Annotated in this window: 46 protein-coding genes and 3 pseudogenes; 36 read left to right on the top strand and 13 right to left on the bottom strand. The window is 42.0% G+C overall.

Annotated features, from left to right (window positions below):
• A pseudogene (locus PSI15_RS09990) lies at nucleotides 1–491 on the top strand (transposase); the annotation flags it as partial.
• A 29-nt stretch (nucleotides 492–520) separates the two neighbouring features.
• Here the strand turns inward: PSI15_RS09990 and PSI15_RS09995 are convergent.
• Nucleotides 521–817: pseudogene (locus PSI15_RS09995) on the bottom strand (recombinase family protein); the annotation flags it as partial.
• Here PSI15_RS09995 and PSI15_RS10000 point away from each other — a divergent pair.
• From PSI15_RS10000 to PSI15_RS10015, 4 genes and pseudogenes are all read left to right on the top strand, one after another.
• A pseudogene (locus PSI15_RS10000) lies at nucleotides 818–1,033 on the top strand (Tn3 family transposase); the annotation flags it as partial.
• Nucleotides 1,034–1,259: 226 nt separating this feature from the next.
• Nucleotides 1,260–1,448, top strand: a complete 189-nt coding sequence (locus PSI15_RS10005) for a hypothetical protein (protein WP_273583406.1) — start codon at nucleotides 1,260–1,262, stop codon at nucleotides 1,446–1,448.
• Between the two features lie 246 nt (nucleotides 1,449–1,694).
• Nucleotides 1,695–2,228 carry a type IV toxin-antitoxin system AbiEi family antitoxin gene (gene abiEi / locus PSI15_RS10010; protein WP_273583407.1) on the top strand — a complete coding sequence of 178 codons (534 nt, stop codon included), beginning with the start codon at nucleotides 1,695–1,697 and terminating at the stop codon, nucleotides 2,226–2,228.
• Complete coding sequence (locus tag PSI15_RS10015) at nucleotides 2,221–3,141, top strand: nucleotidyl transferase AbiEii/AbiGii toxin family protein (RefSeq protein WP_273583408.1); 921 nt, start codon at nucleotides 2,221–2,223, stop codon at nucleotides 3,139–3,141. Before abiEi ends, PSI15_RS10015 begins: the two co-directional genes overlap by 8 nt.
• On the opposite strand, the gene PSI15_RS10020 is transcribed toward PSI15_RS10015, so the two are convergent.
• The 4 genes from PSI15_RS10020 to PSI15_RS18595 all read right to left on the bottom strand — a co-directional run bounded on the left by PSI15_RS10020 (nucleotide 3,131) and on the right by PSI15_RS18595 (nucleotide 4,764).
• Entirely contained in the window at nucleotides 3,131–3,346 is a 216-nt protein-coding gene (locus PSI15_RS10020) for a hypothetical protein (RefSeq protein ID WP_273583409.1), read from the bottom strand. The genes PSI15_RS10015 and PSI15_RS10020 overlap by 11 nt on opposite strands.
• A gap of 218 nt (nucleotides 3,347–3,564) precedes the next feature.
• Nucleotides 3,565–3,735, bottom strand: a complete 171-nt coding sequence (locus PSI15_RS10025) for a hypothetical protein (protein WP_273583410.1) — start codon at nucleotides 3,733–3,735, stop codon at nucleotides 3,565–3,567.
• 156 nt (nucleotides 3,736–3,891) lie between these two features.
• Complete coding sequence (locus PSI15_RS10030; protein ID WP_273583411.1) at nucleotides 3,892–4,422, bottom strand: hypothetical protein; 531 nt, start codon at nucleotides 4,420–4,422, stop codon at nucleotides 3,892–3,894.
• 198 nt (nucleotides 4,423–4,620) lie between these two features.
• Nucleotides 4,621–4,764 carry a helix-turn-helix domain-containing protein gene (locus tag PSI15_RS18595; protein WP_443256083.1) on the bottom strand — a complete coding sequence of 48 codons (144 nt, stop codon included), beginning with the start codon at nucleotides 4,762–4,764 and terminating at the stop codon, nucleotides 4,621–4,623.
• Nucleotides 4,765–4,959: 195 nt separating this feature from the next.
• Here PSI15_RS18595 and PSI15_RS10040 point away from each other — a divergent pair, with 195 nt between their 5' ends.
• Complete coding sequence (locus PSI15_RS10040; protein WP_273583412.1) at nucleotides 4,960–6,075, top strand: tyrosine-type recombinase/integrase; 1,116 nt, start codon at nucleotides 4,960–4,962, stop codon at nucleotides 6,073–6,075.
• Between the two features lie 5 nt (nucleotides 6,076–6,080).
• On the opposite strand, the gene PSI15_RS10045 is transcribed toward PSI15_RS10040, so the two are convergent.
• On the bottom strand, nucleotides 6,081–6,467 hold the full coding sequence (locus PSI15_RS10045) for a helix-turn-helix domain-containing protein (protein WP_273583413.1): 387 nt from the start codon (nucleotides 6,465–6,467) through the stop codon (nucleotides 6,081–6,083).
• Nucleotides 6,468–7,072: 605 nt separating this feature from the next.
• Here PSI15_RS10045 and PSI15_RS10050 point away from each other — a divergent pair.
• From PSI15_RS10050 to PSI15_RS10100, 11 genes are all read left to right on the top strand, one after another.
• Nucleotides 7,073–9,268 carry a cobaltochelatase CobT-related protein gene (locus tag PSI15_RS10050; protein WP_273583414.1) on the top strand — a complete coding sequence of 732 codons (2,196 nt, stop codon included), beginning with the start codon at nucleotides 7,073–7,075 and terminating at the stop codon, nucleotides 9,266–9,268.
• A 171-nt stretch (nucleotides 9,269–9,439) separates the two neighbouring features.
• Nucleotides 9,440–10,765 (top strand): AAA family ATPase, encoded by a 1,326-nt coding sequence (locus PSI15_RS10055; RefSeq protein ID WP_273583415.1) that lies wholly within the window; start codon nucleotides 9,440–9,442, stop codon nucleotides 10,763–10,765.
• 165 nt (nucleotides 10,766–10,930) lie between these two features.
• Entirely contained in the window at nucleotides 10,931–14,467 is a 3,537-nt protein-coding gene (gene dnaE, locus PSI15_RS10060) for a DNA polymerase III subunit alpha (RefSeq protein WP_273583416.1), read from the top strand.
• Between the two features lie 86 nt (nucleotides 14,468–14,553).
• The gene (locus PSI15_RS10065) at nucleotides 14,554–14,997 is read left to right on the top strand and encodes a hypothetical protein (RefSeq protein ID WP_273583417.1); all 444 of its coding nucleotides are present in this window, start codon (nucleotides 14,554–14,556) and stop codon (nucleotides 14,995–14,997) included.
• Nucleotides 14,998–15,235: 238 nt separating this feature from the next.
• Nucleotides 15,236–15,793, top strand: a complete 558-nt coding sequence (locus PSI15_RS10070) for a hypothetical protein (RefSeq protein ID WP_273583418.1) — start codon at nucleotides 15,236–15,238, stop codon at nucleotides 15,791–15,793.
• A gap of 133 nt (nucleotides 15,794–15,926) precedes the next feature.
• Entirely contained in the window at nucleotides 15,927–16,904 is a 978-nt protein-coding gene (locus tag PSI15_RS10075) for a regulator (protein WP_273583419.1), read from the top strand.
• A 57-nt stretch (nucleotides 16,905–16,961) separates the two neighbouring features.
• Nucleotides 16,962–17,906, top strand: a complete 945-nt coding sequence (locus PSI15_RS10080) for a 5'-3' exonuclease family protein (RefSeq protein WP_273583420.1) — start codon at nucleotides 16,962–16,964, stop codon at nucleotides 17,904–17,906.
• On the top strand, nucleotides 17,903–18,169 hold the full coding sequence (locus PSI15_RS10085; RefSeq protein WP_273583422.1) for a hypothetical protein: 267 nt from the start codon (nucleotides 17,903–17,905) through the stop codon (nucleotides 18,167–18,169). Before PSI15_RS10080 ends, PSI15_RS10085 begins: the two co-directional genes overlap by 4 nt.
• A 2-nt stretch (nucleotides 18,170–18,171) precedes the next feature.
• Nucleotides 18,172–19,260, top strand: a complete 1,089-nt coding sequence (locus tag PSI15_RS10090) for a recombinase RecA (protein WP_273583423.1) — start codon at nucleotides 18,172–18,174, stop codon at nucleotides 19,258–19,260.
• A 145-nt stretch (nucleotides 19,261–19,405) separates the two neighbouring features.
• Nucleotides 19,406–19,657, top strand: coding sequence for a helix-turn-helix domain-containing protein (locus PSI15_RS10095; protein ID WP_273583424.1), 252 nt, complete (start codon nucleotides 19,406–19,408; stop codon nucleotides 19,655–19,657).
• Between the two features lie 3 nt (nucleotides 19,658–19,660).
• Nucleotides 19,661–20,974, top strand: a complete 1,314-nt coding sequence (locus PSI15_RS10100; RefSeq protein ID WP_443256084.1) for a type II toxin-antitoxin system HipA family toxin — start codon at nucleotides 19,661–19,663, stop codon at nucleotides 20,972–20,974.
• A gap of 944 nt (nucleotides 20,975–21,918) precedes the next feature.
• On the opposite strand, the gene PSI15_RS10105 is transcribed toward PSI15_RS10100, so the two are convergent.
• The 3 genes from PSI15_RS10105 to PSI15_RS10110 form a co-directional block, all read right to left on the bottom strand.
• On the bottom strand, nucleotides 21,919–22,326 hold the full coding sequence (locus PSI15_RS10105) for a type II toxin-antitoxin system HicB family antitoxin (RefSeq protein WP_273583425.1): 408 nt from the start codon (nucleotides 22,324–22,326) through the stop codon (nucleotides 21,919–21,921).
• A 56-nt stretch (nucleotides 22,327–22,382) separates the two neighbouring features.
• Nucleotides 22,383–22,454, bottom strand: a complete 72-nt coding sequence (locus PSI15_RS18480; protein ID WP_337928648.1) for a type II toxin-antitoxin system HicA family toxin — start codon at nucleotides 22,452–22,454, stop codon at nucleotides 22,383–22,385.
• Nucleotides 22,455–22,840: 386 nt separating this feature from the next.
• The gene (locus PSI15_RS10110) at nucleotides 22,841–23,857 is read right to left on the bottom strand and encodes a RepB family plasmid replication initiator protein (RefSeq protein ID WP_273583426.1); all 1,017 of its coding nucleotides are present in this window, start codon (nucleotides 23,855–23,857) and stop codon (nucleotides 22,841–22,843) included.
• A gap of 1,022 nt (nucleotides 23,858–24,879) precedes the next feature.
• Here PSI15_RS10110 and PSI15_RS10115 point away from each other — a divergent pair.
• The 18 genes from PSI15_RS10115 to PSI15_RS10200 all read left to right on the top strand — a co-directional run bounded on the left by PSI15_RS10115 (nucleotide 24,880) and on the right by PSI15_RS10200 (nucleotide 40,914).
• Nucleotides 24,880–25,119, top strand: coding sequence for a hypothetical protein (locus tag PSI15_RS10115; protein WP_273583427.1), 240 nt, complete (start codon nucleotides 24,880–24,882; stop codon nucleotides 25,117–25,119).
• 130 nt (nucleotides 25,120–25,249) lie between these two features.
• The gene (locus PSI15_RS10120; protein WP_273583428.1) at nucleotides 25,250–26,335 is read left to right on the top strand and encodes a metallophosphoesterase family protein; all 1,086 of its coding nucleotides are present in this window, start codon (nucleotides 25,250–25,252) and stop codon (nucleotides 26,333–26,335) included.
• A 32-nt stretch (nucleotides 26,336–26,367) separates the two neighbouring features.
• Entirely contained in the window at nucleotides 26,368–28,254 is a 1,887-nt protein-coding gene (locus PSI15_RS10125; RefSeq protein ID WP_443256085.1) for an AAA family ATPase, read from the top strand.
• Nucleotides 28,244–29,098 carry a hypothetical protein gene (locus PSI15_RS10130; RefSeq protein WP_273583430.1) on the top strand — a complete coding sequence of 285 codons (855 nt, stop codon included), beginning with the start codon at nucleotides 28,244–28,246 and terminating at the stop codon, nucleotides 29,096–29,098. Before PSI15_RS10125 ends, PSI15_RS10130 begins: the two co-directional genes overlap by 11 nt.
• A 23-nt stretch (nucleotides 29,099–29,121) precedes the next feature.
• Complete coding sequence (locus PSI15_RS10135) at nucleotides 29,122–29,691, top strand: hypothetical protein (protein ID WP_273583431.1); 570 nt, start codon at nucleotides 29,122–29,124, stop codon at nucleotides 29,689–29,691.
• 115 nt (nucleotides 29,692–29,806) lie between these two features.
• On the top strand, nucleotides 29,807–32,095 hold the full coding sequence (gene nrdA / locus PSI15_RS10140; RefSeq protein ID WP_273583432.1) for a class 1a ribonucleoside-diphosphate reductase subunit alpha: 2,289 nt from the start codon (nucleotides 29,807–29,809) through the stop codon (nucleotides 32,093–32,095).
• 106 nt (nucleotides 32,096–32,201) lie between these two features.
• The gene (gene nrdB / locus PSI15_RS10145) at nucleotides 32,202–33,323 is read left to right on the top strand and encodes a class Ia ribonucleoside-diphosphate reductase subunit beta (protein ID WP_273583433.1); all 1,122 of its coding nucleotides are present in this window, start codon (nucleotides 32,202–32,204) and stop codon (nucleotides 33,321–33,323) included.
• A gap of 97 nt (nucleotides 33,324–33,420) precedes the next feature.
• Nucleotides 33,421–34,224 carry a nucleoside triphosphate pyrophosphohydrolase family protein gene (locus tag PSI15_RS10150; RefSeq protein ID WP_273583434.1) on the top strand — a complete coding sequence of 268 codons (804 nt, stop codon included), beginning with the start codon at nucleotides 33,421–33,423 and terminating at the stop codon, nucleotides 34,222–34,224.
• 195 nt (nucleotides 34,225–34,419) lie between these two features.
• Nucleotides 34,420–35,544: a thymidylate synthase gene (locus PSI15_RS10155; protein ID WP_273583435.1), complete on the top strand. Its 1,125-nt coding sequence runs from the start codon at nucleotides 34,420–34,422 to the stop codon at nucleotides 35,542–35,544.
• Nucleotides 35,545–35,555: 11 nt separating this feature from the next.
• Nucleotides 35,556–35,993, top strand: a complete 438-nt coding sequence (locus tag PSI15_RS10160) for a hypothetical protein (protein WP_273583436.1) — start codon at nucleotides 35,556–35,558, stop codon at nucleotides 35,991–35,993.
• Nucleotides 35,990–36,481: a dihydrofolate reductase gene (locus PSI15_RS10165; protein ID WP_273583437.1), complete on the top strand. Its 492-nt coding sequence runs from the start codon at nucleotides 35,990–35,992 to the stop codon at nucleotides 36,479–36,481. The genes PSI15_RS10160 and PSI15_RS10165 overlap by 4 nt, the downstream gene beginning before the upstream one ends.
• Complete coding sequence (locus PSI15_RS10170; protein WP_273583438.1) at nucleotides 36,478–37,131, top strand: AAA family ATPase; 654 nt, start codon at nucleotides 36,478–36,480, stop codon at nucleotides 37,129–37,131. Before PSI15_RS10165 ends, PSI15_RS10170 begins: the two co-directional genes overlap by 4 nt.
• 60 nt (nucleotides 37,132–37,191) lie before the next feature.
• On the top strand, nucleotides 37,192–37,656 hold the full coding sequence (locus tag PSI15_RS10175) for a hypothetical protein (RefSeq protein ID WP_273583439.1): 465 nt from the start codon (nucleotides 37,192–37,194) through the stop codon (nucleotides 37,654–37,656).
• Nucleotides 37,653–38,267 carry a 3'-5' exonuclease gene (locus PSI15_RS10180; RefSeq protein ID WP_273583440.1) on the top strand — a complete coding sequence of 205 codons (615 nt, stop codon included), beginning with the start codon at nucleotides 37,653–37,655 and terminating at the stop codon, nucleotides 38,265–38,267. Before PSI15_RS10175 ends, PSI15_RS10180 begins: the two co-directional genes overlap by 4 nt.
• 173 nt (nucleotides 38,268–38,440) lie before the next feature.
• Nucleotides 38,441–38,755 (top strand): HigA family addiction module antitoxin, encoded by a 315-nt coding sequence (locus PSI15_RS10185; RefSeq protein WP_273583441.1) that lies wholly within the window; start codon nucleotides 38,441–38,443, stop codon nucleotides 38,753–38,755.
• 151 nt (nucleotides 38,756–38,906) lie between these two features.
• Nucleotides 38,907–39,782 (top strand): hypothetical protein, encoded by an 876-nt coding sequence (locus tag PSI15_RS10190; protein WP_273583442.1) that lies wholly within the window; start codon nucleotides 38,907–38,909, stop codon nucleotides 39,780–39,782.
• 173 nt (nucleotides 39,783–39,955) lie between these two features.
• Nucleotides 39,956–40,564, top strand: coding sequence for a phage N-6-adenine-methyltransferase (locus PSI15_RS10195; RefSeq protein ID WP_273583443.1), 609 nt, complete (start codon nucleotides 39,956–39,958; stop codon nucleotides 40,562–40,564).
• Nucleotides 40,565–40,695: 131 nt separating this feature from the next.
• The gene (locus PSI15_RS10200; protein WP_273583444.1) at nucleotides 40,696–40,914 is read left to right on the top strand and encodes a hypothetical protein; all 219 of its coding nucleotides are present in this window, start codon (nucleotides 40,696–40,698) and stop codon (nucleotides 40,912–40,914) included.
• A gap of 83 nt (nucleotides 40,915–40,997) precedes the next feature.
• Here PSI15_RS10200 and PSI15_RS10205 read toward each other — a convergent pair whose 3' ends face one another.
• From PSI15_RS10205 to PSI15_RS10220, 4 genes are all read right to left on the bottom strand, one after another.
• A complete protein-coding gene (locus PSI15_RS10205) occupies nucleotides 40,998–41,309 on the bottom strand; it encodes a HigA family addiction module antitoxin (protein WP_273583445.1) in 312 nt (103 codons plus the stop codon).
• A gap of 8 nt (nucleotides 41,310–41,317) precedes the next feature.
• On the bottom strand, nucleotides 41,318–41,617 hold the full coding sequence (locus PSI15_RS10210; protein ID WP_273583446.1) for a type II toxin-antitoxin system RelE/ParE family toxin: 300 nt from the start codon (nucleotides 41,615–41,617) through the stop codon (nucleotides 41,318–41,320).
• 348 nt (nucleotides 41,618–41,965) lie between these two features.
• Nucleotides 41,966–42,373, bottom strand: a complete 408-nt coding sequence (locus tag PSI15_RS10215) for a hypothetical protein (protein WP_273583447.1) — start codon at nucleotides 42,371–42,373, stop codon at nucleotides 41,966–41,968.
• A 313-nt stretch (nucleotides 42,374–42,686) separates the two neighbouring features.
• On the bottom strand, nucleotides 42,687–42,950 hold the full coding sequence (locus tag PSI15_RS10220) for a helix-turn-helix domain-containing protein (protein ID WP_273583448.1): 264 nt from the start codon (nucleotides 42,948–42,950) through the stop codon (nucleotides 42,687–42,689).
• On the opposite strand from PSI15_RS10220, the gene PSI15_RS10225 reads away from it, so the two are divergent.
• The gene (locus PSI15_RS10225; RefSeq protein WP_273583449.1) at nucleotides 42,942–43,124 is read left to right on the top strand and encodes a hypothetical protein; all 183 of its coding nucleotides are present in this window, start codon (nucleotides 42,942–42,944) and stop codon (nucleotides 43,122–43,124) included. The two genes, PSI15_RS10220 and PSI15_RS10225, sit on opposite strands and share 9 nt — an antisense overlap.
• Nucleotides 43,125–43,326 lie beyond the last annotated feature (202 nt).

A 43,326-nucleotide genomic window follows, 5' to 3' on the forward strand; every position in this document is an offset into this window, starting at 1 on the left:
AAAAGATGGAATATCAATTACTTGACCGCATGAGTTGGCAACGTTTTTGTCGTTTGACCGATGTCATTAATATTCCAGATCGCAATACCATTTGGTATTTCGAAAAACGGATTGGTCAGGAAGGTGCCAGGGCGTTGTTTGACGAGGCGAAGCATCAGCTTTCGGCACAGGGATTCATCCCTCGTGGCGGCCAAATCATTGATGCCACGTTGATTCCGGTTCCTAAGCAACACAATAAGAAAGAAGAGAATGAACAAATCCGTCAGGGTAACCCCCCTGATGGCTGGACAAAAAACAAACGATGTCAGAAAGATACGGAGGCAACCTGGACGAAAAAACACGGTAAAAGTTATTTTGGCTATAAACTGACCATTAATGTCGATGCAAAATATAAAGTGATCCGTCACATCGCGACAGGCACCGCCTCCGCCCATGATAGCCAGTTTTTTGAAGCCGTTCTGGACCAGTCAAATAGGGGTCAGTTTGGATATCGAAAATTATTGTACGTTAAGACTACTTTTTAATCAGATACCACTTCTTTATAAAGAGCCTGGATGCGGCAAACTTGCGAAGCGCTGTAGCCCGTCGCATCTGCGGTTTCACGAATACTCAGTTTCTTAATCTGGCGGTAGTACAGCACTTTCTGGTGACGCTCAATATCGGCTTGTTTACCCCGATATTTACCCAGTGTATGCGCCCGTTCAATCCCCTGTTTTTGCCGCTGGCGACGACTCAGCCAGTCCTTATGTGACATCGTGGCCATCAGATCGATAAGCATGTTATTGATGGCTGTTATCACCGCGCGGGTGATTGGGTCGCCGTTGTACTGTGGAACACCATCTATATGCAAGCTGCATTAGAGCATGTAGAACGGCAAGGTGAAACGCTAAAAGATGAAGACATTGCAAGGCTATCACCACTAAGCCATAAGCATGTCAATATGTTGGGGCATTACTCATTTACATTAGCTGAACAGGTGTTAAACGGTGAGTTAAGGCCACTTAAACAGCCGTCACAGGATGATTTTGCTTAGCGTACGTTTTCGTTCCATTGGGCTTCAGACCCCTTCCCTGAACAATCATGTTTGTTTTGCTATTGGATAGTAATGTGTTTATTTACCGAAGGTTATTTGATCAATGAAAATGACAACGTAAAAGAAGCTTACTCTATGGCTGATATACAACATACCCAGATTCACCTTAAACTTACATGCTTTGATACATTTTCTGTTCCTGAAACTATCTTTCAGGAGGTGCATTATGTATAAGCAGCCTATTTCATTGACCCAAGCTATGCACCAGACTGGTTTGGCTACCTCTTTATTCTACGTTATTCTCGAAAAAGCCAAAGATGAGTGTTCAATCGACTTAAATAACCTGATTGCGCTGGCGTGTGATATTAATCAAGAAGTTTATAATGCACTTGTGGCAGTGGTTTATGATGAATAGGCCATAGAATTGCAATACTAGAACCGCATACAAGGTCGTAGCGGTTCTTAGCAATTTCGCCGTAAATCCTCGCCCGATAGGGCGGTGAGAAGTCACTTTAACCTCTATTAAGAATATTTCCCTTCACACATATCAACAATCTCCACGCTGAGTTAATTTACTTTCTGTTATGTGCGGATATAATTGCTATATGATTATCTATACACAAAACACCCTTTAAAGGGGTTTTAATGTGGAGGTATTGAAATGGATAAGATTACTGCAATTAAAACATTAGACAAATTCAGCAAGATGGGGAAAAACATTTTTCTCTTGCAGGATTTGCAAGTCATTTTTTCTGATGAAGCACCACGAGCATTGAAAAAATCCATTGATCGTCTTATCAAGGCGGGGTTGTTGGTACGCATCACCAAAGGTGTTTATGCAAATACACGCGCGAGTCTAGGTGCCTATCCATTGGAGAGCATCGTAATCAATATTCGCCGCGGCGAATACAGCTACATTAGTCTGGAATCAGCATTGTCCCAATATGGGGTTATCTCCCAAATCCCCATCGGCAGACTCACTATTATGTCTACCGGCAGATCTGGTGAATTTGAAACACCGTGGGGCGTCATTGAGATCACACACACAAATAAGAAACCGAGCGAAATCCTGAAAGGAACTCTGGAAAACCGTGGGCCAATGCGTATCGCAAGAAAAGAAACTGCCCTGCGTGATTTAAAGAGAGTGGGCAGAAACACACACCTGATTCAAAGAGAGGAATTAGGCCATGCCTGATAAAACCGATTTTAATATTCTTGTCGATGAAATCGTTACACAGGACGGGCTTGCCAACATCAGACCTGTCGTTGAGAAAGAGCTGCTGCACTATGACATTTTGTATTGTATGGCTAAAGATGGTTTGCTGAGGCAGCTTACCTTTCAGGGTGGAACGTCTCTAAGGCTCTGCTATGATTCCAGCCGATTCAGTGAAGATTTGGATTTTGCAGGTGGTCGTGACTTTTGTTCGGCAGATCTGAGTAGGATTAAAGAGAGCGTCGAAAGCTATCTCGGCACACGCTATGGTCTTGAAGTTACCGTAAAGGAACCTAATGAACTCAGAAAAGAGCCAGAATATGCTGATGTGAAAATCGATAAATGGCAAATTTCTGTCACAACAGCCCCAGAGCGTAAGGACTTGCCAAAGCAGCGCATCAAAATTGAGATTGCTAACATCCCAGCCTATACAAAGAATCCGCGCCCATTAAAGCGTAATTACCCTGTGTTGCCTGATGGTTATTCCGAAACTATCGTGTTGGTAGAAGAGCTAACAGAAATCATGGCGGATAAATTGGTTTCATTCCCTGCGACCACGAAGCATATTCGTTATCGTGACATGTGGGATTTAATCTGGCTGAAACAGCAGGGAGTTGAGCCAGACACCAATCTGATCGAGCGCAAGATATCGGATTATCATTTAACTGATTTTGACGAACTGTTACAGTCACGATTGAACTCGATTGAAAACCTTATCGCTTCAGACACCTTTCAGGATGAAATGAAGCGATTTATTCCTGCGCCAGTTTACAACAGGACTATCGGGCAAACAGACTTCGTGCGTTATCTCGAAATCTCTCTGAAAGAATTACTCACTACAATTCAAAGGGAGTTGTACTCACCAGCAGCCAACTCTGTTCCTTTTAAAATGTGACGTTTACTCTCTCGAACGCCTGACAGTTATTCATTTTTAAGGTGTCACTGTCAGTCTTACTTAACTGTTTATTTTTTCTAAAATATTTTACATCAGAAATTACATGCCTATGGACATGCTCAGGTTTAGCTTGAAGCTCGTCATTTTCAATAGCGACCATCTCTTTTACGCTATCAAGAAGATCTGCAAATAATTTCTTATCCATAAAATTACCTCATTGATGAATAAGTTAACCGCCAAAGGCGGTTTTTTATTTCAGAAGATTCAGCAGGCCACGGGTGTCAATTGGAATTGTTACCTTTTTACAATCTGGATTTGAATCGGAAAATAACTATATTGATATTGTAAAAAGCCGCAATTAAGCGGTGCCTGGAAGTAAAAAACCCGCACAATGGCGGGCATGTTGATTGCTATTCACAAAATTTATGCAGCTTTTTGATGATGCTTACTTTTGCCTTGAAGTTCAACTTCTGGTTTGTCTGCAAACATTGCTGGAGCAGCTTTAATCAACAAGTCAACAGCGGCACCCATAGCAGTATATACCTGCTGCGTATCAAACTTGACGTCTTTCATGGTTGCTTTTTGCTTTGACATAATTACTCCTAAAGAGATTATTCTCCTCAATGGTTTATTAAACCATGTGGAATACTAACATTAGTAAGCTTCTCCGTGCGGAATAAGTTATTAACTAATGTTTAATTGGCCATCGTATCCTATCACTATACATTCTAGTGTCTAGTCTTTTTTTTATCAAATTGCAAGTTTTTTAAACACAGTTTCGAGAACAGTTACATTAGCCTCCATGTATCCACACTTAAGCATATCAAATCCATAAGATCTGTAGTAAGGTATCACCTCTTCAACAGGTTCAATGACTCGAACATACTTACCTTTCGTAGCTCCGCAAAACAAATAAGCGGCCATTAAGGTAAGCTGAAACATCTTTCCATACAAAGGATGGGCAGGGTCGTTCCGACAGAAGTTCTCTATCATATGAATTTCGAATATTTGCTCATCTACAGAATATGTGCACAAAGCCAATCCGGCGGGCGGCCCTTGTACATGTCCACATTCTACTAGTTTGATACAGAACTCAAACTTATCCTCTCTGTTTCCTACTCTAGACAAACTATCATCCCAGCAAAGTTCACCATAGCCACGAGACAAGACGATATAGTCATCGTCTGAAATATCTCCCACAGCTAAGTTGAGGCCAAGGATATCAACAATAGCCTGAATGTTATTTCTCACTACAGATCCGATATGTTCAAGGTTAAACATTCATTATCTCTCGTTTTTGATTGGTTAAAACATTTTACATTTTTTTGCTCTTGTTTTATATGCAAACTCAAGCTTTATTCATATGACATGATGACTAAACAGTTACTGGATATGGTGAAAAAATAATTTCGGAAGTTGCTCAATTTATCTTGTGTCAGGTCTGAGTTGATACAATACAATCGTTGGATTCTCTATGCCTCATGCCCTAGCATAACGAGCTAACATATTGATACTTGCTTTATCAACGTTTGATTCCATTCGGCTAACTGTAGAGGGATTAACCCCCATAATTTTGGCGATCTCTTGACGTGTTAACCCTGGATGTTCCCACCATGTTTGCAAAGTTTCTCTTAACCGCTTTTTTCTTGTTTCTTTTTCGTAAGCTCTTCGGGAATTCTTGGAGGTTTTTGGTCTGGTCTTTCATCCATTTTTCATAAAAACTCCCCCCTGAGACTCCAGACTTGGTTAGTCTGGAGTCTCATCTATTTTTGGACTATATTTGCTCTTATAAAATAACTTAAATAAATAGGGTAAAAAATGAATAAGCATGAAAATAATGAGTCATATAACAAGGCTGAACATGTCGGAAAAACAACCATAGATTATATAAATGAAGTAAGTATTACATCACTTATTACATTGGAAAATAGAGCCGATAGTAATCGGTTAGTAAAAGATATTATAATGATATGGTTAAAGGTTTCCTTATTTTTAACACGCAGAAGGCCGGAGATTGCTGTTTCAGCATTACTTAATCATGTCATACCTATAATTGGTAGTACTGATATTAAACAATGTAACAAAATTAGATTGAACAGAGTATTTAATCACTTACTTGCCGAAGGTAAGGTAAATGAGGCAAAAAGAGTCTTCGCATTAACCAAGCAATTCCTGTCATGGTGCGAACACCAAGGCTACATAGAACATAATCCGTTGGCTTCTATGACACGTAAAGATGTAGGCGGGAAAACGCCTGAGCCAAGAAGTCGTTCACTCTCTGATGCCGAAATATGGTGCTTTTGGCACGGCCTTGATATGTGGGATTTCAGTGAACAAATCAGGTGGGGACTAAGATTTTGTTTGTTAAGCGCCAGAAGACCTGATGAGGTATTCAGAGCGGCCAAGTCAGAGTTTAATTTAGACTCCGGTATATGGAGACAAGGGAGTCGAAACAAGTCACGCCGTGACCACACTCTGCCAATCAGCCCCTTAATGCGCGTGTGCCTTGATAACCTCTTTGCCAGTACACCAAATAGCGTGTGGCTTTGCCCATCGCCTAAAAATGCCTCTCACCCAATGTCGAAAGGCGCACCAGCTCAGGCAATCCGTAGAATGATTCGCGACAGTGCTCACTTTGGTTTGGACGAATTTACGCCGCGTGACTTACGACGAACTGCCAGAACAAAACTGGCGTCGTTAGAGGTACGGAACGATGTATCCCGTAAAGTTATGAATCATGCGCTTGAGGGTATCGATAGAGTGTACGACAGACACGATTACTTTGAACAGATGAGGGATGCTTTGACGTTGTATTCTGGTGAGATAAAACAGATTGTTAATACTGGATCATACAGAGAATTGAGCCATGATTTCGAGGTTGGCGGATTGAAGCTACCACCAACTTCGAAAGTCTATTGTGAAGTAGAAAACTAACCTTGCTAACCTTGAGAGATGCCTGATTTGATGAATTCATCGGCTTTCATAATTGCTACTGTGCTATCGGCAATCTCACCACCTCGAAATTGACGGTAAGCATTTAACACTTGTGCTTCATCGGCAGAAAGAACATCAGAATTGCGGGTATAGATACCAAAGATATCAGGGTATCTAGCCTGCATTACCACACGGAAGAGAATGCCCTCATCCAGATTTAACGCTTTTGCGAAAGCCGGGATTTTCTCAGGCGGGAAAAGCATTTTTCCTGATTTCAACATGGAAATATTATTATGCGCGGAGTACCCGACCTCTTCCGCAATTTGAGCCTGCGACTTTCCACTTGCTATAATCGCGGCTGTCAGAAAGTCACCAATTACGTTTTTACTCATTATTTTGCCTTATCTACTGGAATTTTTATACTTAATATGCTTTTGTAACAATATACACTTTAAGAAATATATAAGTAAATACATATCTACGTGAGGTTATGGAGTGAATCGATAAAACGGACTAATCTGTGTTGTAGAACAAGAAATTAGATGAAACTTTCTATTTTCACTTGCGAGAATAAAAATCATTGCCTTTTTTATTAGGTAATTTATATAATTATAATCCTAAAGACATATAACATATAATATACTTAGTAAGTAAATAATTACGTACAGTTGAGGCATTCATCATTATGGTAACCGTAGCAAATAACGTTAACAGTGTAAGAGTTGGTCATTCAATTATATTGACCGAAGATGAATTTGCCGAAGTGGTTACTGAATTTTCTGATGCTATGAAGACGGTTTTCTCTGGCGAGAATCTGATCATACATTCGATCATTGTAGGTAAGACAGCATACAGCATTGCAGATAACGGTTCAGTCAGAGTCCTTTCTCGTATTTTTTAGCACACAACCTAAGTAAAAAAAAGCGTATAGCTTGACTGCCTATACGCTTTTTTTATTATTTTGGCACACAGAGCATCAATCAAAAGGCAAAATGCGATGAAAAAAACCAGTAAAATACGACCGGAAGTTTTGTCGTTCAGAGAATCAGTTCAAACGGTGGTCAGTCTACTTTCTTCTAAGAAAATCAGAGTAGTAGACTTCGGCGATCAAGCATACTGCGCGTATAACAAAAAGACTGGCGAAGTAGAATATATCAATATACCGTCGATACCAGACACAGCCTCGGACAATCTATTGAACGCTATTCGTGGCTTTATCGATCATGAAGTCGCACATGTTCTATTCACCGATCCGTCGATGGCAAAAAAAATGGAGGGTAAAAAAGCTCACCAAGTTTGGAATGTCATCGAAGATACCTACATTGAGCGAAAAATGGCGCTCATTTTCACCGGCAGCAAACAAAACCTGCTGAAAACCCAAAAACATATTATCGAAAACCACTTTAAGCACAACATCGCCGCCTATATCAAGCACTATGGGGGTGATACCAACTTGTTATTTTTAAATGTATTTTTAATGCCAGTTTCTCGCGCAATGTGCGGTCATATCCCTTTTGTAGACTTTATGGAACCCTATTGGGATATGTTTGAAGACGAAATGTCCGTACTTGACTCTATTCGCTACAGAGCACGCTTAAACCGAATCAACAGCTCTGAAGGATCTACTAAGTTGGCCGCAGACCTACTCCGCGCTTTCCGTGAAGCTAAGAAGTCAGAAGATGCGGCATTTGAGGAAGAATCATCAGATTATGACAAAAAAGATGGTACGTATTTAGATACATATTTTGAAGAAAATAATAAGGGAGGTCTTGATGATTTCCCACCAGAAAAATTAGACGATACCATCGGTGAACACGAGAAAAATGGCTCAGCTAGTATTAGCACTGAAATAACTCGGAAGCCTAAAAAAAACACGATGTTTGAGCATTCATCTCATGATCGGGAGTCAGATAATGATGAATCAGAACTTATAGACAGTGACAATGAGATGCCTGGTTCAAACGACAAAAACCGCGATTCTTCTGAATCAACAAGTAGCTCTGATTTTGATATTGGTGGCGATAGTCACATGGACGGAAGCGGTCGTAAAGGAGACGAAGTTGAGTCTCACGAAACCGATAAAAAAGACGAACACGATGAAATTCATCCCGACGATGAAAAGCTCACAGAACGCGATTTAGAAGAATTGGACTCTGAGGATGCCCCTGAGACAATAAGCACCGAGGATGTAACAAGTGCAATGATCTCTGATGAAATTAAGTCAGTTAAAAGTGGTTCGTATACGCCATACACCCGCGCCAACGACTTTATGGGGCTTCTGGAAAATGCAGAAGCCTTTATCAGAAAAGGCGGAACTGTTGGTAGTGCCGCTTGGGTTGGAAAGTGTACCACCTACTATGGACTGGATGAAAAAAGAGATCTTGCTATTTTCAGACGTGACGTCGAACCTTATCTATCCAACAAGTCTCAAACTTTATCAAAAGATCTCGAACGTGCGATTGCAAGCAAAAACCGAGTACAGAAAGTAAATGGTTTGCGCCGTGGCAAAATCAACTCATCAAGTCTTTGGAAAATTACCGTACCGTCAATCAACGACGACCGCGTATTCTCAAAGAAATATGACCACAAGGCGGTAAACGCGGCGGTTCAAATTGTCATTGACCTTTCTGGTTCTATGGGTGGAACACGTATTGAGCTGGCGGTTGCTTCCGCCTATGCGCTGTCTGATGCACTGGATAAAATTCGCGTACCGAATCTTATTTCTGGATTCACAACTGTCGGATGTATGGACGGTGCTATTTCAGCTAATCGATATGAACCTCTGTTTTTACCTACACTCAAAAATTGGAATGAAAAAGCCAACTCTACAACCTGTATGGGTCGATTAGGAGCTGTTGTTGATAGTATTCCTCTGTGTAATAACGTTGACGGCGAAAGCATATTGGCACTTTCGCGACACCACGCTGGCAGAACAGAAGACAAGCAAATTATGCTCGTTTTATCTGATGGAGCGCCTTGTGCTAAAGGAAACGGCTTTGGCAAGCATTTGGTTGAAGTTGCGGAGTTTCTAACGTCAACCGCTAACTTAGAGTTATTAGCTGTTGGAATACAAACTGATGATCCTGCGCGCTATTATAAATACCACACACGAGTTGATTCCGTGGAGGATTTACCTAAAACAGTCATAACAGGAATCCGCAACGTTTTACTTGGAAACGGTATCGTTTTCTAACTTCAAGCCTATGTATTTTTAGAAGCCGTGCTCCCATAGTATTTAAAGAGATTCTTCATAATTATTAACCTCTAAATTAACATAGGTATCTGGTTACTTATCTAATTTCTTTCTGTAAGATATATATAAGTTTTAACAATAACACCAACACAAATTAAGGTTATACAGAAAATGTCAAAAGTCAGCGAATCATCTGCGGTTGATACCCCAAAAATTACGCCTATTCATTGTGCTCTCTGCGGTGCTCCTGAGCTGTTAATGAAGACGCATTTCATGCCAAGACCAGAAGACGGCTCATTAAAGTGTCCTGAGCATCCAAAATACAAAAACGGCGAACCGATGAATCCTGACGATGCTCTGGCTGAATACAAACGCCTCTATCCTTACAAGGAAACCGTTTCTACTTCAGCGTTAAGAGCTGCCGAATCTAAAATGAAAGCTAAAGAAGCCACTGATCATTCCAAAGTAGGTATGGCAACAACAGCCACAGAAACTTCTGGTACTGGCTCGCCAGAAGCAACGGTAACGCATACTCACGGTAACGCAGGTGTAACTGAATACACCACTGAAAAAGCAGCTCTGCATGAGGTTCTTGGACTTCCTGCGGGGCACCTGATGAATGCTTTGGGAAAACCAATCATTACAGATATTTTTATCAACCGACCGTTTCCTGAATTCGTGCCGGAAGTTAACAAGGCTTATGTTTTTAATGACGTTGAGTTAATTAAAGATGTTCTGATGATGTTCACCACAGGTATGCCTGGTTATTTATGGGGTCACGCCGGTACTGGTAAATCATCACTGCCAACGCAAATCGCGGCACGTCTTGGGCGCCCTATCATTCGTTCACAACACACGGCATCAACCGAAGAATCTCATATCACTGGTCAGATCCTTGCAAAAGATGGCCGCACATACTTTGAACCGGGCTTATTAACCTTGGCAATGAAACATGGTTTTATCTATCTGGCCGACGAATACGACTTTGCCTACCCACAAATCTTGTCACTGTATCAGCCAGTGTTAGAGGGTGAACCGCTGATCCTGAAAGAAGCGACACCAGAATGGCGTAGAACGGTTCGACACAAACATTTTGCATTCTTAGCTACCGGCAACACAAACGGCTCTGGCGACGAAACGGGTCTGTACCAAGGAACAAACCAGCAAAACGCCGCAAACTACTCACGTTTTGCTCTGGTTTCAAAAGTCGAATACATGCCGGAAGCACAAGAAATTGCAATTTTGGTTGCCAACGGTATACCTGAACAACTTGCTAAAAAATTGGTGAATTTCGCCAAACGTTGTCGCGAGGCTTATGAAGCTCATGAAATCGCCCAACCTATCGGCCCTCGTGAATTACTGAATGCCGGCACAATCGGTGTAATGCGTAACGATCCGATTCTTGGCTTGACGAAAGCCTACATCAATAAACTCCCATCTGCGTCAGCCGTTGCCGCGCTTGAATTTGCACAACGCTTATTCGGAAAAGCAGCATGATTGGGTGCTTCGGCTCAATTCTAACCGCCTCCGAAAAATCGCTTATCTGTCAGTCTTGTCCTCACAGAGAGGCGTGTCACGTTGAGGCTCAAAAAAGAATGATCGCTATATTCGGTAAATTTGAGTGTTTCCCTATGGATGGCAGAAGCACACGAGGTAAAAAGAATGCAAGCTCTACTCATAAGAACTGATTTTTCATTAGGTGAATCTACCATCAAGGCGGCTAATGCTGTTCAAATCGCAAAGGACAAAGGCTACAAAGCGATTATATCCTCTGATACCATGAATATATCCGCTGTTATCCCAATGCAAATGGCGGCTTCTGAGAACGTTTCAGTCATACTCGGCACACGTCTGGTTATCGTGGATAATCCTTTTATTGAATCCGAAAACAAAGAACGTAAGGAAAAAGGGGAAGAATTACTGCCCATTGATCGTGACTTTGGTTATTCGTTTATCGCTATGGCGAAGAATGAACAGGGGTTCTCTGATCTATGCTCTTTACTGAGCTACGGCTATGAGCGAAATCAGTTTTATAAAATCCCACGTTTAGATCTGTCGCAACTCATTGAAGCGTACAGCAAAGGCAATATTGTTTTAATGACAGCGGATTTTGACAGTGTGTTTCGTCGGCGTGACCATGTGGCTGTAATGGAAAAATTGGCATCCGTAAACCGTGAGGATTTATACGCAGCCGTTTACCCAATGAGTTCGCCTTTCTTCGACCAGATTAATATCAAATCATCTATCACAGCGGAAATTCTATCTTTAAAGCGCGTTGCTTTTTATCCGGCCTATTACGAATCTTCTGACGATGCCGATCTTAAAGATATTGCATATCAGGTGTGTAACAACGTCAAATCCGACCAAGTACACCGCATGAGAATACCTTATGTGCGTGACAATGCGATTAACGACCGTTTTCAGATGCTTAAGCATCTGAAAGAATTCAATGAGAGAACCGGAACAGCCGTCTCCCCTGCTATGGTTTCAACAACACAGGATGAAATTATAGGCAAATGTAATTATCGCTGGCACAAGATGGATGTTGCATTACCGAAAATGGCAGAGGATGAGGCTAACACGCTGAAAGTGTTAGCCATTGATGGATTAAAAACAAAACTGGTCAGCAAATCCTTTGGCTACACACCACCTAAAGCACAGTGGCCGGAATACATTAGTCGCATGAAATATGAGTTGGAGGCGCTGACTCGTTTAGGGTTTTGCGGTTACTTCCTCATGGTTTCCGATTTGATGCAACACTCTATCAAGACAAAAATACCTGTCGGAGCTGGCCGTGGTTCTGTAGGTGGTTCATTGGTTGCATGGTGCGTGGGTATTACCGATGTAGATCCAATCCGACACGGTTTGCTTTTTGAACGTTTCATTAACCCTGAACGTCTGGATTTACCCGATGCTGACTTGGACTTTTCACAATCTAAACGTCACCTTGCAATTAAATATCTGTACGAAAAATACGGCGAAGATTATGTTGCTGGTATTGTCAACTATTCCTATCTTGGAGCGGCCTCTGCTATACGTGATTCTGCGAGGATCTTTAACGTTCCTACCGCTGATTTAGCAGTATCAAAAGAAGTGGGTTGGGCTGTCAAAGATGGTGATGATTTGCCGCTTGAAGAATTGCGTTCTGAGCTTGCTTCTCTGGATAAATACGCAACCAAATACCCTAAAGCATTTGAATCAGCTTGTAAGTTAAAAAACATGATGCGTAGTTATGGCCGTCACGCAGCCGGCATGATTGTTTCCAGTGTACCAATCCGTGAACGAGCGGTGATTGAACGTCGTGGTGACGAGCGTGTAATCAATTGGGATAAGCGCCATTGTGAAGACATGGGGTTAATCAAATTAGACGTCTTAGGGTTGGCTACACTCGATTTATTGCAATTAGCTATCGATTATATCGACGAACGTCACGGGGCTGGTGTGGTGCGTCTCAATGAAGTGTCACTCGATGAAAGCAAGGTAATGGAAAACTTTGCCAATGGCCGGACTAAAGGTGTATTCCAGCTTGAATCCGCTCCTATGCGTAAGCTTCTAAAAGATTTGGGCGGTGGCGTAGATCCAATCTCATTTGAGACTATCGTTGCGACAACCGCACTGTTTCGACCGGGACCTATTCAATCAGGCATGTTAGACACGTTCGTTTCAGTAGCGAAAGGCTTCACTGAGCTGGCGTCACTTCACCCTAAACTTGACGAACTCACGAAAGAAACCAATGGCGTTATTCTCTATCAGGAACAGACCATGAAAACGGTGCAGATCCTTGGCGGATTTACTTTGGCTGAGGCTGATGCTGTCCGTAAAGCGATTGGTAAAAAGGACGCCGCTAAAATGGCATCTATGGGTGAGTTATTTAAAGCTCAGGCTGGAGCTGGCTGGATCGATGTTCTGTTTGAAGATGGCTCGATAATAACCGTTCACAGAGCGGAACACTTCAAGTGCGGCGACAATAAACTCACCATTGAGAATGCCTTGGCGGCCGATATTGAGATTCGCATTGACGATAAACGGGTTAAAGGCATTATAGCCGGCTCTGAACAGGCTGGACTGTCGAAAGAAAAAGCAAATGAGATTTGGGATGCACTGGAAAAGAACGGTGCGTATCAGTTCAACAAGTCACATTCCGTTGCGTATACCCTGATTAGCTATCAATCAATGTGGCTGAAGACCTTCTATCCGGCAGAATTCTTCGCCGCCGCCATCACGATTTTAGGCGAGGACAAACATCAGGATTTGGTGGCTGATGCGCTGGATTACGGCATTTCCATTCTTCCGCCAGATATCAATATTTCCAGTCATCGTATGGAAATCAGAGACATCGATGGGTGCCCTACTTTGTTCGCTCCTTTCAGTGCTGTCAAAGGTTGTTCGTCGAACGGAAGTAACGCCATTGTTGAAGCCAGAAATAAACTCGGTGGTAAGGTTGAAAACAAGGCTCAGTTCGTCAAGGTTGTAAACAAACGCTCTTGCAATGCGCGAGTCATTGAATCGCTGGATCTAGTCGGAGCATTCGCCTCTATCGAAGCAGACCAACCGTCAGCATCTGATGAATCTCGTCGTAAAAATCAGGCTGAGTTGATGGGTAACTTGGTTATCGAGGCGGTTAAAACATCCCGTGAGTTTGTCATGGATGAAAAGAAAAACGCCAATATTAACCTACTGATGAATCGTGTTTCTTCCGAGACAGGTTTAACCGATAGCTTGGTTCGACCGCGTACTGGCAGAAAGCCGAAATTCATGATCATCCTTGATGGCGCGAGTAAAGGTGATGTGAATAACGGGGCATTCATGGAATCCGGCTATAACGAATTCAAAGCTATTTTGACAAACGCCGGTTTCCTTATGGGTGATATTTATATTACTGGTGTGTTGAAAAAGCCGAAAGATGAGGGGGCGAAAACATATTCCAAAGAGGATATTTCAGCTTTCACTGATTACATGAAAGCCGAGCTTGAAATCGCGAAACCTACTTATATTCTGGCTTGTGGTAGCTTGGCTTCCTCACTTTTCAACCACAAATCAAAACCCTCAGATTTAGTCGGCAGAAAGGAATACTTCGCGGATATGGATGCCACGGTGTTCTATGCATTCAACCCTAATATTCTCTATTTCCGACCAGAAGAAGACGAAAAGCTAATCAAGATTGTCGAAGAAGTTGCCGCCGCAATAAACGAGAGTTAACCACCTGTAAAACCGTTCAGATTGGGTATATTGCCTGTCTGAATGGTTTATTATTTATGTCTCAAGCAAGTAAAGAGAAAATAAAAATGGAACTGAAAAAAGTAGAACCGATTATCACAGACAAGATCCGCGAAAAGGCTAAATTGATGATCATGTCATCCATATTTGCCCCATTTATCAGCACAGCCACCAACTTAGAACTGGCAAGGGCAATAGCAATAGAATACGGTGACCGACCTAATCGTCGTTTACGTGATGTTGCCAAGGGCATCATTGGTAAATATCCGCTTGATGAGCTTAATTGTCTGCTAAAAGATCTCGCCACCAGCACCAATACAGATAAAGCCTACCTTAATATTTTGTCATACCGAGATTCATTCATTTCATCCGCTGAAAAGCGTATCGCCTTAATGAACGAATATATTGGTGGCGATCTTGATGAGCTTATGGAGCAAGGCGTTCCGGTTGAAGAGTTGACCCAAAAAGTTGCTGAGTTCAGAAAGGTTTTTGCACAAAGAAAAGCTGCGTAATGGATAAAATCACACTCAAACTAACGTATTTTAAACCGAACGACAAATTCTATGCGGATGGTGAGCTTAACGCCCGAAATATATGCCGTGGTTTCAGTGTATCGAGTTGGCCGAGTATGGCTTATCCAGCTATCTTCCCCAAGCCACTCCGTCACGTCGGCTCTTTATCAAATAACTTTGGCGAATAATAATAGGTATTTATTTACATAATAAAATGATTAAAAAATGGACTAACAGCATGAATGACACAAGCGCAAGTTTGAGAGAATTAATAATTGAGCAGGTTATATCTGACTTAGAAACCGATCTAGACGACCTTGATTCCATCTGGACTAATCAACCAAAACTAGTGATTAAATACACGGCAAAACAAGCCGAATCAGAAAGAATTTGCGCTGAGGAAAAAGGGCGTATTGAGGGGCTTGAGGCGGCTCTTTACAACGTGGTTAGAACAGCAAGAAATATGAACGGAACAAAGAGTTCAGAGACGGCTATTGAAGCAATGGTTAAACAGATAGAACGGCATTATTCGGGTTTTGACACAGAACTTAACCTCAAAAATTCGTTTATGGATGAATTGCCTGAAAAGGTTGCCGTGATAGCCAGAACGTTGGCTAAAGTGCGAAGCAATTACAATCATACAAAGGAAATGACGGATATCTACAAAGGTGCTGTTGACGCCCTACGCCATCGCCGTGACATGGTTGTGCAAGCTTCTAAGAAAGCAATCTTGGATTATGAAATTTTGAGCGCAGGTACGTTTGCCGGAAGAAATAACACCAACCTGAAAAAATAGCTTTCACGTATGTATTTACTGATCTATTATCTAATCGCTCAATAAACCAGAGCAACGAAACAGAAATTGTATTTGAACTTACTAAATAGACAAAACACAAAAACAGACAAACAAAACAAATTAAGGAACAGGTATGTCAACATCTTTATTAGAGCTTATTCGCGGTAAACGTAAAGAAATTGCAACTAAAAACGCGGGTCGTGGCATAGATACAGTTAAGCTACAAAACGGCGTTTCTTATCTCCGTGTTTTTCCAAACATGGCCGAGCCAAACAGTGTGTTCTACCACGCTTTCGGTATGCACTTTGTAAAAACAAACGAAGGTGGTAAAGCGAAAACAGTTGCCTCTATCTGTAAAAGTGCATCATACGGTGAGCCATGTGAATTATGCGAAGCACTGATGGAAGCGAAAGCGATCCATAAAGGCAACGAAAAAATGGAAGAATTGATCACCGATATTCGTTCCAGTCAGCGTTTCCTTGTTAACGGCGTCGTTACCACTTCACCGGAACTCGACTCCGCAGAAAAAGCTCAGTTAGTTGAACTGCCACAAACGGTATTTGACGATGTGCTGAAAGGCATTGAAGAACATCTGTCTGACGAAATCGGCAATCCTCTGTCTGCAACTGCGGGCTATGCGTTTAAAATTGAGCGTACCGGTGCTGGCCGTGATACCAAATACTCAGTATCTCCTAACCGTAAATCCAAATGCGAAATTCCTGCCAAGTTAACAAGCAGTGTAATCAGTTTAGAAAACTTTGTCGCAAGTCAAGGTGACGTAAACAAAATCGCTATCGCGGGTAAAGCAATTGGCGCACTAACCGGTGTTGCTGTTTCAGTTTCTTCCACAATGGCACTATCTGCAACCGGCACTACTGGGGCGGCTTTACCGGGCTTTTCCGCTCCTGCATCTGACGATGCTCCTTTCAATACTGTCTCAACAAACGCCGCTAAAGAGGCTGCGGCTGCGGCATCTGATGCAGAGTTTACTGGTGTTGATAGTGCAAAAGCATCTGCGGCAGCAAGTGAAGTCCCTATTGCTGAACCAATCGGTGATTCTCTGGATGCCAACGAACTTGAAAAGATGATGAAAGAGCTGGAAGGCATTTAATCGTAATTTTGGTTGTGAAACAGGGCGCATTCGTGCGCCCTTATCATTGGGGGGAATATGAACCTGTTATTAGTTGATGCACACAGCCAAGGTTACTACCACCAGCAATCAGCGGCTACGCTGAAAGTCGGTGACATGGAAACTCAGGCTATCTACAACACACTCCGCTCTGTTAAACGTCTCGCTTCTATCCAAAAAGCCCGTGTCGTTATTCTTTGGGATGGTAAGACCGTCAAGCGCAACGCAATTTATGCAGATTACAAGAAGCGTGAACCAAACCCTGACATGGAAGCCATGAAAGAGAAATTTAAGCTCCAGCGCCCGTATATCCAAAAGGCATTCTCTTATCTCGGCGTCGAACAGTTTATTGCCGAAGACGGCGAAGCGGATGATTTGGCCGGCTTATTGGTCAGTACGGAAAAAGACAAATACGAGCATATCTATTTGCTTTCTGGTGACGGGGATTACAAGCAATTGGTTGATGAAAATGTGTCATTTATCAATCAGCGCAACGATTCCATTTTGCGCCTCGATAAATTCTTTGAAGACACGGGTTATCACACACCACTGGCATTTATCCAAGGCAAAGCACTTCAAGGCGATACGTCCGATACGATCCCCGGAGTTGGTGGAATTGGCGAGAAAGGCGCAAAAGAATTCTTGGCTGAATATGGCTCAGTTGCAGAAATCCGTCGTGTCGTTCTGTCAGGTGAAGAACTGATGAAAAGCCGTTCGTGTAAAGCGTTCGAGAAGCTGTCACGCAACGAGTTTAACGAAAAGCAGGGTATGGGGATGATAGATATCTTCAAACGCAACCTGCAATTGATGATGTTGCGTGGTTGTCCGTTAAAACCAGACACAATAACCCCTATTCCGATGGAATACGATCCTGAAAAGTTACGGCAGTTAATGTTAGAGCTGAACTTCCAGACAATTTTAGAAGATTTAGAGGTGTTTCTGACTCCATTTGAACGATACGGACTGAAAGGAGTTTCCGCATGATCACATCTTTAATTAATAAGGGTGTAACAGTCACCCCTACCGATTTAGCGAAAGAACTTGTTTCTATGTACGGTCGTAGTGGATTAGGTCGTGTCCGCACCATCCTTTCCCAGAATGAAATAAAGGTTACTGAGCGGGAATTAGCCTTAGTCCACAGCCATTGTATGACCATGTATAACCGTATTTGCAGAAAGCTGAATCAGAATTGTTTCGAGCCTGAGCAACTGGCAACTATTTACCCGTTAGAGAAAGCGAGTGCCTAACCATGTCAGCAGATAAAATGAAGAAATTTTTTAAAAGCAAAGTTAAATTCAATGCAAAGCAACAGCATGTCGAGGTCTGGCTTGATACTGGTTTACCACATCTGAATAAAGCAATCTCAGGTAAGTACAATGGCGGCTTCCCATGCGGTCGTATTGTGGAAATTTTTGGATGGGAGTCTTCAGGCAAAACATACATTGCTACTCAGGCTATGATTTCAGGTCAAAAAGCCGGTGGCATTTCAATGTTTATGGATCATGAAAAAAGTTTCGACTCACTCCTAGCCGAAAAATGTGGTTTGAATGTTGGTGAAGACGGAAACTGGATTTACCAACAACCTGAGACGTTTGAAGAATCTCTCGAATACGCCTCGTATATTGTAAAAGAGATCCGCGACGGGAAGATTATTCCGCCAACAGCGCCTATTGTCCTTGTTTTCGATTCTTTGGCAACAATGGTGCCGAAGCAAATTTTCGAGAAGTTCGCCAATAAAGCCAGTGGCAAAGCGACAAAGAAAGATGATCTGAATATGAATGATAATACGGCGCTGGCACGTTGTACGTCTTCCCACTTCCCTGCTCTGAGTCAGTGGGCGAGTAAATACAATGTATGTATGATTTTCCTCAACCAGTGCCGTCAAGATCTGAGCGTTACATTTGGCGACAACACCAAAGCACCAGGCGGTAAAGCGCCGGGATTCGCCGCTTCTGTTCGCGTCCAGTTAAGCAAATCCCAGATAAAAGAAGGTACGGAGCGAGTCGGTGACGTTGTAACTGCTAAAATTATTAAAAACAAGGTAGCTCCACCATTTAAAACTGCATCGTGGAGTTTCTACTACAACACAGAGATCGGTATCGACGCTACCGAGTCTTTAGTCGATCACATGCTGGCAGTGGGTTATCTGAAAAAGAATGATTCCGGTCGTATTCTTTTGGGTGAAAAAGCTTATTCACGAAAAGAAGTTGTCGAAAACTTCAAAAAGCTGCCTACTGAGAAAATCATTGAGCTACTTGAAAAGTGGCATACTGAAAATGCTGAAATTGCGGATGCTGCAATGGATGGAGGTGAGCCGGAAGATTACGAAGAAGAATGATACATATATCAACAAGGGCGAGTTATGCGCCCTTTTTTACTTATCTATTTTTATATCACTACATTGAAATTATACTCTATAACGGATAAACTGTCATTATCCCCTATAAGGGATAATATTGATTTAGCCTTTAGGAGGAATATTTATGAAGATAACATCACCTAAAACACTAGCGGTGGCAATTCGAGATAAACGCAAGAAAATACAGATGACTCAACAGAAGACTGCCGATCTTATTGGAATGAAACAAAGTACAGTATCAGCTTTCGAAAATACCCCAGAAAAAAGCAAGTTGGAAACTTTATTCAAATTGCTGTCAGCATTGGATCTAGAGCTAGTTATCACTGAACGAAACCCAAATAAATGCGCTAATAGTGGTTGGTCTGAGGAGTGGTGATAAATGAAAATCCAGCACTTAATTGTTGCAATGAACGGTACAGAAGTCGGAGTTTTATTTCGTAATGCTAGTGGAGCTATGTCTTATCAATACAAACAGTCATGGATTGATACCGTTGGTGCACGCGCCATCTCTCTCTCCTTACCTCTGACTCCCCATAAATATACTGGGCGTGAAGTATTCAATTTTTTCAGTAATTTGTTACCAGATTCAAATATTATACTTGCACGTATGCAGGCCAAATTTAAAGTAGATACTGCCCACCCGTTCGATCTGTTGGCTAATGTGGGACGAGATTGCGTTGGCGCAATTCAACTTTACCCAGAAGGTTCAAATGTTACTTCTGTAAGAGAAATACATTCAGAGCCTCTTAGCGAAGGAGATATAATTCAGCTACTTGATAATTACCAGACCACTCCGCTTGGAATGAACAATGATACTGATTTCAGGATTTCTTTAGCTGGCGCACAAGAGAAAACCGCACTGTTATGGCATCAGAAACATTGGCAGCGCCCTATTGGCAGTACACCAACTAGTCATATATTTAAACTACCAATAGGCAGAATAGAACAAAATAATATCGACCTAAGCGAAAGCTGCGAGAACGAATGGTTATGTCTCAAAATAGCCAAAGCATTTGGTTTTCCAGTAGCAAATGCTGAATTAGCAACATTTGGTGATAAACGAATATTGATCGTGCAAAGGTTCGATCGACGATGGTCTAATGACGGCTCTTGGTTAATGCGTCTACCACAGGAAGATATGTGTCAGGCTCTGGGGATATCTCCCGCACAAAAATATGAATCAGATGGAGGGCCGGGTATTTCAGAGATAATGAAATTGCTTATCAACTCTCGGCAATCAACACTGGATCGGACAACATTCTTTCGAGCACAAATTTTATTTTGGCTGTTAGCTGCCATAGATGGTCATGCCAAAAATTTCAGTGTATTTATTGAACCTGAATCATCTTTTACTATGACGCCATTGTACGATATCTTATCAGCCTACCCTCTGTTTCATGCTAGAGGAATTCCTCAGCAAAAAGCTAAAATGGCAATGGCATTACAAGGGAAGAATCGTCAATACAATTGGGCAAAAATTTTACCACGCCATTTTCTGAGTACCGCTAACCGTGTCGGGATATCTCCAGCACTGGCTACAAAATTAGTAACGGAGATGGGACAACAGGCATCTGACATTATCCAAAATGTCGCTACACAACTACCGGATAACTTCCCTTCACATATCAGTGATTCCATATTTGAAGGAATTACGAAACAAGCCAGTAAGCTCTGCAAAGTAACACTTGGGTAGTTTGAGAAATACCATGCTGTATTTCTCAACTATTAATCATACCAATGTTCTTATCTATGCATATTTAACAATATATCTAATTAATTTTAAAGGCATTATTTTAGTTCTTTTTATTTTGGCAAAATATTATCATTAACTAAACAATATAATTATCTTAATTATATAAATTACAAATTGTAACAGACAACATAATTAACTTATATGTTTACTCGCAACAAACAAAACAATATAATAAGTATTCAAATACCTATAAAAAGATATTATGAATAATTTAATTATTGTACTGGTTCTGCTTTACATTGGCGGAGCCGGTTTAATGCTTGAATCTCTGTTGCGGCGTAATAAACAACATCCATTTTTAAAATGCTGGTTGTGGATGTTCTGTTGTTGGCCCCACATCAAATCAGAAGTTGCCAGATTGACAATTACCGATACGAATGCGGTGAAAGTCAGATACAAAATTCCACCACTCTGACGGAGAGGGAAATACTAGGCTGTTGATGCAGGATACATACAATCAGAATACCGATATAGCGGATAGAATAGAAAATGGTGTGAAGCTACAATTCAACCCGCATCACACTGGATATAGGGTCTTTTTGATACCTGAGTTCTAACAATCTTTAGCTGCGGTAATAAAGCGCCATGATTATTACTCATCTATTGCCTTTATCATTGCTTCCGCAAAAACCATAAGCATAAACAGTTTATTCCTTGTTCTAGGGAATTCCTCAAATCTACTTAAGGTAACAGAGTATTTTCATATTAGCGGTTAAATATTTCTCAATAATCACTATCTATAGTAGTCATTATTCTGATTTTTAAGGCAATAATCGTTATATCATCTATCCTTCAACTTGCCTTTACATAACCTTCCCAAGTAATAACAGAAAAACCCGCACAAATGGCGGGTTTTTCTGATTTTGCAAAGAGGATACTTGTAGTTACGCATGTTTCGCCAGTTCACGCCTAGCCAATTCTGCAAAGAATCCGCTACGGCTGTGGTACTCACGATGTGAGTTCACATAGTCATCAATTCTCACCAACAGAAATTGTGGCAAGGTAATGTTTAATTTGGTTGTTCTACCTTCGTATTTAGTCAAATCAATATCAACGTAAGCCCAAATTCCACCGTTGCAATCTTCATCATTAAGATGATCAGCTACAGTTTTTGCCTCTACAGGTGTATGACCGTTCTCACTCATATACTCAAAATAAGTATCTAAGGCATTTGTAGCATCAGAAATTGCATCATCTATAGTATCGCCAGCGAAATAACAACCAATTACGTCTGGTACGAAGCCGGAAAATGAACCGTCATCAGCCTGATGTAAATAGATTGGGTATCTCATAGTTACCTCATTTTTAGTCGGAATAAGCGACCACTGACGGCCGCTTAACATCATAATTATTTCAGATTTGCTTGTTTTAGTAATTTGTTTAGCGTTCCTACCGCAATATCTTTACGCGGGTGGGGAATTACTAACGGTGTGGGTTCTCCTCATTTGCAAAATTCAAAGTAATTTTACTTCCATTCATACCCACAGCCACCATCAACACCAATTCATGATGATCAATAAAAATACATAGATCATCATCGCAATGATGTAGAATGAAAGTGAGTAATGATGAGAACATATGCACTGACGACCACTATAAAGAGTGACTTAGCAATTTCGCCGTAAACCCTCGCCCGATAGGGCGGTGAGAAGTCACCGCATCCACGATCGACTTGTTATAGATACAAATGAATTTATCGTTACATTGCCACAACATAAACCAGTAAGATGAAACGACCACTATAGTGAGTTGATTCCTCATTATAGTGGTCTTCTGTTTTTACTCTCTATAGCGGTCGTTAATTTGCTATTTATTTGATTTTCTGATTTTTTCTAACAATTCAAGTTCTTCCCTTGTCAATTCAGCCAAAATAGTATCATCGCTCTCTATAGTGGTCTTACATCCTTTAGTGGTCTTTGCTTTCTTAACTGTTTTAATCGGCTTGTTTTTCTTGAGCTTAGGAGTCCGTTCGTGGATTAGGAAGTAAACTGAATTACCTTTTTTAGTCTCTGTGCAATCTAGATAGCCAATCTCTTTTAATTGCTCTAATGCTCGTCTGACAGTAGCGTTCTGAGTATTGGGGCGAGATTTAAGATTTAACCGTGCCCTAAGCCTCGCCATTGATACGGGGGCTGGACTGGTGGGCAAACTCTCTATGAACGTATAAAGTGCCTGAGCGCTTTCCTTGCGCGCTAATTCGTTAATTGCCCGTAATTGCAGTAATACCTTATGGTCAAACTGATACAGCTCAAATATCTTCGGGTCAGCCTGAATTGTCACCGTATCCTCTTTCATATCATAGTAAGCTGACTGAACGAGGTGAGTATGATAAGACTTTGAATCATTAGTAAAAGAGAGTGTCGTAGAGACTATTCGCCGGAGTGATTCATCCAAACGTTCTCTCAGGCGTTTTGATGATCTGGCAGACGGAATACCACAGAGTTTTACAAAATCGACAAATTTAAGGGTGACTTTATCGCCTATCACTTTATGTTTTGCAAACGAGTGTATGATCCCGACCCATGTTTTAAAGTCATTGTCCATATCAAGCCGTTCTCCGGTTATCTTGATATTGTTATATCCCTCTGATTTTGCAAGAGAAAGTTGTTTCAATTCCTCAGTTGCATCCATTGACGACATGAGATTTCGTTTGCTTCGGTTCGTGGATTTCAAAGTAGGGACAAACAATCCTAGTCGCATCAATGCGACAGGCTGAACGGTATTGTTAGTGTTCGGTGTCAGTGTAATTATCTCACCGGTTTCTTTGTTTACTTCTGTTAATGCAGAAGCTAGAACGACATTAGCTATTGAATTTTCAGACACAAATTACCTCCCACACCCTGAGTAGAACACTATCTATAGTGGTTTATTATTGCTATCTATAGTAGTCGTGTCATTAATGTTTATAGTGGTTTATTTACTCTTTATAGTGGTCGGGTTACTCTTTATAGTGGTCATCAATTAGCTAAACCTATTGATATTTATACGTAATCAGCAACGAGGATCTTTGGGAACTAATCGGAGCTATTATTGGATCTATCTTGTGGATATCTGAATAACTCGCTAGTGAATAAAAATATGGAGCCTCTCCCTATAGTGGTCACATTTGCTCTTTTAAGCCGTCATTTTGCTGACTACAGTAGTCATTCTCACTCTCCTTAGAGGTCTATTTCCTCTCTATAGTAGTCGTTGATACCGCTTAAGACCTTGTGCCACAACCCCTACGGAGATCGGGGATCTTTATTGATCTTTATAATGATCTATTTGGAACTTATTATTGGATCGGTCGTGTGAATAACATTCATAAAATCCCGTCGTATCCCAATTTAACCTTTAACTCATTGGCAGATAATGCAAATCAAAAAAAAATACCTAAGGAAGACTAAAACTAGGCAAATAGACACAAGCCATTTCTTTTCAGCTATGATCGCTTTGGTAAAATATAAATAAGGCAAATCATGACTGACTCTCAACAAAAAAATAAACGTGTAAGACGATTGGAAAAAGGCGTCTACACTATAGAGCCTAAATCAGTACGATCCCGAAATGACCACTTGTGTCAGGTATGTTCTATCATTTCAAATTGTCCTATCCAACGCGCTTTATCGTTCACAGAAGGTCATGCTGAGGCAGTTATCAGAACATGTGCCAGATTTGTGCCCTCAATCCCCTTTTGCTCCCCATACGTTGGTCTTCACTTCTCAACATTTAATACATTAAGAGCGGGTACAACGTGGCAGGAACGATTGGTAAAAGGGAAAGTTGTAGCTCTTACAGATTCAAAATCTGGCGATATCATTCGATTTGGCAAAGTGAAAAACGTTATCTCAGGTGGAATCGATAAGATGCTGGAAGTACACGCTCAATTTAACCACATTGCTATGGCCGGAAAAGGCGTTGATGAAGTCGAAAGAGTGATCCGTAAGTCTTATGGACACTTCTTAAAGCCAGATTCCAAGCTGACCGCAATCTATATTGAGAACGTCTCGCATGAACTCATCGATAAAATTGATAAGAAGCTCGGTGATACACCGGAAGATGTTGAAAGCAACGTAATTAATCTTTCATGGCATAGGAACCTGTAAGCCAGAATATACACTAAAAAGGCACTCAATATACTGATTGCCTTATATTTTTACTTTCTCGCCTTTTTTATTCTGATACCATTTAAATGATAATACGTATTTATTTACATACTAAAAGGTAAAAGAAAAAATGAAGAAAGCGTTGTACGGCTTAATATCTGATACGCACTACCATGTATGGGATGCCTTTGCTTCAACCGCTCATGATGGTATGAATTCTCGATTAAAAATACAGTTAGATGCCACGAGAGAAGCTGTAATCTCCGCTAAAGAAGCTGGTGCAAAGGCTCTGTTTCATGGTGGTGACGTATTTCATGTTCGTGGTTCAATTGCCCCAACCGTCCTGCACTTCACGTCTGAGTTGTATGATTGGATCATAAATACGCTCGGTTTAGATGTTTATATCCTCGCTGGCAACCACGACTTAGAAACCAATGATTCTGTATTCTCAGCCAACGCCTCAGCATCATTTGCTAAAATTGGCGCAAAGATTGTGTGCTCTAAGACATCTCAAACGTTCGATATCGATGGTGTTAAAGTTCACATGATTAGCTGGTACAACGATCACAAAGAACTTTTAAACACCGTTAAAGAGTTGGCAAAAACACTCGATTCCACTGTCCCAAATGACCTGATAATCCATACCTCAATCAACAAAGCGATACCAGGTATGCCCGATGTTGGAATGGAAGCTGAAGAATTTGAGGGGTTGGGTTTCCGCTATGTTCTTTCCGGCCATTATCACAACCACAAAGAGGTCATTCCCGGTGTTATCTCTATAGGCGCATTGACGCATCAAAATTGGGGCGACATTGGCACTACAGCAGGTTATATGTTGATTAACGCTGACGGATCATATTCACAATACTCAACACAAGCCCCTATTTTCCTCGAACTAGACGGAGATATGGAAGAATCGGCAATCAAAGGGAATTACGTTCGCATCCGCGCTGTAATCAAAGACGACGAAGAGGGTAAAAAAATTGAAAAAATGGTGAAATTACTCGGTGCAAGCGGTGTAACGAGAAACTTTACTATGGAATCGGCTCTGGTTGGAGCGACGACAGCAACAGCGGGTACAGCCAAAATTGACAGCTTGAAAGAATCGGTTGGCAACTATTGCATTCTAATGGGAAAAAGCGACACCTCGATTGATGTAACCAAACTGACAGCGATTTGTGACGATGTGTTATCCCAAGCAGAGGGCAAAGAATAATGAAATTTATCAAAATGACGGCAGAAAACTTCATGCGTATAGCGGAAGCAAAAGTCGAACTGAACGATCGTGGTCTAATTCTTATCCAAGGCAAAAACACCGATGATACTTCTGCAAACAGCAATGGTTCCGGTAAGTCAACGTTAATGAACGCCCTGTGTTGGGGATTGTATGGCGAAACAGCCAACGGTTTAAAAGCTGATGATGTGCTCAGTACCGATCATGAAAAGAACTGTCGTGTCGCTATCATCGTCGAAGATGAGGACGGGAAACGTTACTCAATCATGCGACATCGTGCTCATACCGCGAATAAAAACCGTCTGATAGTTTCATGTGAAGATGGTGATCTCACCAAAGGCACAGATAAACTCACTCAGGAATTTATCGAAAAGCTGATCGGGGCTTCAAAGGAAGTCTTTCTGGCTTCAATTTACGCCAGTCAGGAAAATATGCCCGATCTACCCGGTATGACAGACAAGAACCTGAAAGCGATTGTCGAAGAAGCCGCTGGAGTGGATCGTTTAACTCATTCCTATGAGATTGCCCGTGATCGTCATAATGCAAAATTGGCAGAGCGTGATGGTGTAGCCGGTAAGATTACAATTATGGATCGTTCTTTCAGTAGTGCGCTCGAAACTGCGGAAGAAACCTTAAATTCCGCTGAGACATGGGAAGCCGGTCGCAAATTGCGAATTGATGAAGCAAAGAAAGTAATTGATGCGGCGGAAATAAATTTAGCCGAACTTCAGTTATCCAACCGCGACAACCCTACTCTTGAGTCGATTGATGAAAAGATAAAGGTGTTACGTGCCAGTATTTCTGGCGTGACTGAGCATGACCGCAAAATCAGTGAACTGGAATCTGCAATTGCCAAAGTTCGTTCGACACAGACAATTAAACAAAACGAAATCGACCGTCTGAAAGCTCAGGTAAAACGTGCTATGACGAACGCCACCGAGGTTTTGGCTAAAGTGGGTGTGCCATGTACTGAATGCGGTAAACCATACTGTGAGAGTGATTTAGAGACGGTAAAAAAAGGTCATATCAAAAAAGCGAAAGCTGATATAGCACATATTACTACCGAACTAGCGCCTGAAATAACCGTCGTAACCGACCAAATAGTCAAAGCAGAAACAGCACTTAATGCTCTGAAAGCCACTCGACCTAACGTTGACACAGAAATGGAAAAGATAGCCGCATTCCAAAGACAGCGTACTTACATCGAAAAATCGACCAACGATGAACTGGCCGGCAAGCGTGTCTTGAAAGCTGAAATTGAGAAGTTAAAGGCGATTGAAGCTGAGTTAAATCCGTTTACCGCGCTTATTGAAAAGACAAAAAACGAAGCCGCGCTCCTGAAAGATAATTTAAAGACTTTAAAGAAAAACAAAGGAACATTAGACGACGAATGTGCCTTGTTGGAACATGCACGGAAAGTGTTTTCTCCGTCTGGTGTCCGTAGCCATATTCTATCCAATGTTACTCCTTTCCTGAATGCAAGAACGGCGGAATATCTTAATACGCTTTCAGACGGATCGATAACAGCGGTTTGGTCTACGATGGAAACCACAAAAAAAGGTGAAGTCAAAGACAAATTCAATATCTCTGTTTCTAAAGAAAGTGCCTCCAAGTCGTTTGCCGGATTATCCGGTGGTGAGAAGCGTAAAGTCCGTATTGCCACCGCCTTAGCATTGCAGGATTTAGTTGCCAGCCGAGCTACTAAGAATATCCAGTTATTTATCGGTGATGAAATCGATGATGCCTTGGATATTGCTGGTCTTGAGCGATTAATGGCAATCCTCGAAGTCAAAGCCCGTGAACGCGGAACCGTGATGATTATCTCTCACAAAGAAATGAAGTCATGGTTCAGAGAGACTATTACGGTTGAATCTAAAGGTGGTCGTTCGTATGTCCACTAAGTTACCTATTCAGCAAGCTACCGTTTTGGCGGTAGCAGTTGCGGATATTTCTCGCTTGCCGCGGATTTTCGCTGATATTAGAAGTATTGTTGAGCCGACTGTGAAATACAAACAGCCAGCAAATGAAAATCACTATATAGCCAAGGTGGGTTTGGATTTTGCCGATGATGATAAATCAGGTCGGATTACGATCACTGATAATAACTGGCATAAAGATAGCCCAAGGCTCAGAAAAGTATTTGGTAAAGAGGTTGTAGATAAAATTGACAACTGGTTATCAATGAAAATGCTAGACGGTGTTATAGATCTTTTAGTTTCCATTACACGGATTCATACCGTTTTAGGTGGTAAAAGTGATTTTATCCTGATGGCATACACACCCTATCTTGACGCAGACAATATCGAGGATAATCGCAAGTTAATTTACGCAAAAGCAGACCATCTTTTGTTGAATGAAGAACTTGGGTATGACGCTTATTACCATTCAGCTATCGGGAATATGTCTAAATCGCTCTCAGACAGCTTTTATGAAGTTGAGAGTGGGATAACGCCAGTCATGCCAGAAAAACGCTGTAAAACGGATTTAAGCAACGAATTTAGCCTACATACAGAAGGTTTTTCATTTAAAGCTGTCGTTAATCACGATAATTCAAAAATAACGGGTGAGTTAGGGAAAATAGCGTTGCTTTCTGATGGCTATTCCACAGGGGGAATTTTATCGGATGAGTCAGCAGAACAAGAATTATCTTTACCGAAAGAAACGCCGGCAGTTAAACCAAAACCAATGAATGAGTCAGCAAGTATATCGGTTAACGGTCGTTCATTCGCATTCGGTTCATTTTAAATCAATCACAAACAGGTAACTACATGAGTAAAATAATCAAAATCGCTGGCATAGATCCGAGTATGAGTAATTTCGGTGTCGTATTTGGTGAGCTGGATATCACTACTAATCAGATTGTCAAAATTGAACGTATGGAGCTGGTGCAGACAGAATCCGGCGATAAGAAGTCAGTGCGTGTAAACAGCGACGATTTACGCCGTGCAAGCGAGATTTGGAAAAAAGTAAAGCCAATTATCGATCAGGCTCAATTAGTGTTTTGTGAATTACCGATTGGTAGCCAATCAAGTCGTGCTCAAACGTCATACGGTATTTGTATTGGTGTTCTGGCATGTATCGATAAGCCATTGATTCAGATAACGCCTATCGAAATTAAGCAGTTTGTGGCGAATAAAAAAACGACCACGAAAGAAGAAATTATTGAATGGGCTGTTGGCAAGCATCCAGAAGCGCCTTGGCTCAGAAGAAAAGAAAAAGGCGTTGTTAAGCTGGTAAATAAAAATGAACATCTGGCCGATGCTGTTGCGGCAATTCATGCCGGTATTCAAACTGATCAATATCGTCAAATTTCTACGGTTATTTCCTCTCTGTTATAAACCCACATATTGAACACTTATAGATCAACCACACAAGATATTGTTTTTGTGTGGTTGATAATACGTAATTGCATACCTATCATAATTAAAATATAAACAACGTGGAATGATGTAAATGACCTTATTTGTTACTAAACGTGACGGATCACAAGTGCCGTTCGATACTGAGAAATTTAATCGTGTTGCTATGTATGGAACTAAGGGAATCGATGGTGTTAGTGCATCAGCTATCGCAATGAAAGTGCATATCAGCGCGAAGAATGGCATTAAAACAACGGATATTCACTCCCTTATGGTGAAAGCTGCGGCTGATCTAATTTCTGTCAACTCACCAAACTATAGCCGTGTAGCAGCGAAATTAAATATAGGTTTAATCCGTAAAGAAGCCTTTGGTGGTTACGATTATCCTAATCTGCTTGAGCATATCCAACGTAATGTTGATCGTAAAAAGTATGATAAAGAACTACTGACTAAATACACATCTAAAGAGATTAACGAACTCGGTGATTATCTGAATCCTGAGCGTGATGATTTGTTCGGCTATGCGGCCACCGTTCAGTTACGCGGCAAATATCTGGTTCAGAACCGTGTTACTGGCGAGCTGTACGAAGCGCCTCAGCACGTTTACATGCTTTCAGCTATGTGTTTTTTCCAAAACTGGAACAAAGATACTCGCTTACAAATGGTGAAAGACTTTTACGACGCTACATCGACGTTCAAACTCTCTTTGCCGACGCCTATTATGGCGGGTTTACGTACCCCAACTCGCCAGTTTAGCTCTTGTGTGGTGATGGAAGCAGGTGACTCTCTGCCATCGATTTACACAACGGCATCAGCAATCGTGAGCTATGTATCTCAACGTGCTGGTATTGGCCTTGGCTTCGGTTCTATTCGTGCCTTGGGCAGTGAGATCCGTGGTGGTGAAGCAAACCACACTGGCGTCATACCATTCCTGAAATACTTCCAAGCGGCTGTCAAATCGTGCTCTCAGGGTGGTGTTCGTGGCGGGGCGGCTACTGCGTTTTATCCACTATGGCACCGTGAAACACAAAATCTGTTGGTGCTGAAAAATAACCGTGGCGTTGAAGAAAACCGTGTTCGTCACATGGATTACGGTGTGATGATTAATGGTCTTTTGTATAAACGTCTTACTGAAAGCAAAAACATTTCTCTGTTCAGTCCGAATGATGTGCCTGGTATGTACGATGCCTTTTTCTCTGATCAGGCTGAATTTGCCCGTCTGTATGAAGAGGCTGAGGCTGATGAAAGCATTAAACGGATTAGTGTACCGGCTGTGGAACTGTTTTCGTCAATCATGCAGGAACGCGCTTCTACCGGTCGCATTTATATTGCTAACGTAGACCACATGAACACTCACGGGGCATTTAATCCGGCGGTGGCTCCTGTTCGTCAATCCAACCTTTGTATGGAAATTGCGTTACCTACAAAACCGCTCGAATACATGGATGATCCAAACGGTGAGATCTCTCTGTGTACGTTGTCAGCGTTTAACTTAGGTGCAATTGAAAGCCTCGATGAGCTAGAACACCTGTCATTCTTGCTTGTGTCGGCACTTGATGCGTTGTTGGATTATCAGAAATATCCTGTTAAAGCGGCTGAGAACTCGACCAAGAATCGCCGTAGTCTTGGTGTTGGCGTGACAAACCTAGCCTATTATTTGGCGAAGAACGGTTTCAAATATTCTGACATTGCCGGTGATCAGTTCGTTCATGACACATTTGAAGCATTCCAGTATTACCTGCTCAAAGCATCTAATCGGTTGGCTAAAGAATTCGGTGAATGCTCTTTGTTTAATGAAACTCGTTATGCCAATGGTGAGCTACCTATCGACCACTATAGGAAGCAATTAGATAAGGCGGCTGTTGGTGTAACTGAACCGCTGAAAATGGATTGGGAAGCGTTACGCGCTGATATCAAAGCGTATGGTTTACGTAACTCAACTGTTTCGGCGCTGATGCCGTGCGAAACCTCAAGCCAGATCACAAATAGTACCAATGGTATCGAGCCACCTCGTGGACCTATGTCAGTGAAGATGAGCAAAGAAGGTACTGTTCGCATGATTGTGCCGGAGTTTGAGCGTCTGAAAGATCGGTATGAGTACTTCTGGCAGATGGGCAGTAACAAAGGTTATCTGACAAAAGTTGCGATTATGCAAAAGTTTGTGGATCAGTCCATTTCCGCGAATACTAATTACGACCCTGAAATTTATCCTAACGGTCGTGTGCCTATGGATGAGCTTCTGCGTGACCTGCTGATGGCTTATTCGATGGGTGTTAAGACACTCTATTACCACAATACCCGTGACCGCTCTGGTGAGGAAGATGAGCGTGAAACCCCAACGGCACCAGCCGGTGATGATTGTGGCGATGCCTGCAAAATCTGATCCCTGAATTCACTGATAGAGGTGGGCTTATGCTCACCTTTTTATTCGTCTTGAGTACCTAATTAACTAATACAAAATACAAAAAGTTACATAAAAAGGAAAAAGTATGTCAGGTTATTCCGTATTTCGACAAGCAAAGAATGATGCCACTAAAGAACCTATGTTTTTCGGTTTAAGTGTGAACGTGGCTCGTTACGATCAGCAAAAACACCGTTTGTTTGAAAAGGCGATTGAACGCCAACTGAGCCTGTTCTGGCGCCCGGAAGAAGTGGATGTGAGTAAAGATCGCATCGACTACCAGAACATGCCGGAACATGAGAGACACATTTTTATTTCTAACCTGAAATATCAAACTCTGCTGGATTCTGTTCAGGGACGCGCCCCAAATATTGCCTTTCTGCCTATCTGTTCACTGCCGGAACTGGAAACATGGATCGAAACATGGTCTTTCTCTGAAACGATTCACAGTCGCAGCTACACGCACATTATCCGTAATCTGGTTACTGATCCTGAAACTATCTTTGACGGCATTGTTGAAGATGAAATGATCCTCGCACGCGCCTCATCCGTGTCAGAAGAATATGATCGTCTGATTAAACTGTTTGTTGCTCGTGAATATCTTGGCGTTGAGGAATTTGAGCGTCAGTACGGTGAAGAGGCGATTCAGGAGCAGGTATTTAAAACATTGGTGGCGGTCAATACACTTGAGGCTATTCGCTTCTATGTCAGCTTCGCCTGTACGTTTGCTTTTGGCGAGCGTGGTGTGATGGAAGCCAACGCAAAGATCATGAAGTTTATTGCCCGTGATGAAGCGTTGCATTGCCATGTCACTCAGGAAATGCTCAAACTGATGTACAACGGCCGCGAGGGCGAAATGTGGAAGCGAATTGCGGAACGGAACCGTGATTTTGTTATTCGCACGATGGTTTCGGTGGCTGAACAGGAAATGAATTGGGCTGATTATCTGTTTAAAGATGGCTCTATGATTGGCCTGAATGCCGATATGCTAAAAGAATACGTGAAATACCGCGCCAATGTCGCAATGAAACGAATTGGATTTGATGCGGTGTTTGCAGAGATTAGCCACGACCCGTTACCTTGGGTGAACAACTGGTTACTATCAGATAACGTTCAGGTTGCCCCGCAAGAAACGGAGAAAGCGGATTATCTGACTGGTCAAATAGACTCTCAGGTCAACACTGGAGCATTGTCTGGCTTTGAAATCTGACGACACCTGCGATAAATGAGTGACGGGAGTTGTCGTTTATTTATTATCTATATCAATTAGTAAATAATAAAAATATTTTATTTTTGGAAATAATATAATGAAGAAAACAAGCGCAACCATGAAGCTAAACCCAACTGAAAAACAGCCGATTAGAAATTCTGAGTATATCAGTAGCTTTTACGATATGGTTAAAGAGTTTCATCAGGTGTTTGAGCATCCCATTGAAAGTAACGAGGTCACTGCTGATATGTTCCACCTACGCGCCAATTTGATCCGTGAAGAAGCCAAAGAGGGTGTTAAGGCGATTAACGAAAATGATAGCATTGAAATACTGGACGCTGCCGGTGATACCGTTTACGTTCTGACCGGTACTCTGGTTATGTTAGGCGGATCTTTAAGCCACGCGCTTGCATTTGATTACAAGAAAGAATCATTGACAAAAAATACGCAACATAACCTCTCATCTGGCTTTATGGATGATATGAAGTCAGCATTCGAGCACTCAATTTATATCGCCGATCAGTTGGAATTATTGGCTGATAATATGGATAGAGGGAATGTAGTAACGGCCATAGAGGATTTGGTTCTGTTTCCGGCGGCTATCGCAGATGCTCTGCACTTATTCAATTTCCTGTTAAGTATTTCAGGTGTAGATCTTGCTGAACTGACGGCTACAATTCATGAATCTAACATGTCTAAACTCTGGTCGAGTGACGCAACGATTCGCAGAGAACAAGTTGAGAACTGTAAGTATGACGCTGATGATTTGGCATTTCGTACCTGTACTTCTCGTGATGGGGTGATCGGTTATCGTATTTCTGACGGCAAGATTTTGAAATCACCGAGTTACACACCGGTTGATTTAACACCATTCTTAAAACAATGCACAGAATTAGCATAAAATTATTGATAAGTAAGCGAATACATACTATATTTGTGTCGCCTTATTTATTTTGAATTGAACTAATTTTGCTGTCGTTCCGGTAATATCGATAGCCGATTGTAAGCACACTTTTAGAGTGTGCTTTTTTTTGTTTACTGCCTAACTAACTTATATAAAATATAGTAAGTAAATACATATCTATAGCAAATAAAAATGACTGAAAAAAAATCACCAAAAAACAACCTGTCTTTGATTAATGACGAGTCATACCGCGATATCGTAGCGGATATTGTCGTCAACGGTTTTCCTTCAAGCTCTGAGAGAACTGGTGTCGGTACATCTGGCATCTCTTTTATTCCGAGCTTTTACTACTTAAACGGTGGTCTTGTGCCGATGATTTCAGGCAAAGCCGTTAATCAGCATCCTCTTTTGGTTGAACTTGAGTGGTATTTCAGAGGGCTGACAAACGTTCGTTTCCTGAATGAAAATGGCGTGAAGATTTGGGATCTGTGGGCAAATGAAAATGGCGACCTTGGGCCTGTCTATGGGAAGCAATGGCGTAAATGGCGTGATACTCGCGTAGTGACTCCTGAACAGTTTGAGCAAATCAAGCACAGAGGCTATGTGGTCGATGGCGAACTGACAGATGGACGTTTGGCTGTCACCCGTGAAATCGATCAGTTACAACGCATTGTGGACAATCTGCGTAATGATCCTGAAAACCGCCGTAACATCATGTTAGCGTGGAATGTGGGTGAATTGGAAGATATGGCTTTGCCTCCTTGTCACTTTGCTTTCGGCGCATGGAGTCGTGAATTAGATCCCGTTAATCGTCTCGTGATGGCATTCAATATCGGCGTAAATCATATCGATCACAACGTCGATTCCAAGTATGCCTCTTTCGCGCTGGCAATTAAGCCAGTGATGGAGAGCAACAATCACGATTACAACTGCTTTATGGACGGGTTAACGCACAAATGGCTTGACCATTACAACATCCCTCGTCGCGTTCTAAATACCGGAATGGTTCAGCGCAGCGTTGATACCTTTGTCGGTATGCCTTTTAACATTGCTGGTTATAGCATTATTACGCACTTTTTAGCCCACATTACCGATCACATGGCGGCGGGTTTCTCACATTTCGGCTTTGATGTTCACTTGTATAACAATCACGCAGAAGGCGTTGATACGTATATGAAGCGTGAAGATATTGCTGAAAACGATCCTATCGTTGTGTTCCCTGAGTCATGGAAAGAGCTGAGTGACTTCAATTGGCAGGGGATCAGTATCTTTGGTTATCAATCTCATCCGTGGATTAAAGTCCCAGTAGCAAAATAAGGACATTTCACATGCAACCTTTAGTTATTTGCACAATAGACGGTGTGCTTTCTGACAACTCAGACCGTCTTCATCTGATGAAAGAGGGCAGTTTTATTGAATACAACGAAAGACATGAGCGAGACGATGCGATCATTGCCTCCGTTCGTATGCTTAAAGGATTTCAGCGCACCGGCTGTGACATTCTGATTGTTGACGACCGCCCTGCTGAGTATAAGGAGCAAACCGAAGCTTGGCTTAAAGAACAAGGCGTCTTCTTTGACTATCTGTATTTGCCTGAACCGAAAGAGATGGGTCGTTATTTCAAAATGAAAGCGATTAAAGAACATCTGCGCGAGAACGGCGGTCAGATCATTGCTGTGCTTTGTACTGAGCGTCAGGACGAACACGATTTTCGCAATCATCCACATCGGCCAACGGTCTATTCGATTTCAAGAGGTGCTATGTGATTTCCCTTATTGCGGCTGTAGGACGTGGCAACGGCATTGGCGTGAATAACGCCCTGCCCTGGCACAGTTCTCGCGATCTGAAACTGTTTAAGAATAAGACGGTTGGTGAAATTGTTGTGATGGGTCGCAAAACTGCGGAAAGTTTGGGTAAACCATTGAAAGACCGCTTCAACTTTGTTCTATCACGCAATCCTAATCGGGTTCCGGCTGGTTTTTCGATTATTCGTGATATCAGTGAAGTGAAAGATCTGGCTCGGTTGCACTCCGTTTATATCATCGGAGGCGCCGAGATTTATCGTCAGTTTATCGATATAGCTGACCGCGCTTTTATCTCCCATATTGAAGCTGACACGCCCGATGCAGACACCTTTTTCCCGATGGATGAGCTTAAAGCCGCATTCAACCGCCGTATGACGTTGAACTATTACGACGAGTTAGAAAATGAACCAGCATTTGATCATGTGATGTATTGGAAGCAAAAAGAATGAATCATCAATTTAGGCTTGGATTATGTGGCGCTCAAGGGTCGGGAAAAACGACCTTGGCCAAAACTTTTTCTGAACAAACCGGCGTTCCTTACTTTGACGCAGGTGTACGGCATATTCTCAAGCGCAACGGTTTTGACTGCCGGGCGGAAATGACTCTGCCAGAATATTTCAGAATGCAGAAAACAGTATGCAAAGAGTTGTTTGCCAGCTATCCAACAGAAAGTTTTGTCACCGACCGAACCCCCATTGATGTAATGGCTTATACGCTGGCATATGTACCACCGACGATATCGACTGACACGAAAGAGGGTTATGACATCGAGCTTGGTCTTACCGATATCATTTCAGAATTACGTTTAGCGACCGAAAAGCATTTTAGCAATATCGTGATGGCAAGAGGTACTTTTGTTTCTGGTCAGACAGATACACGCACGGACAGAGCTTCTGTTCATTTAGGTTACAGACTCAAAATTGAAAGTCTGATCGAGGGAGAAATGAGACGTTTTTCTGAGTTTACGAATACTGCCGGCGTCGTCTTTCAGGTAATACCCTCCCACATTCAAGATTTGTCTAAGCGGGTTGATTCACTGATTGGTGTTTACGAAAAACATATCGATTCATACGGGTACGAAACCAGCACCTTCCATTAATCCTTTAATACCTATGTGGTTGGCTGAAAATATGCTGACCACATAATGGAGATTTTACAAATGTCAGATGAAGCAATGAACCACGATGATTGCCCTAATGCAGAAGAAGAGCTGATCGATCTGCGTGACGAGATTGATCGCAAGACGTTGGCATCAATCGAAAATATTCTAATCAAGCTGGAAAAACGTTTTATTACTCGCAATGAAGCGAAAGTGGCTATCTATGCGGTATTTGATGCGGTTCAAGGTTTGGTAAACAGTGATGTTGGTGAAGTTCTGAATGCGGCGTTAACAGAGATTCAGAAAAACGATAAAGCAGATCAGTTTCCTATGGTATTTGCTCATAAAGGTGCAGTGGTTGTTTTAAAACTGGATATGTTTTCCCGCACAGTTACGTACATGATAGTGAAAGCTGACGGTACTAAGATGGAAAAGTCAGAAGTCTTAGATGATGAGCCGGCCGCGTTGAAATCAGCGATCACAAAAGCGATTACATTCACCAAAAATGGAGCTGTAAAGCTATGACGCATACCGTCGTTGGTCTTGACCTTGAAACAACAGGTCTGGAATACGCTGACGGGCATCGTATCTTTGAAGTTGCATTATGCGCCCGTGACTTGCTTACGGGTTCTGCTATTAAAGATATCGCACTACGTTTCAATCCTCAGCGTGAACTATCTGCAAAGGCTCAGGAAATTACCGGCGTTAAATTGTCGGATCTGGTCGCAGAACCGTTATTTAAAAGTAAAGCACATGCCATAGCCTCGATACTTAACAATGCCACTGCGGTTGTGGCGCATAATGGTCTTGGTTTCGATAAGCCATTCATTGAGTATGAGTTAGGATTACATGGTCTGACGTTAAGACAGGATCTTATCTGGATGGACACCATGCTTCACGGCTTATGGGCGACGCAGGACGGTAAGCGTCCTAACCTGAGAGAGCTGGCTTTTGCTCTTGGGTTTGAATATGACGAGGAAAAGGCTCACGGGGCTTTGTATGATACACAACTCATGATGGATTGCTTCTTTGCTGCCCGTGATAAGTATGGATTGTTTCAGTTACCCAACGAAGATCAAATTAAATCCAATACAGTTCCACTTGGCTCAGGTTCAAAACTTTCCTATTTAAGCTAACCCTATTTATCATAAACATTGCACGGCGTGCAACATTGAAATATACTATTACACAGAGTGTAATATGGTTGGAATAATGATTAAATCTTTCAAGCACAAAGGATTGAAGCAATTTTTTGAAAAAGGCGTGACTTCAGGAGTATTGGCGCAAGATGCCGAGAGGATTACCACTAATGAGACAGTTTAAAATTTCCCATCCAGGAGAGATTATCGCCAGAGATTTGGCTGATATGGGTGTTAGTGGCCGTCGCTTTGCGCTCAATATAGGGGTAACGCCTGCGACTGTATCGCGCTTGCTTGCCGGTAAAACTGCGTTAACTCCACCATTAGCAATTCGTATTGCTGCCGCATTGGGGAGCACGCCTGAGTTTTGGTTACGTCTCCAAACTGCTTATGACCTTCGTCAGTTGGAAAATCAAATCGACACGTCTGGGATCGTTTTATACGGCGATCAGAACGAAACATCGCAGACCATCGTAAATCATTAAGCTCATTTAGCGGAATTTTTTTAAAATAAGGGCTGGAATTTCCAGCCTTTCCATATTTTGACTCACCTATCACTTCTCCTTTCTCGCCTACCCAAGTCATTCATAATCATTGCACCAAACGAACTTACTTAAATGTAAAGGAAAAATGTAAATGACTATGAATACCGCAACGACTGTTAACGAATCTGACAATTTATCTTTAGAAGCTATGCTGGCCGCTTTGGATAGTGGAGAGTTATCCAAACCAACTGTTGAGACAAAAAATAACGATCTGAGTGGGTTAAATGAGCTTGAAAAGTTGGCCGCAGAATTGAGTGCATTGGATTTTAAGAAAGATAGTGATCAGCTTTCAACGTTGTCACCTGTCAAAGTGGTTGAGTCTGAGCCAGTTATTTTCACACCGGAACCTGTTAGTTTAGATACTATTGATAAAGGTACTGATGAGCTTGAGGCAACGATGGCGGCTTTGTCAGAAACTTATGTGGCAGATAAACCGGCAATTGAACCAATTAAATCAGAAGTTGTTACCGAAGAACCTGTTGTGGCAACCGCCTCAGAAGAGATTGAAACTGAAAAACTCGCCGAATCTGGAAAGAGAGAAAAGCGTAAACGTAAAACTTCCAGCCGTCCTCATTTTGAATTAACTGCTCTGACCGAAGAAGATTGTGAAAAGATCGGTGTTAGCAAAGATGCGCTGTTGGCAGCCGTAGAGAAGTGTCCGAAAAAAGCGAAAGAAAAGGTGCTTAACATTGCTCAGTGGGTTTTACGAGGTAATGAGTTGTCTGTGTACACACAATTAGGCATCGAGTGTCTCATTAAGAAGAATACAGCATCTTCTGAGGTATTCCGTCTTCACATGATGAGTAACCCGACTCGGCCTTATCCGGTTGGTACTGCTGGCACACAAGCGGGTCAGTTTATGGCTGTTTTTCCGGCGCTTGGGATTGCGGATCGTATCGGTAAAAACGTTACACTCAAAGCTGATAGTCCTTTGGTTAAGCTGTATAAAGAGCAATATTCAAAATAGCGCCAGAACTACTCAGGGAAACGTTTTGTGGTAGCAGCAATACGTTTCCTTAGCTTATGTCTGAAAACGTCTTAAAAGCTCAAATAGACCCCACTCCCGAATATTTAAAACAACGCTTGAAGATCAGATCGCTTGATATAAAATTATTGTTTTAAATAGGTAATCAAATACAAATGGTAACAGTGACGACAACGGCGAAAAGAAAACGTGATAAATCCCTCAAAGATTTGTGGCGAACCCCTCAATGGTGCGTTGATGCCGCCGAGACAATCCTGTCTTTGAAATTTGATGTAGATATAGCCTGTAACAAAGACAATGCCTTATTTTCCCACTTTATCGGTGTAGAAAAAGATGCCCTGAAATGCAGTTGGGGTGCGCCTGGTACAAAGGCATTTTTGAATCCGCCCTATTCCAAAATTGAACCGTGGATTGACGCCGCGATTCGTGAACAAAGTAAGGGAGTGACTACGGTCATGTTGATCCCCCAATCCATCGATACAAAGTGGTATCTCAAAACTCGCCAGAGTGCCAATGAGATAGTCATGATCGTCGGTGGCCGTATTGCATTCCTTGAGCCGGACGTGGCGCTTGGATTCAAAGAAAGTCGGATGAATACGGGCGGAAGTATGCTGGTGGTATTCCGTGGTTTCTCTGGTGGCGTGGGTTGCATAAACCGTGAAGTTGAAATTGAAGTGATGAAGAAGCTCGGTGGCTATATTCCGCCAGTTCGACCAAAACGTACAGTGAAAAGAAAATACAAAAAAGTGAGTACTGTGGCTTAGTTTTAGTTACCTTGCTCCCATATATATTTAATAGATTTTTACTAAGATCCACTTAAAGAAATTGATATAAATATTATGGGAGTACGGTATTGGAAACGCTGCGGAAATGATGAATATCTGCGGAGATAAAAATGTCAGAACCCGTGAATGTAGTAGCTTTCACCGAAACTGAATTTACTGAACACATCCGGCAACGGTTGAATGATAAAGGTCAGTCATTTGAACTGGCGGAATGGGCTTTCCGGTGTATTGAAACTGGTGAGAACAAAGACAATATGCGGCAATTGGTCGGAGTGTTGGTAAACGAGGTGTTTTTCCAGCGTAAGATGATTAATGATATGGGAAAGTGAGTTGTTATGATCAAACTGTGACATTCGAAAATTTCCTACGATTTTTATTGTCTCACGGCGGGGATTTCACCCCCGCCGTCCTCTTAAACATGCGCAGCCTTAAATAAAGGCTGAACACCGTTATCAATACGTTTATTAATCTCCTGCCTTGCCTGCCAGCGATCATGCGCTGCTTGTACATTGATCCAAAAATCTGGATCAGTATTTAACAAAATAGCCATGTTTACCGCCTCATCGAATGTAAGGCGTCGTTTGTCGGTGCAAATATGGTTAATAACTTTGCGGGACATTCCCAGCTTCTGACCAAAAAACTCTTGGCTCATATTCAGAGGCTTTAAAAATTCCTCCGTTAACATTTCGCCTACTGTCGTCGGCTCTCGTTTGATCGTATCCATGTTTCCTCCTATCTATATTTGTGAGGATCTAAATAAACATCGTAAGCGGCTCCATCACGCCACCGGAAAATTAATCGCCACTGGATGCTAACTCTAATACTTGACCAGCCTTTCAAATTACCTTCTAGTCGTTCGTAGTTATTCCCCGGAGGCGAAAACAAAGACTTTTCTGTTGATGCCGCTTCTAATATGTCCAGTTTGCGTAGCAACTGTTTTTCGATTTGCGCAGGAATCGCCTTGCTACGTTCTCCATTCCTGTAGAACTGGCACAACGTGCCGGTTTCCCCATCCTTAAAAGTTTCAATCATCAGTTAGCGTTCCAGTTCTTGAATTTCCGCTTTTAGCTGGCTCTGTGTCTGTGTCTGTGGGCGGCTATGACTCAATGAACGCCAGCCGCCTACAAACGTTGCATACCCACGCTTGAAAACATGTCTGCCGTTCTGCTGGGCAACAACTTACGTTCCATCCTTCCCCCTCATTCTGTCTCGATTTCAATATGAAGACAGTACCCAATAATGGTACACCATGCAACCATAAAGGGATCATAAAAGGTAATTTTGGGATTTCTTCCCCCTCCATCGAATTCCATCATTGAATAATTTTGGATTTACAATTAATGTGGGCTAAAAGGCGGCATTAAGCCGCCTAATCACAAGTTATTCCTCATAAACAGCCGCATAAAGCGCATGATAGACTTCTTGATTGAAATCACAGGCCAGTGAAATCAAATCGCGTAATTCTTCCGAACAATCTCTATCTATTTGGTCAATAATGACCTGAAATAAAGAGATTGCCAGCCCTGCACGATACATAGCCTGATCTAAAGGCATCGCTTTCTTCGGTGTACGCCCCACATACCCCAATAACGTGACTATCAAGGGCTGTGGCGCATGTTTCAAAAGTGCATTCTGTACTTCCTGATTAATATCACGTGCCAGCAAGATCAGATTATTTACGTCAATTGAGCACTCATCCTGAGATTTTTCAAGAATAAAACTGAATACCGATGTTGCTAAGTGTGTACGATACTCCGCCTGTTTCAATGAAAGAAAACGTTTACTCATGACTCACCACCTGAAGGGTGATAAGGTGTATAGAGCAAATATCCATCAGTCGTTGATTGCCTGATCCAATTAGGAATGTAAATTTAAGGCGAGTTTGGTTAGACTGTGTGTCAGCCATAGTGTTACTCCGATTAACATTGTGGTTAGACGCCTCGATAGTGTTAGCGCACTTCGAGGCGTTGTTATTTTCATCAATCAAATAACCTTCCTGTAAGCAAACACCTTACTGCTCAGTAATAAAACAAATATGACTGTGCAGGGAATATGGAAGTTGGTTTAATCAATTAAGTTTCTTTTTTGAAAAAAATTCCAATTACTCTGAAATACGCTTGCGCATCAGCCTCTTAATGAGCTGACCATTATGATCAAAATATCGGCTCGGCCAAATTTCGGAAGGATCAACGCCCAAACGAGTTGCAATGAGGACTTCCCCTTTAGGCCAAGGACGGGAGAGTGTATTAGCTAATGTTGATGAGCTTAACCCTGATTCACGGGATAATGCAGCGAGAGTTGTACCACGTTTACGTAATGCAGCAATAATATCGGCTGGGTGCCAGTCTTTCTGAGTGTGAGTCATACCTGCTTCCCCTTCTGTTCATTATTGATGGTGGCGATTCAAGACAGGGATCTCACTACCGGGAGTAACCGTCCGGCGAGACCGAAGCCTCCCCTGCCTGAACCGCCATTGAAAGGGCGACAACAGGCACACTGGCAGAAAATTTCCACCAGTGGGTTACTCTTAACAGGGTGAGATTCCTTGACTATCGGATTTTGCCGATAGCTTTTTCACTTTAACTAATTACGTTAGTTAATTCAATAATCGAATAAGTAAGTTAAGCAACTAATTTATTGCTTTTCATAGGAAACTCTTTCAGGCACTTTCTTTTGTTTAGTTGTAATTGCTCGCATTCCATCGTTCCGTTTCTGATTACTGGTAGTTACATGCTATTTTG

Origin of the sequence: Xenorhabdus sp. PR6a, from assembly GCF_028599065.1 — a bacterium.
Taxonomy (GTDB): domain Bacteria; phylum Pseudomonadota; class Gammaproteobacteria; order Enterobacterales; family Enterobacteriaceae; genus Xenorhabdus; species Xenorhabdus doucetiae.

Coding starts and splice junctions, on each gene's coding strand:
- PSI15_RS10005 (WP_273583406.1), top strand. CDS start 1,260: ATGTATAAGCAGCCTATTTCATTGACCCAAGCTATGCACCAGACTGGT.
- abiEi (WP_273583407.1), top strand. CDS start 1,695: ATGGATAAGATTACTGCAATTAAAACATTAGACAAATTCAGCAAGATG.
- PSI15_RS10015 (WP_273583408.1), top strand. CDS start 2,221: ATGCCTGATAAAACCGATTTTAATATTCTTGTCGATGAAATCGTTACA.
- PSI15_RS10020 (WP_273583409.1), bottom strand. CDS start 3,346: ATGGATAAGAAATTATTTGCAGATCTTCTTGATAGCGTAAAAGAGATG.
- PSI15_RS10025 (WP_273583410.1), bottom strand. CDS start 3,735: ATGTCAAAGCAAAAAGCAACCATGAAAGACGTCAAGTTTGATACGCAG.
- PSI15_RS10030 (WP_273583411.1), bottom strand. CDS start 4,422: ATGTTTAACCTTGAACATATCGGATCTGTAGTGAGAAATAACATTCAG.
- PSI15_RS10040 (WP_273583412.1), top strand. CDS start 4,960: ATGAATAAGCATGAAAATAATGAGTCATATAACAAGGCTGAACATGTC.
- PSI15_RS10045 (WP_273583413.1), bottom strand. CDS start 6,467: ATGAGTAAAAACGTAATTGGTGACTTTCTGACAGCCGCGATTATAGCA.
- PSI15_RS10050 (WP_273583414.1), top strand. CDS start 7,073: ATGAAAAAAACCAGTAAAATACGACCGGAAGTTTTGTCGTTCAGAGAA.
- PSI15_RS10055 (WP_273583415.1), top strand. CDS start 9,440: ATGTCAAAAGTCAGCGAATCATCTGCGGTTGATACCCCAAAAATTACG.
- dnaE (WP_273583416.1), top strand. CDS start 10,931: ATGCAAGCTCTACTCATAAGAACTGATTTTTCATTAGGTGAATCTACC.
- PSI15_RS10065 (WP_273583417.1), top strand. CDS start 14,554: ATGGAACTGAAAAAAGTAGAACCGATTATCACAGACAAGATCCGCGAA.
- PSI15_RS10070 (WP_273583418.1), top strand. CDS start 15,236: ATGAATGACACAAGCGCAAGTTTGAGAGAATTAATAATTGAGCAGGTT.
- PSI15_RS10075 (WP_273583419.1), top strand. CDS start 15,927: ATGTCAACATCTTTATTAGAGCTTATTCGCGGTAAACGTAAAGAAATT.
- PSI15_RS10080 (WP_273583420.1), top strand. CDS start 16,962: ATGAACCTGTTATTAGTTGATGCACACAGCCAAGGTTACTACCACCAG.
- PSI15_RS10085 (WP_273583422.1), top strand. CDS start 17,903: ATGATCACATCTTTAATTAATAAGGGTGTAACAGTCACCCCTACCGAT.
- PSI15_RS10090 (WP_273583423.1), top strand. CDS start 18,172: ATGTCAGCAGATAAAATGAAGAAATTTTTTAAAAGCAAAGTTAAATTC.
- PSI15_RS10095 (WP_273583424.1), top strand. CDS start 19,406: ATGAAGATAACATCACCTAAAACACTAGCGGTGGCAATTCGAGATAAA.
- PSI15_RS10100 (WP_443256084.1), top strand. CDS start 19,661: ATGAAAATCCAGCACTTAATTGTTGCAATGAACGGTACAGAAGTCGGA.
- PSI15_RS10105 (WP_273583425.1), bottom strand. CDS start 22,326: ATGAGATACCCAATCTATTTACATCAGGCTGATGACGGTTCATTTTCC.
- PSI15_RS10115 (WP_273583427.1), top strand. CDS start 24,880: ATGCTGGAAGTACACGCTCAATTTAACCACATTGCTATGGCCGGAAAA.
- PSI15_RS10120 (WP_273583428.1), top strand. CDS start 25,250: ATGAAGAAAGCGTTGTACGGCTTAATATCTGATACGCACTACCATGTA.
- PSI15_RS10125 (WP_443256085.1), top strand. CDS start 26,368: ATGCGTATAGCGGAAGCAAAAGTCGAACTGAACGATCGTGGTCTAATT.
- PSI15_RS10130 (WP_273583430.1), top strand. CDS start 28,244: ATGTCCACTAAGTTACCTATTCAGCAAGCTACCGTTTTGGCGGTAGCA.
- PSI15_RS10135 (WP_273583431.1), top strand. CDS start 29,122: ATGAGTAAAATAATCAAAATCGCTGGCATAGATCCGAGTATGAGTAAT.
- nrdA (WP_273583432.1), top strand. CDS start 29,807: ATGACCTTATTTGTTACTAAACGTGACGGATCACAAGTGCCGTTCGAT.
- nrdB (WP_273583433.1), top strand. CDS start 32,202: ATGTCAGGTTATTCCGTATTTCGACAAGCAAAGAATGATGCCACTAAA.
- PSI15_RS10150 (WP_273583434.1), top strand. CDS start 33,421: ATGAAGAAAACAAGCGCAACCATGAAGCTAAACCCAACTGAAAAACAG.
- PSI15_RS10155 (WP_273583435.1), top strand. CDS start 34,420: ATGACTGAAAAAAAATCACCAAAAAACAACCTGTCTTTGATTAATGAC.
- PSI15_RS10160 (WP_273583436.1), top strand. CDS start 35,556: ATGCAACCTTTAGTTATTTGCACAATAGACGGTGTGCTTTCTGACAAC.
- PSI15_RS10170 (WP_273583438.1), top strand. CDS start 36,478: ATGAATCATCAATTTAGGCTTGGATTATGTGGCGCTCAAGGGTCGGGA.
- PSI15_RS10175 (WP_273583439.1), top strand. CDS start 37,192: ATGTCAGATGAAGCAATGAACCACGATGATTGCCCTAATGCAGAAGAA.
- PSI15_RS10180 (WP_273583440.1), top strand. CDS start 37,653: ATGACGCATACCGTCGTTGGTCTTGACCTTGAAACAACAGGTCTGGAA.
- PSI15_RS10185 (WP_273583441.1), top strand. CDS start 38,441: ATGAGACAGTTTAAAATTTCCCATCCAGGAGAGATTATCGCCAGAGAT.
- PSI15_RS10190 (WP_273583442.1), top strand. CDS start 38,907: ATGACTATGAATACCGCAACGACTGTTAACGAATCTGACAATTTATCT.
- PSI15_RS10195 (WP_273583443.1), top strand. CDS start 39,956: ATGGTAACAGTGACGACAACGGCGAAAAGAAAACGTGATAAATCCCTC.
- PSI15_RS10200 (WP_273583444.1), top strand. CDS start 40,696: ATGTCAGAACCCGTGAATGTAGTAGCTTTCACCGAAACTGAATTTACT.
- PSI15_RS10205 (WP_273583445.1), bottom strand. CDS start 41,309: ATGGATACGATCAAACGAGAGCCGACGACAGTAGGCGAAATGTTAACG.
- PSI15_RS10210 (WP_273583446.1), bottom strand. CDS start 41,617: ATGATTGAAACTTTTAAGGATGGGGAAACCGGCACGTTGTGCCAGTTC.
- PSI15_RS10215 (WP_273583447.1), bottom strand. CDS start 42,373: ATGAGTAAACGTTTTCTTTCATTGAAACAGGCGGAGTATCGTACACAC.
- PSI15_RS10220 (WP_273583448.1), bottom strand. CDS start 42,950: ATGACTCACACTCAGAAAGACTGGCACCCAGCCGATATTATTGCTGCA.